This window comes from Bilophila sp. T19-St14, assembly GCF_059728385.1.
This window is the reverse complement of sequence record NZ_BAAGFT010000001.1, coordinates 2,996,520-3,054,190: the sequence shown is the minus strand read 5'-3', so window position 1 is coordinate 3,054,190 and position 57,671 is coordinate 2,996,520. Positions and strand designations below refer to the sequence as shown.

Here is a 57,671-nt window from a genome sequence, read left to right as displayed (position 1 = left end):
GTCTGTATCTATTCTGCAATGTACGGTATTCATTCGGTGTCAGACAGAGATGCGGGATATCGGCTGCATTTCCTTTTACCTCGACGAAAAACTCCGTATTCTCCCTCGAGACCGTCAGGTCCCAGCCACAATTCTCCTTCTGAACGTCCTCAACCACAAATCCTTGCCCCTGATAGTAGGCTACGGCTTCTCTCACAGCCCGTTGCTCAATCAGGCGGTTGAAGCCCGGATCATTCCCAATCTGCTGTTCAATCGGGCGGCGTTGATCAGACTCATTGACACGAGTGAGGTCGACCGGGCGTTGCCCTTGCCTGTATGCTTCAATAAAGTTGAGAACCTTTGTCCTCAATTCATGGACATAGGGGGTATCAGCATCGGCATACCAGACAGGGCACTGTCCATAGCCTTGGCCAAGACCGTATTCCGCTGCCCGCTGCACCGTGATTACCCGATCTTCTTCAGGCAGGCAGACAGCCGCTCTCGCTTTTGCAAGATACAGCCCCAAATTATCGGACATTCTATTGGGGCCATCTTCCTGCCTTTTTTCATAAAGAATCGCATTTTCATACCAGCCTACAACCCGTGTCGCGTCTCCGGGATAGGTTGCCATAAAAATAACAGTAACCCCGCTCAGATAACGGTTTCCCTGCTCGTCTTTCTGTATGGTCTCGTTCGGAGCCACTCTTTCAAGTTTGACAGATGAATACGGGGCATACCCATAGTACCAACCATCATAGGCTCTGAAATTAAAAATTTCCCCCGCCACAATATCCCCATTGGCATCGACAGAATCAAAGTTGAAACCGCCTTCCAGACCTTCCTCGGATCCGTTGTAGTGTTGCATATAAAACACATTGAAAAAAATCACTGACATGTCTCTCACTCCTTTCTTTAAATGGACATGTCCATTTAACGTATAAAGCTGACTCAGTATCACAGTAATGTTTTCAGGATATTCATATCTTTTGAAATACCCCAGAACTCTTTTATACACTATGGATTGAAAGATTTTTAAATCAAGTTTTAGTATTACATTCTAATCTCTGTGAATCCATACTTTTTTTTAAATATAGCATCCTTGTTCAAAAGCAGTAGCTTATAGGGTACACATATGGATAAAAAACTCTTACGAATAATTTTCTAGATATATTCCAAAATTGGAATTGGAGCTTCAATAATTATGAGTCTTCCATTTTTAGAAAAACTATAAATCTTATAAAAATTTTCAGTATTATTAGAGATGTCGTATAAAAGTTCAGTTCATACTTTCAAATAATCTGTCAACTGCTTTACCGAAAGAGAGTGTATCATAATTTTATTGTAATGAGATTCTCCATTATCCCATCTAGAACTTATTTCATAGTCAGGTCCCCCCGATGAAGCTGAGGATTTGAGATAGCGTGAACAGCTCAAAACGGTTTAGAAATGCATGAGCTGCCTAAAAGCAACAACTTCTAGACCAAGCTTAACTGGTCTATCCGTTTATCTTCCTCTTCTTGATGTCTTATATGGATTGTTTCTTCATCCAGTTCCACAGTTGAAACATAAAAACTTCGTGCCCAAAAATTTTCTCCTCCAAAATTTCGTCTCCTGCCATTGTGTTGACGGGCTACAAACAGCGCACTTTTCCCTTTTATGTATCCAATCACCGAAGATACGGAATACTTGGGAGGAATAGATATGAGCATATGCACATGATCCGCAGGCAAATGGCCTTCCAACATCTTGCTCTCCCGCTGCTCGGCCAACTTATGCAGAACATATCCCCAATCTACTCATATCTCCTTGAAAATTTTATTCTTCCTGTATTTGGGTATCCATGCCACGTGATAATTACATACCCATGTTGAATGGTTTAATGTTTGAATTTCCACTACTGACCTCCTTTCCTGAAACTTTGAACGGTTCAAGAATGGAGGTCTTTTTCATTGCCCAAAAAGTCAAACTTTGTGAGTTCCCCAGTAAAGCTGGGGGTTACCTGTTTTAATTATTTTTTCAGTTTTCTTTGGAAGTTATAAAAATCATTCACACGATGCCCCCAAGTTTGCTCTGAAGCAAATTGCTGCAGTTGTAAAACGTCTTTCGGCCTCATCAGGGTATCTCGAATGGCAGGAATAAAATTGTCACGATCGGCCACTGTCACCAGTTCGTTGAAATGAAGCATTTCAGGAAGAGGGACGGAAACAACTGGAATGCCCGCGGCAAGGTATTCATATACTTTTACGGGATTTGTGTTGAGAGTCAGAGGCTGTATCAAGAACGGCAACAATCCGATGTCAAAGCCGTAAAGATAATATGGCAGGCGAGAATACTCCACTTCTCCGACAAGCATTATATTGGCGTGGGCTGCGAGGCGTTTTTTTACCTCAGGCTTGCCAATTCCCCCCACCAGCATAATTATGCAATCCTGCATCTCATCAGCGATATGTTCCACAAGTTCCACATCAAACCAATGTTCTATGGCTCCATGATATCCAAGGACCAACTGCCCGGAAGGAGACTGGTAGTGAGTATCGGGCTTTCGACTGAAGTGTTCAAAATCCGCTGCGTTACGAATGATACAATGCGGTTTTGTGGAAGTACTCCATCTCTCGTCAAGGTGCTGTGCAGTTGAAACGATTCCATCAACACTTCTGACAAGCATTTCCTCAAGAGTATGCACTGCCTCATCCGCATCTTCGAAATCAGAAAAATCGTCCAGGCAATCATAGAGGATATCAGCATCTTTTATGCCATGAACAACTTCTCCCCAAAAAGGATGTTCTACAATGACAAGAGGCCGCTGCTTCTGCAGTAAGGTAATTTTGTGGATAAGCTCCTGAAGTTCACAATGTACCTTATTCAAAAAAGACCGGTTGGAGTTCAATTCCCACATTTCGCATCGCTTTGGTGCAAAAAAATAAATTTCATGTATGCCTTGCTGGATTTGCGAAATTTTCCAACCTGTTTTGAATCCTCGATATGTCCCTGGAGAACAGTACAGAACAGTCGAGCCTGATTTGTGAAAATGCAGGGCGAGCTGTTGGGGACGTTGCATTCTGAATTCCCAGATTACGCCAGCAAGCAAGATGACAGGGGGTTGTGAGGTTACTTCAGATACAACGGATAAACTCATGCTGTCCCTGCCAAAGAGATAACTTATTCCCCAGCTATGCCCTTGGACAAAGCCCATAGAACGATTGACAAATCGCCTGAACCCATAGGTTCTAAAATATTTTATGGCCCGAAGGAACTGATTCTTCATCGACATCTCTATACTGCCCTGTCCAGTAGAAAGCGTACAATCTGCTGCCCTGCGGTCCCATTGCCGTACGGATTGCGTATCCCCGCCACCTGATTATAGGCAGCTTCATCATCCAGCAGGCGTACTGCCTCACGCACAAGTGCCGCTTCATTGGCGCCTACAAGAATATTGACCCCGGCTTCCACGCCCTCCGGTCTTTCGGTCAGGTCACGGGTAACGAGAACAGGTTTGCCCAGAGAAGGCGCTTCTTCCTGAATGCCGCCGGAATCCGTTATGATCAGATACGCAGCATCCATGAGCCTGATAAAGGATTTGTACCCAAGGGGCGAGCACAGAATAATGCCGGGATGGCGGTCCAGCATGTCATGCACCATACCCTGTACATTGGGATTGGGATGCACAGGATACACAATGCGGTTTTCAGGGAACCGGCCTGCAAGAGCGGCCAGGCCCTTACAAACCTGACGCAGTCCATTACCGAATGATTCTCTCCTGTGCCCGGTAACAAGGATGATGCGCCGCTGTTCCCGTAAAACCTGCTCAAGGGGATCAGGAAGGGCCGGAGGATTCTGCCGCACTTTGTCCCGCATCATGAGCAGCGCATCAATCACCGTATTACCGGTTACAGCAATATCCCTTTCGGCAACCCCCTCATCCATGAGATTCTGCCGCGACAGCGGCGTAGGCGCAAAATGCCATGCGGCGACAAGGCCGGTGATGCGCCTGTTCAGCTCCTCCGGAAAAGGAGAATGGATGGTATGACTGCGCAAACCGGCTTCGATATGCCCCACAGGAATCCCGCGGTAAAACGCCGCAAGGGATGCCACCTGAACGGAGGTAGTATCTCCCTGCACAAGAAGCATATGCGGTTTCTGCTCCAGCAGGAGCGCATCCAGCTTTTCAAACAGGCGTGCAGACAGGCCGGAAAGGGTCTGATTGGGCGCCATAACATCCAGATGGATATCGGGTTCCATATCAAAATCGGCAAATGTCTGGGTGAGCATTTCCCTGTGCTGGCCTGTGGAACAGAGCAGCACCTCAAAAGACTCTGGAAATTTCCGCAGTTCATGGACAACGCTGACCACTTTGATCGCTTCTGGCCTTGTACCGGCAATAACAATGACTTTACGCATGGAAGCTCCTTTACCGCTTTGCGGATACGTCAATAATGTCCTGTCCAATGCTTTTGAAGGCATCCGCAAGAGCCTGTGCGTGGACAGTGGGGGAATAATAGTGCTGAATATAGCTTCTTGCCGATGTGCTGGCGGGGGTTTCAAGCATCTCATCAATGGCAGTGCACAGGGCCTCCGGATCGTCAGCCGGAACAAGCTGGAGAGGAGCGGGAACGCCGCGCGATTCCGCCAGAGCGTTGAACTCCAAAGCCCACGGCAGAGCCGTGGTGATCACCGGAATATTCAGGGCAAGCGCTTCGAGAACCATAACCGGCAGGCCTTCATTTCGGGATGGCAGGACAATGAGCCTGTATTCACGCATGACCTCTTCCGGAGCTGAAGTTGCCGGATTCAGAGCTACCGGCGTATGCAGTTCACTGGCCAGAGACTGCAGCGCTTCCCGGTAAGGGCCGTCCCCATAAAAGGCAGCCTCTATTTGCGGATACTTCTGATGCAGACCGGACCAAGCCTGAATGAAGGTATCGATTCCCTTATGCTGAACATAGGCGCACACCGCCCCGATTTTTTTCCCGGGAACAGGATTGGGAACAAATCGGCTGTCATCAATAGCATGCGGCACAACCCTGCAGGGTTTCAGGAAATATTTCTCCACATACCGTGCCATGTATGGGGAATGGGACACAAAAAGTTCCGGCACGGAAGAGTCATTTCCTGAAGTTGTGGCCATATGGATAAATTCAACAGCCGGCTTCCCCGAATGCTTCACAACCTGCTGGGCCCAGTCTGGTATCCAATGGCAGAGTACAGCGTCATACTCGCTGAGAAGCCCTGCCAACAGGCCGGGATCATCCGCTCTCTGGTAGGTGAAGGGACATGTTTCATACGCATCCAGCCCGCCACAGACCACCACCGGCGCAGCAAGCGCCTTCTGCTCTTCATGGATGAGGCTTTCAACGCCTCCCACACAGGCATTTCGGGTCAGGATAACGAGGCGTTTCCTATTTCGGCCCGGTGCATACGACGCATGTGCGCGTAGGCAGGCATCCACATCTGCCCAGCCAATCTGCTGCAGAAGCCTGAGCCAGCGTTCCCGCCAGACTGGCAGGGCAAGGCCGGACACAGACTGCGCGGCATTCTGAGCCAGACGGGAACGCAGCCCGGCATCTTCGATGAGTGTAGTGACGCACGCGGCAATGGATGCTGCCGTGGGGTCAGCCACAAGGCAGTTGAAGCCATCCAAGGCAATGTCGGCAAGTCCGCCCACGTGGGTTGTCACAACGGCGCGCCCGGAAGCAAGAGCTTCAATCAGGGAGAGTGAGGTCCCTTCGCAGGCAATGGTTGGAATCACCACAATATCAGCCTGCGCGTACAGTTCCGCCATGCCTTCAAAATCGGCGCTCGTGAACATGCAGCGCCCATCCTCCGCACAGACACGCTCTATCTCGTTGTTGCTGGCCTCGTCCCCCCTGCCTGCCCAGATGAAGGAGACGGTGTCATGCGGGATTGCTTTGACAATGTCCCCAAACACATACGCACCGCGGTTCACCTGTGCCCTGCGGGGAAACAGCACCGTCAGCCGGGAAGGATTCCCCTTCAGCGGAACTGGCCGGAACTGATCCGGATCGTAAAAATTGGGAATGAAATGCCATTTCTGCGCAGCGACGGGCCAGAGCGAGCGAATAAGCCCGATTGTATTGGTGTCTACACTGACGCAGTGCGCTGGAGCGGTAAAGGCTGTTTTGATCCGTTTCCAGAACAGACGGGTTCGATAGCTGACGCCGGCATAGTTGGCATGATCAAACCAGATCCCGTGTGAAATGAGCAGGGAATTACCTGCAACAACGGGAGCACCTGTTTCCGGCAGGAAATAGACCACATGATCCACCCTACCGGCAAGTTTGAACGCCAGTCTGTTCAGCTGAACAAAAAAGCCGCTGCGGTCCAGCCGGGAAGGCACACAGAGAACCCGGCAGCCAAACACACTTCGAATTTCAAGGGAAGATACAGCATTGGCCTGCAGAATGGTTACCGTGAACCCAAGCGAGTCAAAAAGGGATACCAGCTCCCGCAGATACCGCTCTCCCCCACCGTAGGTCGGCTTGAATGTTACCGTATCCAGAATCTGATTCGTTACCAGCAGGATGGTCTTTGTACCCGGATTACGCTTTCTGTCATCATCCAGAAGCTCCATGATCAGATCGAGAACGTGTTTCTGTTCCTGCTCTCTGACGGCATTCAGGCCAAATTTGATGGTATGATATGCCTGCCGGGCAAGATGGTATGTCTGCCTGACGAGATGATACACATTTCCTGACGGCGAAAGGCGCATGAGGCCTGTCTTCAGCTTCTTTTTCAGCATTTTTCTCGACGAAACAGGTTCTTCTTCCGCCAAGATTGCCCGCACTGCCTTTTGAAAACATCGGTCATACATCCCGCTTTCTGCCATGACCTTCACTTTTTCGGCCATGGCAGCATGGTGCTTCACCGCTTCCCTGCCAAGGGCTGCAACGCGTTGAAACTGTTCTGGACTCAGCTTCGTCTTTGACAGTTTCAGCAGAATCTGTATGCCCTTTTCGCAGTCAGCTGAAGCATCAAGAGCGAAATACTGCAAAAGCCGGATAAGGGGCCAAGCCCCTGCCCTTTCTGCCAGCTGCAGCATGGAGCGTTCGTCAATGACTGCTGCCTCATCAATACCGTCTTCCTGCCCCTGCGCACGCAGTATGGCTGAGGCAAGCGCCGTCACATTGGCTATTTTCTGGGCATCCGTGCAATGGGCTGAAATGGCGCCCGCATGAACCCGGTACTGGAGCAATTCCTGCGGCAGGACCTCTATCTGCCCAATCTCCAGTATGCGCAGGAGCATATCGTAATCCTGAGCATAGCGAAAACAGACACGGTACCCCCCGATGCGGCGCAGGGCCTCTGTGCGCAGCACCAGAGTGGGATGGAAAAGGCACATGCCGTTTTCATAGAGCTGCCTTTTCAGTGTATTGTGATCCGTAACATAGTGGGCATCACTCAAAAAGCCGGTAACGCGTGCCCCAGACGCATCAACAGGCAAAACAAAGGAGCCAAGAGCCACAATATGTGGGAAAAGCTGCATGTGCCTGAGCTGACTCTCAATCCGTACCGGCATACAGATATCATCTGCATCCATGCGGGCAACGAACGGCGTTGTCACATGCTCAAGGCCAATATTCAGACTGCGGGTCAGCCCCTGATTAACTGTATTGGTAATAATCTGAATCCGGGAATCTTTTTCCGCACAGGCCTGCAGGATGGAGGGCGTTGTATCTGTTGACGCGTCATCCACAACGATAACACGGATGTTGGAAACCGTCTGTGTCAGAATACTATCCATGGCAGAACGCAGATACTGTTCGCCATTGAATACGGACATCAAAACCGTGACCAGCGGCTGGGATTCATTTGTGCACAGCATGGCAGCATCCTTATCTACAGTGTGTGTCCGGCATCCGCATCAGCATGGGCTTCACACCAGATTTCGCCCCAGCGGATATGCAGCTCTGTTATGTGAAGACCGGCCTGTTCCAGCTCATTGCGAAACGCTTCTTCCGTGTATTCAGTCTCATGCGTGAGATCCAAGCGCCATTCAATTCCCAGCTCTTTTTTCAGCGGCACTCGCCAGTCGCGTTCAAACAGGGGAACGCGCAGCAAAAAACGTCTGGGGTGTACGCGCATCCGGACACTGCGCAGAAATGCAGCTCTTTCCGGCAAATGCTCCAGCACATTGCTGAGGACAACGGTATCAAACATTTCTGCCGGTACATCCTTCAGTGCATCGCCCTGCACAAAGGTTACGCGGGGGTGCGCGTACCGTTCGCGCGCGGCGGCCACCAGCGTACTGTTCAGCTCTATACCGGTCACCACGGCACCAGCTCTGGCAGCCATGTCGTATGCCAGAAATCCATTGCCGGAGCCGATATCGCACACTGTTTCGCCGGGCTGCAGACGCTCAATGAAAAAGTCGTGATAGCGGGTGTGCCGGTGTTTTGTATGCACACCGCCGTCATAGGCTATGGCCTGCGCACTTTCCAAAGCGTAAAGCTGATCCTCAAGCCCGAAGAGGTAGCGCAGGGCATCGGCCGGGGTTTTACGGCGTATCAGGAAGCGAATCAGCGCAAGGGGCACTGTCTCCACCCACCTCATCCGGCTCTGTATGCTGGCAAACGCTTTTCGGGCCGCAGCAGAAAGCAGCCTTACAGGCATGGACAGAGCTGCCTGCCATTTCCGGCACCAGCCGGGAACAGGCATGCGGCCATAGAGGGCCAGCTCCTGTTCCACAATATGGTTTATGCTGAAACGCATGGCTGATTCGCGTGCCGCGCGCCCCAGACGCTCCCGCAGAGCGGCATCACTGAGCAGCCGCTTCAGCCCTTCCCGTATGGAAGCCGCATCGGTTGCGCATAAAAGACCATTCTCTCCATCCCGGATAAGCGGCTCAATGCCCTCTACCCGTGCAGCCAGAACAGCACAGCCTCTCGCCATGGCCTCAATCAATGCCTTGGGGTGCCCCTCATACAGAGAAACCAGCGTGCATACGGTGCTTTTCCCCAGAATATCCGGCAGCGCTTCATGGGGAACATTGCCTCGGAACACCACGTCAAGCCCAAGCTCTGCGGCACGCGCCTGCAGCGCATCTTTCAGTTCTCCATCCCCAACAAGCTGCAGTGTGACCCCAAGCCCCACACAGGCTTCCATAAGGCTGAAAAGATTTTTCTGCTCACTGAGCCGGCCGACCTGCGTCACCACAGGATGGCTTTCGCTTATGGGCAGCGGCGCCGCGTAGTATTCGCGGGGAACATAATTGGGAATGACCGTAATGCGCGATTCGGGAACCGCATACTGCGCGGTCAGGCAGGCTTTCATGGGCGCTGTGGTCACAATGGCCGCACCACAGCCCGCAAAAACACTCCGTTCAATCTCCTGCACGCGGGACAGTTCGGGTGACTGCTGCCGTTCACAGAACGTACTCCACAGGTATCCGCAGCGCGCAACAAAGGGTTTCTGCCAGAACCGGGCGCAGCGCAGGGCACAATCCGCCCCGCTGACCTGATTGCTTTTGATGATACCAGCCTGCGCCAGAGGCAGAGCATGCAGCAGCGGCATCCACCGCTCATACTGATCCGGAGGAAGTTTCCAGCGATTTTCATACACCCTGAGCCAAGGAAACGCCGCGACAACAGCCGCATCTTCACCCCTGCCCCATGAAATAATGCTAATGGAAACACCCCGTCTGGCCAGCTCGGCATACAAAGCCAGTTCACGCTTCAGGGAACCATTATCGCGCCATGCGGTTAAGGACATGCCGCGTGTCATGAAAAGGAGAAGCTTCATACAGGATACTCTTTTGATGCTTATTGATTCCGCGTGAGGACGAACCACAATGTCCCTGAAGTCAATAAGGTTTCCTTAAACTGGGGAGAGAAAAAACGGCTGAAGAGTATTTTTTCAAAGAAACCCGGCTGATAGGTCAGGCAATCAAACTGCTCAATACGAAATCCAGCCAGTCTGGCCCGGTACTCGATGAAGTTATAGGCCTCCTCCGGACCAAAAAACCATCTGTGCCGGTCTTCAGGCCGATCTTTCTGTAGCCCATAAAACTTCATATCATACTGTCCATTTTTATATTTTCCATTTTTCAAAAAGTTCCAGAAATCCTGATACGGATTAGGAAGCGATATAATGACATGCTCGCTTGCAAGGCGCATACATTCATCAAAAGCAGCATGAATATTTTCAAGATGTTCCAGAACATCAAGGCATAGAACGGTATGGTATTCCTTATCCTCAAACGGATAGGGAATATTTTCAAGATTATACTTCAAAAGAATATCTTCACCAAAGCCAATAGAATAATACTGGCTTGTCTCTGGAAGACAGTTTGCCAGAAGACCTTTGTCAGCACCGATATCAAGAATTTTTTTCTTATCAAAAAGAACTTTATATTTGTCATACACATATTCCATTTTATCTTTGCGAGACGTAAATATTTTATTAGTTGTATATATCATATGTTATTACCTTGTATATATTTTATCATATCTTTTACAAATTTTACAGATGACAAGCCCGATACATACTTAAATGAGTTTTCAGCAATTTCTTTTCTTTTTTCTTTATTACTACATAGGATATTGAGTGCTCTCATCCATCCATCATAACTGTAAACAATAAAACCATAGTCTTCATTTTGAATTGCAGAGCAAGCTGCAGTGGAAATTTCTGCTATTACAGGAACTTTACATTGCTGAAACAAATAAATTCTTCCAGGGTTTGTACATTTTTTGAATTGCAAAAGATAATCCTGAACATGAGCACCCGTATGCGGAAGAAGAAGGCCTGTTATTTTTTTAGTAAATGATGCAAGTAAATTAGGTATTGGTGTCGAAAAAGGAACAATACCAATATCTGAGTTTACTATTTCTGTTATTATAGTATCAATATTCCATTGAATATCTTTAATATTTATATCTGGTCTTGATTTTTTCCAAATTCCAAGCTTCTGCACATCATAGATAGCATGAAATTTTATATCAAATTTTGAAGATATCTTTTCTAATGCTGCGATAAGAGGGGGTGAAAGACTTTCAAGATGCTGCTTATTTCCATGATAAGAAATTATTATTTCATCAGTGCTAGAAATATTTCGAGAAGGTAAATTAAATTTCTCTAATAACGGATAGTAAAATATTGGAATATTATATTTTGCATAATAATCAAGTTCTTCATATGATCCAACAATCCAATAGTCAGCCTTTAGACATTGAGAAAGATATTTATCTGTTAAATCTGAAGGCTGAATTTGAATTTTTATATGGCTGGTTGTATCCTTGCACAAAATATTCTTATAATTTTTTCCATAAATAACAATATCAAAGCCATCTGTATCATCAAGAATTCCATAGTGAACAGAAAAACCTAGTTCTTTCAGATCACGATATATGCCATAAGAGAAAACTCTCGTGCTTCCCACAGAAAGGTCATCAGAATCATATACTAATATACGAAGCGATTTATCCATGCTTTATTTATCCATATCCAAAAGTTTATATATAAGATTTTTATAGTTATTACACATTATCTCTAATGTATGGTACTTATTTACAATTTCTAATGCATTTTTTTTGAATGAAGCATGATTTTCAAGAATTATTTTTAAATTAAAAATAGGATTTTCCTTGTCTATAAAAAGACCTCCTTTTAAGCCATCATCCTTATGTATCAATTCAGGGACCCCGCCACTAGCATCTGCCAGCACAGGAAGTCCACTGGCCATGGCTTCAATAACAGTATTCGGGGAACAGTCATCAATAGAAGGAAAAAGTAAAAGATCCATAGAGCGCATATATTTTGCCATTTCATATCTATCATCAATAAAAGGCAGATGCGTAACATTTTCTAAACTATTAATAAAATGTCCACTTAGAGGATCATTATTTTGATTACCAATTAAATAAAAATGTATATTTTTATTGTTTTTTAAGATTTCTGCTATAGCAAGAACCATCGATAAACCTTTACGAGGCATTCCTGTTGCTGCAATATGGCAAATATTAATATTGCCTTTAAGGCTAACCTTATCACCATTTGGTGAAAAAATATTTGTATCTGTACCATTATATATAAAATATCGTTGTGTACAATTTAATTTTTGAAGTTTGCCAAAAATAGTTTCAGGAAGTATTCCTTCATAGAGTGTCTGACAATATTTTGACTGATAGACAGTAGCGTCTGCATATTTATTAACATTAATAATTGTTTTCTCATTTCCATATGCTTTACATAGATAAAAATATCGATCATCCAGTCGATGAATTACCTTCATTGATTTATTTTTTCTTTTTGCTTCTTTTAGTATTTGTTCAGCTGTAATATTAGGAAGCATATATTTTTTTGCTAAAAATTTCGGAATATATTGTCCAAATTTTTCTAAATTTTTTATTAAAAATTTATGATACCTATTAAATTCTCTAAGTGGCCCCCCTGCAAAAAAGAAAAAAATATCAATATCATCTATTGTTTCAACAACTTCAAAATTATTCTGCTTACTGAAATAATCATATAAACATTGAACCACAGGTAAAACGATAAGTTTTTTTCCCGACTTATCATAAGGATAATTCAAGTATATTTTAATTTTTTTCATATTCATCTCCTTTTTGGATTAATATACTATCAAGTACTACAATACCTGCTTTTGCAATTTTATTTTCAACTTCAGAGTTTTGAGCTGTTGAAAAGGTAAGAATATTTTCCACATAATCGATGAGAAACCCAGCAGAACATTTTATATTTAAGCTGAAACTCTCCCCCTTGAGAGGAAACTTTTTTATTTTGAAACATAGTTTTTTTTGCAGGGAATTTATATTTAAATATTCTCCCCATGTTGGAGAAAGAGTTGTAATAATTCTCTGATATTCATCTACCACCATAGCCTGTACGATGATGTCATCCACACTGTTGAAAATATCATATTCAATAATAAGATTGATATCTTCGAGAGGAACAGGTTTTTTTATCACTGTGCCATCATCAAGGCTGAAATAAGCTTTTGAAACTCGAATATCACCACTTCCTGGGCGAACAGTTTGCTCTATTCCACTGTTAGAAAATATCTTTCTATCTTCCTGCCGGAGATATTTTTTTACAATAGGCTCTGCTTCTCCAGAGGCGATACAACGCCCTCCTGATAATAAGAGGGCTTTTTCGCATAGGCGCTCAACCTGATACGGACTGTGCGAAACAAAGAGCAGAGTGACGCCACTGGACAACAGCTTTTGTACTTGCTGGTAGCATTTCTTCTGAAACATGATGTCGCCGGTGGAAAGAACCTCATCCACCAACAGAATATCCGCCCGGGCATGAACAGCAATACCGAATGCCAAACGCGCCAGCATTCCACTGGAATATTGCCATACAGGCCTGTCAATCCAGTCTTCCAGTTCGGAAAAATCCATAATCTCAGGTTCCAGTCTTCTTATGTCCCTGCCGGAAAACCCCATAATGGTAGCCAAAAGAGTTATATTCTCTCTTCCTGTCAACTCCATGCTGATGCCGGCGTTAAGCTCGATCATGGGGAAAATCCGACCGCCAACAGTAATAGAGCCTCTGTCTGGCGGTGTTACTCCGGCCAGCAGTTTGAGCAAGGTCGATTTGCCGGCGCCATTGCGCCCGAGGATGCCCAGCGAGCCCCCCCGGCGTACTTGAAAGGACACATCTCTGATTGCGTAACCGCTTTCCCGAGACTGGCGTTTTTTCCAAGGCAACAAAGATGGAAGCCCATAGCTTTTCCAGACATTCTTCACATCAATAATGATATCATCGTCCATAGAGCAAATTCACTTCAAAAGAGGGAATAAGGCATTCTGGATACAGCCGTTCCATTATTCAACGCCCCTACCTAGATGGTATCGGCCGCATAGCGGAGGGTACGACGAAAAAAAGGATACCCGATAAGCCAAACCAACGCCGTTGATGCCAGTATGACACAAAACGACACCCCATCTGGCCACTGTCCAAGAAAGAGTGCGTTCCGGAACATGGATACAGAATGTGCGACAGGATTGATGGCAACAACCCACCTGAACTGTGCTGGAACAATTTCCGGAGAGAAAAATATTGGCGTAACGAACATGCCAAGCTGCAATATGATAGGCAGGAGTACAATGATATCCCTTCGATATATGCCAAGAGCACAAACTAGGAGACCTACTCCCAAGGCAAATCCCCCCAGAAATATGATAAAAAATGGCAAGCAAAGCCACGACAGTGACGGGTGTACCCCAAAAAAGAGACTCATGCCTAAAAGTAGCACTAAGTATGTTATTACTGTCAAAACCGGCATTCCCAAGGAACTCAGGGCAAATGCCAAGGGATTGACAGGCATTTTGCGCAATATGCCCATGTTACTACTCACGCTGGGGTACACACCGGAAACAGATGCACTGAAAAAAAGCCATAAGGAAACACCGGAAAAAAGAAATGGCAAAACAGGCGCATCTTCAGATTCGGGCAGACCAAACATCATTCGAAAAAATATGAAAACAACCAAGTAGATCACAGGAGCCATAAAGGCCAGGACAGGCCCGAAAAGCGTACGCCGAAACTGTGCCTTGAAATCACGCAAAAAAATGACCCGGATAAGCCGAAACATGGGTGGGTGCAGGACTACTTGGTTCTTCATACATTTTTCCTTTCTAGAAGCTGTTGCCGTAACTTCTTCAAGATATTGGCTGCTGCGCCAACGTCAGGCTCTGCCCAGCATGTTTGAAGACCTTTATACGGTCCCTTTTCTATTTTCACGGGGACTAATGTATATGGAACGCAGTGAGCAAACGGTCCATACATAAAATCCATATTCCCTGACCATCCCGTAGCCACTACATGCAAACCATGCTGCATGGCTTCACGAATGGACAGACCATACCCCTCAGAACGGTGTAACGAAAGATAGATATCGTTCTGCATATAAAGAGCATCTAATCCTTCCACAGAAAGCACTGCATCTAGGATTTGCACACCGGAGACTGTAGAACATGCTTGCCACAGTCGTTTCAGCTTATCTCCATGCTCCCGCGCTCCGGTGACCTTAAAAACAAGTTCTGCTTCGCCTGCCTGAAAAGCCATGCTAAAAGCCTTGAGTACAGCCAGAGGATTTTTGCGTTCGAATGAAGATCCGAGATCAAAGGAGTAAAGGCAGTGAATTACGCCGTCCACAGCGTACCGTTTTTTGCGAAGAACTGGTGTGGGGACGGGATGAGGAACAACAGTAATGCGTTTATCTGTGCAAGGACGCAACGCATTGCGTACAAATGCACTTGGAACAACAATCTCATCAACAAAATTTAAAGCATGTTTCCAAATTTTGGGAATACTTTCCAGCTCCCATGCCCAGTAAGCTACCAAATGTTTATCTTTGAGTATTTTTTTCCCTAATCGACATACCACAAGCTGAAACTGGGGAGGATTGGCATGGATAACCATAGTGCCAGCTCCCATATTTTGGATCTGTTTGACTGAAAGAACATTTTGAGGCAAAGGTAGATCCGCTCTTTCCAACATGAGTCCACCGACATCCACTCGAACAACACGGAATCCTTCCTGCTCTTTACTGTCGGCATATAAACGGGCTCCCTGAGCAATGCCACTAGACGATCGAAAGGCGCCCAGTATATAGAAAATGGCATTATCTGAAACGACTGATCGTTTGGATGTACTCCGAAGACATATTGCCGATAAAATGATTAAGCGAAAAGATTGCGGCAATATCTTCCAGCATTTTTTCATAAATATTTTAAAAGTGAACATACTAGATATACATTATTTTCAACATGTTAATAAATTACTTACCTTTGTAACAAAATGCTCATACTGATATTTTTATGCTAACTATCTTTGTCTATATCCTATTTTAGGGCCTCTTTTGACATCTTCAGCATGAGGTAACAAATCGACCGGAATACCCAGTTGAACAAGTTCCCTGTGCTGTTCCGAAGGAATGCGCTCAGCCTTACCCAGACGATCGGCAGGCATGCGAGTATTCCCAGTGATTTTCCTATTTCACTGAAATTCATCTTATTTCTTCTCATCCAGATGATGAGACGTTTCAAGCGAGTAAGTTCGATGTATCCAGTCATGGGATAAATATTTTCCGGTAAGAAAAACAAAATATGAGTGTTCAACTCAGCGTATTTTCTTAAAAAAGTTAGTTACAAACTGTTAGGATTGATTTATCCTAAAAAATTGTCTTCTTCGAAGCAGTAAGAAGAGTAGAGCCTTAAAAAAGTGTACTTTTTGGTTACCCCTTTATTTAACTTACTTCGCACTCTCTTACTCCAAAATTATTCAACTTTCCAGCCTAAAATGGGAAATCCCCCCCTTTGATTCTCAGCGCCATCTACAGCTGTTTTTTCTCTTTTGTATCCCATAATCACTTGAAAAAAACATAAATAATTCACACATACTCAAAACCTGCCTCAGTCTTCCCGTATAACTTGCCGTCCCCTTGCGCGATTTCATCTGCATGGAAGATGTTACAGAAAACTTGCCCAAGAGAGCGGTATAGACATTCCTTTCAAAGCAAAAATACATTTCATAAATGTATAGATATATGTTATTACATTGAAATAACATATTTTTTAGTAAATGTCTGTCCGGAATACCGGACAGACATTTTTCTGTCATGGAGGTAAGATGGAAACATTCTGTTCGGAAGAGATCGGCAAGCTGGCTCAGGCGCTTCTCAAGGTTCAGCGACAACTGCAGCCCGCATTAAAAGATGCGGACAATCCCTTCACCAAAAGCAGGTACGCGACACTGAACAGTGTCATGGACTCATGCAGGCAGGCACTTCTGGATAATGGCATCTGGCTCTGCCAGTATCCTGTTCCCGTCGAATCCGGCTGCCTGGGGCTGGTCACGAAACTCACCCATGCTGAATCCGGTCAATGGCAGGCAAGCCTTGCGGTTGTGCCCTTGCCCAGGGCCGATCCTCAGGGAGTGGGAATTTCGATGACGTACATTCGTCGTTATGCTCTTTCAGCCATGCTGGGCATCGTGACGGAGGAAGATACGGATGGAGAATTCCCCAAAAATCGTCAAATAGGGCCATACGCACGAAAAGGGCCGCAAATGCCCCTCAGATCAAAAAAGATGCTTCAGGCATAAAAACCCACGGACAAAATTTCAGGGGCCTCAAATCGAACGTCAGAGGGACTTGCAAAATTGCCGAAACTGGACGGCATTTCCTTCAAAATTGTAGAGGCTCAGGACGGAAGGGAATGCATCCTTGCCACAGGCAATACGGCGGCACAGAAAAATACACTGTCGGCTGCCGTTTTCCACTGGAACGCACAGTGCAAGATATGGTGGAAATATGCCGACGCCTCATGAATCAACCCACATATTCCATAGAAGAGGACTGCCGATGCCAGCGGTCCTCTTCCTTTTTCAGACACGAGAGGAATAAGGAATGCGGAACAAAGACAAAACCGTCATCCGGTTTATCGGGATCGATGAATGGTGCAGGGCCGTCTTTCGGGAAACGGAGGGGAATCGCTGATTCAAGTCCGTCGAACTCGTTCCGGATCGGTTCCCCGGAATGCCGGACAATGCATGGAAATTTCTCCTGCATTCGCTGCATACGACGGATGAATTCGAAGGAGAACCCGGATTTCCCGTTCCACGGGAACAATTCATTTTTATGCGGGAAAATGGGGAGATGAATACGGAGGGGAACGCATGAATACGGAACGGAACCAGGAAGACAGACTGCTGTCGCTTGTCTGCCATGGACTTCAGGAACATGCGAAGTGAATGACCTCAGCCATGCTTGGGGACCGATCGCAGTACATCGGAATGTCGGACATTGACCGAATGCTTGAATGCCCACGATCCGTCTTCATGTCGAAAGTGTTTTCCGGAGACACGCCATCCATTCTCAGGGCACTGTGCGGACTGTTCTGAAACGCCAGCCTGTTCTTCAGAGGGGCCATTGGCTGGAGATGGGAATGGAAAACGCCTTCAAGGCAATTGCGGTTCCTTTTCTGGCACAACTGGAAATTGACGTCGTTCGAGAAGGAATACCTGTCCGGGCGCATCTGGATTTTACAATGGCCGGTGAGAATCCGTACAGAGTTCGGGTTCTGGAGCTGAAATCCACAAGAAACCTCCCGGACGCGCTTTCCGTCGCCTATGAAACCCAGATTTACGGCCAGATTTCCCTGCTGCGGGAATACTGGAATCTCCCGGTATTCAACCTTGTCATGGAAAATGGGGAGGTTCTTCACCAGCGGACATTCCCGGCGTTATGCCGGGAACGACTGGGAATTTCATTGCCCGATTCGCCGGACTCCGTTGATATTCAGGGTTGGGTACTCTGCATGTCGATGGATGACGCCCGTCCGTTTGGTCCGTATTTCCCTGATTCCGGAATGCTCGATGAATCTATGAAAACAGCGGAAGACCTGTGGATGGCTCTACGGGAATACCGGACAAATCCGTTCCCTCCGGATTCTCTGCGGACTGCGGACGGATTCAATCCGCTTTGTGCTTACTGCGACTGGAACGCGGACTGTCCGAAGTTCAAAGGACTTGAGCATCCCGAATGGGAACCGGATCTGGAACAGCTTGCCGCACTCAAACGACACAGGAAGGAACTGGAAACCGAAATCGGAACGGTGGAATCCGGACTGAAACTGGCCTGCACTCTGGCTGATGCCGATGGACAGTGGATTACTGCCGGGACATACCGTTTCCGGGTTTCCCGTCAGAAGGGAAGATGTAGCTTGGACAAAGGGACACTGTATCAGGAGCTTGCCTCTTCCCTTGGCCTGGAAAAAACAGAAGTCATATTGAACCAGTGTGAGAAAGAGGGAGAGTCTTTCGAGCGGCTATTCACCCAGCAACTGTCTCATAATTGACAGGCAAATAATAGGTTCCTGCAAGAGGAGAAGCTTCGATGAACGTCATGTCGAGCCGAGAATTCAATCAAAATGCTGGCAACGCAATACCAATATTTATTGCAGATAGAGGTTGTTTTCACATGTTCTTCTTGTAATAAAGGAATACCGCAAGATTATGGCAATGCACCAGAATATGGCGGCCATACTGGCTTGCCCTGAAAGCGTGGATATGGATTTTGAACCAATGGGGATTCCAGCCATTACCTCCTGGAATCCCTGAACTGAGCCGGAATATCATTTCCATCCCGGTTCCTCTTTCATGAGGAGCCGGGATTTTTGTTTCTCAACCTCAAAATCGCAGGAGGTCATCATGACACAGACACTTCCACAGGAGCTGGAACAGCTTGAGGCAACGGAATTTGACGCCGGTCTGGTCTTCAGCGGCGCTGCTTCCGGCAACATGGTCAGAGGCTATTCTTCTCCGTGCTCCTGCACGCCTGTTGCAGATTCGACCTATATTTTTCATGAATCGGCACGAGATGTCGTGGTCTGGTTCATGAACAAGCTCGATCCGCTGTATCTGTACGGACCTGCGGGATGCGGAAAATCCAGTCTTGTCAAACAACTGGCTGCACGTCTGAACTATCCCGTGTTCAACGTCACCGCGCATGGCAGGATGGAGTTCAGCGATCTGACCGGACACGTCTCTCTGCAAAAGGGAAACATGGTCTATCAGTATGGTCCTCTGGCCCTTGCCATGCGGTATGGGGCGCTGTTCATCATGGACGAGGTCGATCTCCTGCCTCCCGAAGTGGCGGCAGGGTTGAACGGCATTCTTGAAGGACAGCCGTTGTGCCTTCCGGAAAATGGTGGAGAACTGATTCATCCCAGCCCCATGTTCAGATTCGCCTGCACGGCCAATACCAATGGGAACGGAGACGATACCGGTCTCTATCAGGGAACGCTGCGCATGAACCTTGCCTGGCAGGACCGGTTCATGGTCAGCTCCGTAGACTATCCGGCTGCGGATGTTGAGAAGGCTCTTCTGGCCCGGCTTTTCCCAACACTGCCAGACTCCATCACCTCAAAAATGGTGGACTTCGCAAATGAGGTCCGGGGTCTGTTCATGGGAACTTCGGACACCTCCATCAATACCATGGAAGCCACACTCAGTACGAGAACTCTGATCCGATGGGCAGACCTCACGCTCAAGTTCCAGCCTCTCACACACCAGGGAATCCAGCCGCTTTCCTACACCCTGGATCGTGCCCTTGCCTTCAGAACGGCTCCATCCACACGAGCCATGCTTCATGAACTCGTTCAGAGAGTATTCCCTGTGGAGAACGTCAGTCTGGGGGAGTAGAACAATCCGTCTCCTCCCGTCTTGAAAGGCATCTCCTGCCCATCATTCGTAAGATGGAGCAAGGAGACCTGCATCCCGAAGATTTTCCCGATTCTACCTCGATTACGCGTCTTTACGAACGCTTCTCCATGTCGGTTCCGGCATGGGGAGGCGTTTTTTCATGGGCTTGAATCAGGGAAGGAAGTTGAACGCAATCCATCCATAACTGCATAAACTTATAAGGAAAAAATATGAATATACTCTCGGATATCAAGGTACTGGACTCCCTGCTGGCCCTGACCCCCACCATCACGCTCTGGTCCGCCAGAAGGAAGATGACGCTTTCCGACTTCGGAAATGCGGAACTTCCTCCTGAAGATCTTGCCTCGCTCGGCAGCAAGCGGATTGCCGATCCGGGCAGCCTGAAAATTTTCAGCACGCTGAAGGCCAGAGCCTTCAACTATCTGGACAGACACGGCGTCAGATTCATGTCCGGATGGGCCATTCCCGAAGACAAGGCCGGAGACGTCGTTACCGAACTCATGTCCATACGGGATGATTTCTTCAGGGAAAAGGAAACCTTCCTTGCCGATTATGACCAGTCCATTGAAAACTGGATCAACAAGCATACCAAATGGGCCGGCATCATCAGGGAGTCCACGGTAGGTTCCGAGTATGTCCGGTCCCGCTTCTCTTTCGCCTGGCAGTTGTACAGAGTCGCGCCTCTGACGGAACACCGCGAGCGGAACGCCGTACTGGAATCCGGATTGCGGGAAGAGGTGGAAGGACTCGCCGGCACTCTGTTCAGGGAAATCTCCGCATCCGCCGATGAAATCCGGAAGAACGTCTATATGGGGAGGGATTCGGTGACGCACAAGGCTCTGTCTCCGCTCAGAACGCTTCAGAACAAGCTGGCGGGACTGACTTTCATCGAGCCTCATGTCGCGCCGGTTGCACAACTCATCCAGACCCGCATCAATGCCGTCCCTCCGAAGGGAAACATCACGGGAAAGGGCCTGCTCATGCTGCAGGGGATCGTTTCCATGCTGCGCGATCCTCTTCTGATGCTTGAACATTCGCAGAAGGTCATTGCCGGACAGCATCCCCGGTTCGTGCTGGAACAGGCATGTTCCGCTTCCGAAACAATCATGCCGGAAGGAGAAAATACGGAGGAGTATCCTGTCGCCATGCCTGAAATTCCGGAACTCGATCCGGTTGTGGAACCGGTTGCTTCGGCCAACATTCCAAGCCTGGGCTTATGGTAATACCATGATTTGAAACAAAGATGTGATGAAAAGCCTGCCCCTTCTGGCAGGCATTCTCGGCAGACAGTACAACGTCAGGATGGAAATCGGCGGCACCGGAGCGTTTACGGATGGCAATACCATCCATCTTCCCGCGCTGCCGAAAGATATGGGAGACACACTCCTTAAGGTGACAAAGGGCTTTCTGAATCATGAAGCGGCACATATCCGGGAAACGGATTTTGCGAAACTGAAGGAAGCTAAGCTTACGCCATTTCAGTTACATCTCATGAATATTATTGAGGACTGGAGAGTGGAAGAAAGACTTTCCGCCATCTATCTGGGATGCGGAGAGAATTTCCGGTTCATTATCAGGTACCTGTTTGAATCTGTTCCTGAAAACTCACATACACCTCCGGTCGCGTCCATTCCGGAATACCTGCTTCTGGCCGTCAGGACATGGGCGGTTCCGGAAATCCAGATGCACAAGGACAAAGTCGCAGCGAAAGTTGATGCCCACTTCGAGGGGCTTCGGGAACAACTCGACGCCTGTCTGGAAAACATTCGTCCGCAATGCCGGACAACCAGTGATTCCATCCGGTTTGCTCTGGAACTGGAAGCCATCATCCGGCAATGGGTGGAAAGTCCGAAGAAAAAGGATTCTCCTGAGAACCATGCGGAACCAAAGGTCATCTTCAATTGAACGAACAGGGACGGACGGAAACTGTCTGTCCGGCCTCAGGAGAAAACGTCATGGAAAAACTGGTTTATTTTATCGGTGGAATTATCGTTGGAGGCATATGCACACTAGCAGCCCTGGGATTTGACGAAGAAGAGCTTGATTCCATAGGAGGCGCCTTTCCCGAGACAGGAGACATGGAGGATGAAGAGCACAGGTAAGACGGAAATAAATGGCCCCATCATCCGCGTCAGTCCAGTACGGAGGAACAGGAAAGCTGAATACAGAATTTGATTTCGTGTAACAAGGCTATGATATTAATGAATCAGAAAACAGGCATCTTGCCAGCCGGAACCTTTTACCTTATTCTTTCACTATCAACAGTCAGAAGGTAGACAATCCTCATGATCTGGTCGCCAGAAAATACTTCTCCACCCCTGCGGCCATGGGAAACTTTCTCAGAGAGTTCCTGCCGGGGGACATGTACGAAGTTCTGGACGTCTCCAGCCTTGAACCGACAAGGGAAAGCTTCATCGCACCGGGACTGAGGGAATCCATCGCGGATCTCATCTTCCGGTGCGCCACGAAGGACAGCAAACAAGGAAACATCTACATCACCTTCGAGCATAAACACAATCCGGCCCCTATATGCGCTCTCCAGCTGTTCAGGCACATGGCGCTCGTGGGAGGATGAAGTCAGTTCGGGACGATTCAGGCCAGGGCAGGTCATCTTCCCTTCATCATCCCCATCGTCATCTATCACGGCAGGGGGAAATGGAACGGAAACCAAATGCGGGAACTTTTTGTGGAAGGCACGTCGTTCAGCGTGTGCATCCCCGATTTTTCCATGCTTGTCTGCAATCTTACCGAGCTACCTGAAGAAAAGCTGCGGGCCAACCTTGCGGACAATGCCATGCTTCTCCTTCTTCAGGCATTACTGCTCAGGCATCCCGTGGAACAGATAGCAAGGACTTTCCTGCTTCTGGATTCCGCCATGAACAGGGAACTCATGGACACCATCAGGCTGTTCCTGAACTACGTCCAGCAGACCCATCCGGATATTACCGAATCACGCATCAAGCAGAGTATAGAGGAAATCGCCATGCAGGAAGGCATCACCACTCCCATGAAGTCTTTTGAGGAATACTGGTTTCCGGAATTCTACAATAAGGGCAAAGGAGGCTGGAAAAGCTGAAGGGAAAGCTGAAGGAATTATTGAGGGAGAGGCAAGAGGAAAAGCTGAGGGGTTACGCTCCGCAGTAACCAGTCTCTTGTTTTCCCGTTTCGAAAAGATTGCCCCCCTTTGGTCACAAAGATTGACCAGTTTAGTGATACCAGCCAGTTATCCTCTATTGTAGTAGAGGTAGCAAGGGCAAAACATTGGAGGATGTCCGACGACTCATTGAAAGGCCAACTCCCAGGATACAGTAAACTGACACGCCGTTCCCCACAAAGAAGAACGGAGTGTTTTATCAAAAGCATGAGGGAAACTGCCATCAGGCCAGGATACCATCCTACCACAAAAAACGCTCAACGCAAGAGCCATGCAAATAAAAAAGATAGTCACAACTTCTCACGGAACTACACGTTCCATCACCAAAAAATGGGGACAACATTCCCCTCAGAACAAGAAAAGGCCCTGCAACTTTCGTTGCAAGGCCTTGTACTTCCTGGCTCCCCGGGACGGACTTGAACCGCCAACCTAGTGATTAACAGTCACCCGCTCTGCCGATTGAGCCACCGGGGAATGAGGCACTCGTTGGTGCGAAAAGAGGTCTATCGAAATGCCTTCCTTCCGTCAAGCGTTTTCTTCATTTTTTTTGAAAAAACTTTTTGACCCGCGGCACGTCCTTGACTGTACAGCACAATTGGACTACGGCTTTGCGGATACAAACTGTGCGATCAGGTCCACAGGGCGCCACGGCCGGAGGGGGGGTCCCGCCGCCGCGGGCGGGAAGGCAATGCGAGAACGGAGGAACGCTCCCGCTGTCTCTAACCCGTTGGAACATTGTACGGCTTTCGTGTAACATCGGCCATGCGCCGCAACAGGAAGCCTGTCCGCCAAAGCCCCGTTCTCGCCGCCGGATATGACCGCGTTTCTTGCCGTCCGTAAGCGCGGAAAATGATCATCGGTCGCCAATCGCTATTTTAATTGATGGAGAGATTCCCTTGAGCAGCCCGGAAACTACGCACCACAAGCCCGTCAAGCTTGCTACCAAATCAGTCCACGCATCCTATTTCATGCCCATGCTTCAAAGCCTCGCCGATAAAGACGAGCTCAACGAAGTCGTCAAAAACTGCGTGGTCAAATCCTGCGAACTCATGGATGCCGGGATCCCTCTTCATCTCAATGGGTTCGTGAAGACGCATGACGCTGGGGCCATCCGGGCCGAATACGAAGCCTGTTCCGCCACCGAGCTTGAAGAACTGAACGAGACGTTCACCTGTGCCGGGCGCATCATCTCCCACCGCTCTTTCGGCAAGGTCGCGTTCTTCCATCTTATGGATCGCAGCGGCCGTATCCAGTGCTACGCGTCCAAAGATCTTATGGGTGAGGAAGCCTACAAGAATTTCAAAAAGTTCGACATCGGCGACATCGTGGGCGTGCACGGGAAGCTTTTCCGCACCAAGACCGACGAGCTGACCCTCGCCTGTGATCAGGTGACCCTGCTTACCAAGTCGTTCCGCTCCCTGCCCGAAAAGCACAAGGGCCTCACCAACGTCGAAATCCGCTACCGCCAGCGGTATGTGGACCTCATCACCAACCCGAAAGTCCGCGACATCTTCCGCAAGCGCAGCAAAATCATCCGCACCTTCCGCTCTTTCCTTGAAGAGCGCGGCTTTGTGGAAGTGGAAACCCCCATGCTCCATCCCGTGGCGGGCGGCGCGGCGGCGCGTCCGTTCATCACCCACCACAACGCGCTGGACATGGAACTGTACATGCGCATCGCGCCCGAACTGTACCTCAAGCGCCTCCTCGTGGGCGGCTTTGAGAAGGTCTTCGAGCTGAACCGCAACTTCCGCAATGAAGGCATCTCCATCCGTCACAACCCCGAATTCACCATGTGCGAATTCTACTGGGCTTATGCGACGTTTTATGATCTGATGGATCTGACCGAGGAACTGTTCTCCACCATCGCCACGGAAGTCTGCGGCAGCCCGATCATCACTTATCAGGGTACGGAGCTCGACCTGACCCCCGGCAAGTGGCAGCGCCTCACCTTCCACGAATCGCTGGAGAAGATCGGCGGGCACTCCCCCGAATTCTACAACGACTTCGACAAGGTGCTTGCCTACGTCCGCGAACGCGGGGAAAAGATCCTCAAGACGGACAAGCTCGGCAAGCTGCAGGCCAAGCTCTTTGACCTCGACGTCGAGCCCAAGCTCGTCGCCCCCACGTTCATCTACCACTACCCCACGGAGATCTCCCCGCTGGCGCGCCGCAACAAGGACAACCCGGAGATCACGGATCGTTTCGAGCTCTTCATCATGGGCCGCGAATACGGCAACGCGTTCTCGGAACTCAACGATCCCATTGACCAGCGTATGCGTTTTGAACAGCAGGTTCGGGAAAAGGCCGCCGGCGACGACGAAGCCTGTGCGATGGACGAAGATTACCTGCGCGCGCTGGAATACGGCATGCCCCCGGCCGCGGGCGAAGGCATCGGCATCGACCGGCTGGTCATGCTCCTGACCGACTCCCCGTCCATTCGTGAAGTGATCTTCTTCCCGCTGCTGAAGCAGGAATCCTAACCCCTATGCGTTTTGAACTCTTCGTAGCCTTGCGCTACCTCTTTGCCCGGCGCAAGCAGGCCTTCATTTATATCATTTCAGCCATGTCCGTGCTTGGCGTGGCCATAGGCGTCGCCGCGCTGGTCGTGGTTCTCGGCGTCTACAACGGTTTTACGACGGACATCCGGGATAAAATCCTCGGCGCGAACGCGCACATCATCGTTTCCGGCCCGTTGGCGGCGCTCACCGCGCCGCCTTCGGACGCGGACTTCCAAAAAATGCGCGGCGGCGAAGCCCCCGAACTCTCCGGCATGGCTGCCGTGCTCCGGCGCATCGACGCCACCCCCGGCGTCGTCGGCTCCACCCCCTTCCTTTACGCGGAAGGCATGCTGTCCTCCCCAAGGGGCGTCAAAGGCGTCGTCCTGCGGGGCATCGATCCCAAGACCGCGCCGGACGTCCTCACCATGCTGGACAGCCTGAGCAGCGGCAGCGTCGCAAACCTGAACGCGTCCGTGGAGGGCGCGCCGCCCGGCGTGCTCATCGGCAAGGAACTGGCGCAGCGCCTCGGCCTGGTCGTGGGCAGCCGCGTCAACCTCCTTTCCCCTTCCGGGCAAAAGACCACCGCCGGCTTCCAGCCCCGTATCCGCCCTTACAAGGTTGCGGGCATTTTCCAGACCGGCATGTTTGAATACGATTCGTCGCTTGGGTTCATCTCCCTTGCGGCGGCGCGCGATCTGCTGGGCTTGCCTTCCGATCAGATTTCCGGCATCGAAGTCACCGTCAAGGACGTATATAAGGCCGATACCGTCGCCGCCGCCCTCCAGAAGGAGCTTGGCCCGCTGGCTTCCGTCCGCACATGGATGGACATGAACGCCAATCTCTTTGCCGCGTTGAAGCTCGAAAAAATCGGCATGTTCATCCTGCTGGCGATGGTCGTCCTCATCGGCTCCTTCTCCATCGTCACCACGCTGGTCATGCTGGTCATGGAAAAGACGCACGACATCGCCATCCTGATGTCCATGGGCGCGACCAAGGGGATGATCCGCCGGATATTCATGCTTCAGGGCACGATCATCGGCGTGGTGGGCACCCTGCTCGGCTATGTGCTCGGCATAGGGCTGGCGCTCCTCCTCCAGCGGTACCAGTTCATCAAGCTTCCGCCGGGGGTTTATACGCTGGATCACCTGCCCATCCTGCTCGACTGGGTCGATATCGTTGTGGTCGGCGTGTCCGCCATGACCCTATGTTTCCTCGCCACGATCTATCCGGCGCGGCAGGCTTCGAGCCTTGAGCCCGCCGAAGCCCTGCGGTTTGAATGATGGAACAGACAGCATACGCGACCGCGCCCCCGGTACTCTACGAGCTTTCCGGCGTCGGGAAGTCCTGCGAGGGCCCTGCGGAGCGCATCACCATTCTGAAAAATATAGACCTGACCGTCCGGGCCGGCGAGTCCCTCGCCATCGTCGGGGCGTCGGGATCGGGCAAGTCCACCCTCCTCCACCTGCTCGGCGCGCTGGACACGCCGACCGCGGGCAAGGTACTCTTCGAGGGCAAAAGCCTGCCGGACATGACGCCTGAGGAAAAAGCCCATTTCCGCAACAGGAAGCTTGGGTTCGTTTTCCAGTTCCACCACCTGCTGCCCGAATTTTCCGCCGAGGAAAACGTGGCCATGCAGGCGCTCATCGCCGGGATGAACCGGTCGAAGGCGCTGGAGCTGGCACGGCAGGCCCTCGGACGCGTCGGGCTTTCCGACAGGAAGGATCACAGGGTAACCACCCTTTCCGGCGGCGAGCGTCAGCGCGCCGCCATCGCGCGGGCCATCCTGCTGGAGCCCCGCGTGCTGCTGGCCGACGAGCCCACCGGCAACTTGGATCAGCGGACAGGCGATTCCGTCGCCGAATTGCTTCTGGAACTGAACCGCACACTCGGCATGACCCTCGTCATTGTCACCCATAACCGTGAAATGGCGGGAACCCTCGGGCGCTGCCTCGAATTACGATCTGGAGAACTGTATGAAGAGATGCGTACTCGCGCTGCTGGCGCTGGCGCTGTGTAATCTGTTGTTCCACGGTACGGCTCAGGCGGCGCCCAAACAGGCGGCCTCGGATGCCGTCCGTGTGGCCGTTCTCCCCTTCCAGATCAATGGAGGGGCGGATCTCAACTACCTGAACGACGAACTGCCCAAGCTGTTTGAACAGCGGCTGGCCCAAAAGGGCTTTAAGGTCATCCCGGCCAAGGATACGCTGCGCCTGCTCAAGAACCAGCGGATCAGCCAGCTCAATCTGGCGGCCGCGCGTTCCATCGCCAAGCAGACCGGGGCGAACTACGCCGTATACGGCAGCTTCAGCAAGACCGGCGACGCGTTCAGCATCGACGCCCGCATGGTCGATGCCGCAGGGCAGCGGGGGGCACAGCCCTACTTCGTCCAGAAGCAGAACATGATCGAGCTGCTCCCCGCCGTTGACGAGCTCGTCGAGAAGATGGGCGGCGGCGCGGTCAAGGGCGACGCCATCACGGACATCCAGATCCGCGGCGTCAAAGTCCTTGATCCCGATGTGGTGCTGATGCGCCTGTCCACACGGAAGGGTGACGTGGTCGATCCCGCCACGCTCAATGAAGAAATCAAGCGTATCTGGGATCTCGGCTACTTCAGCGACGTGAACGCCGACATCGAACAGGGCGGGCAGGGCCGCGTGCTCGTGTTCACGGTCAAGGAAAAGCCCCGCATTGACGACGTGATCGTCAACGGCTCCGACGAGGTCAAAAAAGAAGACATCCTGGCGGCCATGAGCTCCAAGACGGGATCCGTCCTCAACGATCGCCTGCTTGCCGAAGACATCCAGAAGGTCACCGAGCTGTACCGCAAGGAAGGCTTCTACCTCGCCGAAGTCAACTACCGCATCGAACAGAAGGCCAACAGCGCCTCGGCCGTGCTGGTCTTCGACGTGAAGGAAGGCAAGAAGCTCTACATCAAGGAAATCAAGCTCGAAGGGCTCCAGAGCATCGACGCCGACGACCTCAAGAAGGAACTCGCGCTCCAAGAGCACGGCATCCTGTCATGGGTTACCGGCACGGGCGTGCTCCGCGAAGAGTACCTTGAGCGCGACTCCGCCGCGATCACGGCCTACGCCATGAACCACGGCTACGTGGACATTCAGGTCGCCGCGCCGCAGGTGGACTACTCCGAAGACGGCATCACCGTCACGTTCACCATCAATGAAGGCATACGCTATAAACTCGGCGAAATCGGCTTCAAGGGCGATCTCATCGACAACGACGAACGCCTGAAAGAAGTGATCAAGCTTGACGACTATAAGGATTCCAACGGGTATTTCTCCCTCACCGTCCTGCAGGACGACATCAAAGCCCTCACCGACTTCTACGGCAATTACGGCTACGCCTTCGCCGAGGTCGATGTGGACACCCCGAAAAGTGCCGAGGAGGGCGTCATTGACGTCTTCTATGTGCCGCACAAGAAGCAGAAGGTGCATATCCGCCGCGTGGTCACGCAGGGCAACACCCGCACCCGCGACAACGTCATCTTCCGCGAACTGCGCCTCGCCGACGGCGACCAGTTCGACGGCTCCAAGCTGCGCCGTTCCAACGAACGCCTGAACCGCCTCCGCTACTTTACGCAGGCCGATACGACCATCGTCCCGACCGACAAGGACGATGAAGTCGATCTCCGCGTCAACCTGAAGGAAGACCGCACCGGCGCCATTATGGGCGGCGTGGGCTACTCGACCTTCTATCAGTTCGGCGTGAGCGGCAGCATTCAGGAGCGCAACCTGTTCGGCCGCGGCTACTCGCTCGCCCTGCAGGGGTTCGTGTCCGGCAAGTCCTCGTATCTGGACTTGTCTTTCGTCAACCCGCGCATCTACGATACCGATTTCGGCTTCAGCAACAACAGCTACGCCATCTGGGAAGAATGGGACGACTTCAAGAAGAAGACCATAGGCAACACCATTCGCCTCTTCCACCCCATCGGCGAATACACCTCGGTATCCGTGGGCTACCGTCTCGACCGCTACACCCTGTTCGACATCCCCGATTCGGCATCCCGCGCCTACAAGGAATATGAAGGCAAGAACCTGTCGAGCGTCGTGAGCACCAGCATCACCTACGACTCCACCGACTCGCGCGAACGTCCTACGTCCGGCGTGGTGGGCCGCGTCTCCATGGAATACGGCGGCGGCGGTATCGGCGGCAACGACAACTTCTTCAAGCCCATCGGTGAATTGCAGTCGTTCCATACGCTGTTCCGCAACCCGAACCACATCTTCCACTGGCGTGGGCGCGTCGGCGGCGTGTTTGAAAACTCCGACAAGCCGGTACCCGTGTTCGACCGCTTCTTCATCGGCGGCATCGACTCCATCCGTGGTTATGACTCGGAAGACCTTGCCCCGCGCGATCCCAAGTACCATGACGAAATCGGCGGCGACCGCATGGGCTTCCTGAACTTTGAATACATCTGGACGTTCCACCCGGAAATGGGCATCGCCCTCGTGCCGTTCTTCGACATCGGCTACAACATCGACTCCAGCCAGACTTCCGATCCCTTCAGCGAACTGAAGAAGTCGGTCGGCCTTGAACTGCGCTGGCGTTCGCCCATGGGCGATCTGCGCTTCGCCTACGGCTTCCCGCTGGACAAGAACGTCAAGGGCGACCGCCCCGGCGGACGGTTCGAGTTCTCCATGGGCCAGTTCTTCTAAAAACAAGGGTGCGGGAAGGGTTCCCTTTCCCGCACCCCTTCCGCTTTGCCCGCTTCCGCACGGGCGGGCTTCTTCGACGCGGCGCAGCCGCCCATCAGGACAGCTTCCCCTTCATGATTCGTACCGGCTCCCAGACTCCGCACAGCCCATCCGCCGCCATTGCGCGCCTGTTCAGGCTCCTTTTGGCCGCCTTTGCCCTCGCCCTGTTCGCGGCCGCGTTTTCCGGAGCGCATGCGGCCCCCTCCTTTGAGCAGAAATACGAGAAGGCCAAGCAGGATATGGCGCTGCTGAAGAACGACTCCAAACGCGGCGGCTGGCGTGAGCCGTGGGAAGCCCTCGCCCAGTCGTTTTTTGACATCTATGAGAAGCACCCGCGCTGGCGCAACCGCCCTGCGGCGCTCTTCCGTTCGGCGTTGGCGATGGAGGAACTCGCCAAGCGTTCCATGCTGCGGCAGGACGCGCAAGCCGCCGTCGGGCGGTATGGGATGTTCCTCAAGGATTACGCCAACCATGTGCTGGCTGATGACGTGCTGTTCGGCATTGCGCGCCTCAAGGCGGAACGGCTCAACGATTTTTCCGGGGCGCAGGAAGCGCTGGACGCCATCCAGAGGCAATACCCCAAGGGCGATATCGCGCCGGAAGCCAAGCTGTACGCCCAGCGCCTCAAGGCGGCGCTGGAAGCGGCCAAGAGCGGCACGCCGGGCAAGAAGGCGGCGGCGCTCCTGACCGACATGAAATGGGAAAACCGGAAAAATCTGGCCGTCGTCACGCTGGAGTTCGATCGCCCCATCATCTGGTCCATTGATACGCAGCGCGGCGGCAAGAAAAACGCCGCCCCAAACAGGATGGTCGTGGATCTCATGGGCGTCAATCCGGCCTCGACGATCCGCCCCGGCATCAAAGTGCAGGGCAGTTCCCTCCGCCGTATGCGCCTTGACCTGTCCGCACCCGACAAGACGCGGCTTTTGCTTGATTTCAGGCAGATCAAACGCTTCATGGTCAAAACGGAATCCTCGCCGTTCCGTATCGTCATCACGACCTCGGCGGCGGATGCGGCCATGCCCCGCGGCATCCCATTCGGCCAAGGGCTTCAGTCGAGCGATCCGATCTTCCGGTTCGCCACCCGTTCCGTCGTGATCGATCCCGGCCACGGCGGCAAAGATCCCGGAACCGTGCACAACGGCGTCGTCGAGCGCGAAGTGACGCTGGACATCGCCAAGCGCGTAGGCGCTATCCTCGCGGGCAAAGGCATCCAGGTGCGATATACCCGCACGGACAATACATGGGTTTCGTTGTCCACCCGTTCGTACATAGCCAACCAAGCCCGCGCCGATGTGCTGCTGTCCATCCACGTCAACGCCAGCCCGAATGAAAACGCCTGCGGCTTGGAAACGTATTTCCCAGGTACCGCCTCAAGCAGTGCGGATGCGGGCAAAATCGCCGGGCGGGAAAACGCCAACGGCGGCCATAAGGGGGATGCGGGCTCCCCTGCCGCCGCGTCGTCGGTGCGCAACCAAGAATCCCGGCGGCTCGCCGACACCATCCAAAAATGTACCCTCTCCGTCATGAAGGAAAAAACATTCACCGTCCGAAACGGAGGCGTCAAGTCCGCCCCCTTCAAGGTTCTGCTCGGTGCGAATATGCCGGGTGTCCTCGTGGAGGTCGGCTATTGCTCAAACGAACAGGAAGCCGCGAACCTTCTTATCCCCACATATCGGCAGGCGTTGGCGGAGGGGATCGCTTCCGGCATCCTTGCCCACTTGGGAAGTCTGGACGGAGCCAAACGCTGATTCCGCCTCCCTTGAGCCTCCGTCTGGCGGCATTTCCTTTCCAAGCCTTATCCTCCGCGTTGCCTTTTGAGCGGACATTCCCAAAGGAGGCATTCACTTTTTCAATGGATTTCTAACAGGCTGTATTTTCACCGCACTGTGGAGATGAAACAACCACATACTTATAACAGAGCCTTCTAAAAAAATTCATTCTAAGTCTCACATAGTTGAATACAAGATTTATTAAAAACGTGAATGTCTCCCCCAAAGCTCGCCCTTTTGCCGGGCTCTTTTGCTTGGGAAAGTTCCCACAGCAAGGACTCCCCCAAAGGGTACTTTCTGCCCACGGGATTCTCTTTAACGCAATACTGCGGCAGTACGGCCCCCGCTGAAAAAAGGCTCTACCATAGCATGTGGCTGTTTTAGGCTGCATCATAGAACATGGCTGATGCTTTTTCCTCAAAGTTTCAAAGGATTACCCGACAAAATGCCTTAGATATGGATTCCGCCAATGGGAAAACTGGAGAAAAAGGCGGTATTTTCATCGTGCTGTGGAGATGAAACAACCATATACTCTGTGACAGAGCCCTGTCTTCTCTTTACACTATGCTGGGAATACAGGCATTTTTTCCAGCTTTTCCGCCTACGGGCTCCATGCTTGGGGCCTTTTACTGGTTATTCCTTTGAAATTTCAAGGAAAAAAGCATCAATGTTTCCTATGGCACGGACAAAGAAAAAACACGGCCGTCCCTGCATTGGGCGCATCCATAAAGGCCCCTCAGTTTCTTTATGTTCTGGAATAACTGGATATAAGAACCTTTTCGGAACGGTGGGCTCTCCCCCCGTCTTTATGCCGTATTGGAACATGTCTTGACGACTCACGCGTTGAAGGCTATCCATTTCGATCTGCGGGCAGGGTTCCCGCTAGTGTCCGTACATTCAAGGAGAAGAATATGTTCAGAGTATTGTCCCTCGCTCTTGTGGCTTGTGTGCTGATGGCGGGTTCCGCTTTCGCCGATATGAAAATCGGCGTGTTCAACTCTCAGGCCGTTGCTATGGACAGCGACGCTGCCAAGGCCGCCCAGCAGAAGCTGCAGTCGCAGTTCGGCGCCGAAAAGACGCAGCTTGAAAAGCAGGCGAAGGATCTGCAGGCCAAGGGTGAAGCCCTTCAAGCTCAGGTCGCCAAGATGTCCGCCAAGGAACGCGAAGACAAGCAGATGGAATTCCTCCGCCTGCGCCGCGCTTTTGAGGAAAAGTCCCGCAACTTCGCCCGTAAGGTGGAAAACACCGAAAACCAGATCCGTCAGAGCATGGCTCAGCAGATCTACGACGCCGCCACCACGATCGCCAAGCAGCAGAAGCTCGATCTCATCCTCGACGCCGCTGCCGGCAGCGTGATGTACGCCACCCCCACCCTTGACATCACCAAGCCCGTCCTCGCTGAAGTCAACCGTCTGTGGAAGGCCGGCGGCAGCAAGTTCCCGGAACCCAAGACCGGTAAGAAGTAAATGGCTGCCCGTAAACTCTCCGAAATCGCGGCCCGGCTTGGCTTGACCCTGCAGGGAGACGATGCCGAAGTCATCGGCGTCAACACCTTGGAGGGGGCAGGGCCCGATGAAGTGAGCTTTCTGGCAAATCCCAAATACGCTGACCAGCTCGCGGAAACGCGGGCTGGCGCCGTCATCGTCCGTCCCGAACACGCCGGGGATGTCAGACGCGCCCTGATCAGCGAAAATCCCTACCAAGATTTCGGCCGCGTTCTGGAGCTGTTTGCCGCGCCGCAGGGCAGCTTTTCCGGAATCAGCCCCTTGGCCTTCATCCACCCCGATGCCGAGCTTGGTGAAGGGGTGACCGTTTATCCCTTCGTCTACATCGGGCCCCATGCCAAAGTGGGAAGCGGCGCCAAGCTCTTCCCCGGCGTCTATGTGGGCGAGAATGTCCGCATAGGCAAGGGCACCACCATCTATCCGAACGCGGTGCTTATGGCCGGGACGCACGTCGGCGAAGGCTGCATCCTCCATCCGGGTTCCGTGCTCGGCGCGGACGGTTTCGGCTTCGCCCGGACTCCCGCGGGCATCCAGAAAATCCCGCAGGTCGGCAAGGTCGCCATCGGCAACGCCGTCGAGGTGGGGGCCAACGCCGCCATCGACCGGGCCGTGCTCGACGTCACCCGCATCGGCGACGGCACCAAAATCGACAATCTCGCGCAGATCGGGCATAATGTGCAGATAGGCCGCAACGGTTTCATCGTCTCGCAAGTGGGCATTTCCGGCTCCACCACGGTCGGGGACAACTGCACGTTCGCCGGACAGGTCGGCATCGCCGGGCACCTGCACATCGGCGACAACGTCACCATCGGGCCCCAGTCGGGGGTTGCCAAAGATATCCCCAGCGACGTCGTCGTGGGCGGCACGCCCACCGTGGATCAGCGTACCTATATGCGCACGCTGGCCCTCATGCCCCGCTTCCCCGAACTCTTCAAGCGGCTGTCCAAGCTTGAAAAGGAACTGGAAGACCTCAAGGGCGGCAAGCCGGGCGCCTAGCCCTTTGCAATTCAGACTCAAGGAATACACAGCATGGACCAGCCTACCTCGTTTGACATCCGCAAGATTCTGGAGCTCCTCCCCCACCGTTACCCCTTCCTGCTCGTGGACAGGGTCAACGAAATCGTGGATGGGGAACACATCAAGGCACATAAGTGCGTCAGCTTCAATGAGCCGTTCTTTCAGGGGCATTTTCCCGGCGTCCCGGTGATGCCCGGCGTGCTCATCATTGAAGCCCTGGCGCAGGCTGGCGGCCTGCTGGTGCTGCATGGTTTCGATCCGAGCGAAACAGTCGGGAAGCTCTTCCTCTTCTCCGGGCTTGAAAAGGTTCGCTTCCGCCGTCCGGTCTTCCCCGGCGATCGCCTGGATCTGGAATGCCGCCTTATCCGCCACAAGCTGAAGCTGTGGAAGATGGAGGGCCGGGCTTACGTTGACGGCGTGCTTGCCGCCGAAGCGGAACTCACCGCCGCCGTGACCGATCGTGGGGACGTGTAGTATGGGCAACAACATGCCTTCCCAACGAGTCCACCCCACCGCTATCGTGCACGCCGGGGCGCAGATCGGCAAGGATGTGGAAATAGGCCCTTATGCGATCATCGAAGAGCATGTCATCATCGGGGATCGCTGCCGCATCGACGCGCATGCCGTCATCAAAGACTACACGAAAATGGGTACGGGCAACCATATCCATTCCCACGCCCTGGTTGGCGGCGTGCCGCAGGATCTCAAGTTCCAAGGCGAAGTGACGTGGCTGGAACTCGGCGACGATAACCGCATCCGTGAATTCGCCACGCTCCACCGGGGCACGGAAGGCGGGGGCGGCTTGACCCGCATCGGCAGCCGCAACCTGTGTATGGCCTATACGCACATCGCCCATGACTGCCAGCTCGGCAACGACATCGTCATGTCCAACGGGGCCACCCTCGGCGGGCATGTGCGTGTGGACGATTTTGCGATCATCGGCGGCCTTTCCGCAGTGCACCAGTTCGGGCATATCGGCACCCACGCTTTCGTCGGCGGCATGACGGGGGTTGCGCAGGATCTCCCCCCGTGGATGCTGGCGGCGGGCAGCCGTGCGCTCGTGCATGGCCCCAACCTCGTGGGGCTGCGCCGCGCCGGAGCTTCCCGCGAGACCATTTCCGCCTTCAAACAGGCTTTCCGCCTGATTTGGCGCAGTGAGATGCCCCGCTCCGAAGCCTTGGATCTGCTTGCGAAAGACTACGTGAACATTCCTCAACTTATGGAATTTGTGGACTTTGTCCGCAGCAGCGAACGGGGCCTCTGCCCCGCCGAAAAAAATATTGAAAAAAAACTTGACGGCGACGCAGTATAAAGCTAAAAGCTTCTTCGTCGACAGCGACAAGCACGACACAGAGACGCCTTTGTAGCTCAGTTGGTAGAGCGCATCCTTGGTAAGGATGAGGTCAGCAGTTCAATTCTGCTCAAAGGCTCCACGAAAAATCAAGCCCTTATGGTGAACAACCATAAGGGCTTTTTCGTTGTGGCCGCTCACATCTCTTTCCCGCTTTTTCATCTGAAAAAACGCTATGGAGACTCTCCCCCTCAAATCTTGAACGATGCAATGAGCTTAGCCTGTGCTCGACAACATGGCTGTGCCACGGCAAGCGGTTGATGCTTTATTCTTGAAGTTCCCCAAAAACAACCAACAAAATACCTCAGCCGTGAAATCCGCCAACAAAAAACGGAGAAAAAGGCCGTATCCCAACACCATACTGGGGAGGCAAACAATCACATTCGACAGGGCCATCCCTGTCCTCCCTACGCATGAACCGCCTTACAGCCGCCGCATCGAAAACCGCCATGCCCTTTGCCTTCCGCTGGCTCCATTGCCTCCACCCTGCATGGGCCGGGGCTTTTGTTGACGGCTGCACGGCTTCCCGGCAAAGCTCCCTATCGTCAAAACGCTCCATCACGGGAGCTTTTCCCCTATGGCATCAATGGAAAGCACCTCAAGCGTAGAACCGCTGACCCGGAACCTGACATTGCGCCCCGCAAAGGCAAATCCATAAACCCGTTCGGGATCATTCTGATAGGACGGGCGCGGATCAAGGGACAGCACCTCATGCAGCGTCGCCCACTTGCCTGCCGGGAGCCCTTGCAGGACTTCCGGATCGGCGCTCACCTCAAGCCGGGGCTCTGGTTTCGTCCCTGCAAAACCGCCTGTCGCCTGCGGGATGCAATCCGCGTAGGGAAGGTAGGGCTTTATGTCAAAAATCGGCGTCCCATGCAGCAGATCGGCTCCAGAAACCCGCAACAGCGGCCCTTCCGGGGACTGGAGCACAATATCCTCCAGCTTCACCGCCGACAGCCCCAGCGGATTCGGACGGAACGGGGAACGCGAGGCAAAAACCCCGACCCGCGCATTGCCGCCTAAACGCGGAGGCCGAACCGTAGGCGACCAGCCTTTGCCTGCGGATGCGGAAAACGCCCAGATCAGCCAGATATGGGAAAAACCTTCCAACCCGCGTAATGCCTCCGCACTCCGGTAGTCAGGCTCAAACACAATCTCTGACAGAGCCGTCCCCACAACCCCGCTTTGCCGGGGAATGCCAAATTTTTCCTGAAAATCATTGTGGATATATGCAATTATATTCATGGCAGCATCACCTTTTCGAGCATCGCCGTGCATCATCCGGCGCTCATCGGAATCATGAAAACGCTGTGGTAAAAAGAACCGCCCGCCTCCGCCTAATGGCGAAAGACACTAGGTTATGTTGTCATTTAAATATAACTATTTGAAATTATTAAAAACAACCTTTTCATAGCGTTAAAAATAGTTACATAATTTCAATAAATTATATCTAATTGACGAAACAACCTGGCGCATTGCGCCCAGCGTCCCGAATAGGGGGACAACATTGTCCAGAAAAAGGACGCTGATTCCAAAAACACAGAGGCTTGCCGAATAGCCCTCGAAATATCACGAAAGCAACTGGGCCCTTCGCTTCCATCGGTTCCACCACCATGAACCAACATATGAAACAGGCCAGTACAGCCTTTGCCGCCCCTCCATCCAAGTGGAATCCATGTTTTCCACCCGTAACCGCAGTTGGGCAGGCGTCCATCATATTAGGCCGGAGACCGGCGCACAAGGCTCCTCATCATGAAGCCCTCCTTTGGTGCGGAATATCCGCCGCACCATCCCTCGCAATACATCACCTACGCAAAAATGGCGGCGGGAAGGCAGTGCGGCCTGCTATTTTCCATCCATATGGAAGGGATTCCCCTCCTTATACGCTACATTAAAGCACCGGCGCCTATTATTTGTTGATCCACCCTTATCCTTATGGCTGTGCCATAGAAAATGGTTGATACTTTATTTCCTGAAACCCCGAAGGAATAACCGATAATGCTCTGCCATACATATGGTTGTTTCATCTCTACAGCGCGGCGAAAACACAGCCTTTTTCTCCAGCTTTCCCATCGGCGGAATCCACAGTTAAGGCATGTTGTTGGTTATTCCTTTGGAACTTCAAGGAAAAAACAACCATTTTCTATGGCACAGCCACCGATAAAATATTCCATACATGAAGCCCGCCAACAGAAAAACTGGATAAAAAGGTTGTATTTTCAACATACCGTGGGGACAAAATAATCGCATGCCATGACAAAACCATTCTTATAGGCCATGTAAAAAATCAGCATATGCCTCCGTATCTGCATGCCCCCACAAAATACTCATTCGGCTCAAACAATCCATAGTTGCCAACTCATTTCTTGATATGCCTATATGACGGAAAAGACGCTCCCGTGAGGTGTATCATGTCCATCCGTTCCTTTCTCTTATGCTGTGTCCTTCTGTTTCCAAGTGTCGCTTCGGCGTCTCCGTTTTCCATCCAGCCTTCCGTAAGTACCCTTGGGGTTGGAGTTGACGTCAGCTATCGTCAAAACAGTTTCATAGCCTATCGGTTAAGTGCCTTTACCCAACCATTCGATACAAAAATAAAACTAAAGGGCATTCAGTATAAGACCGAAGACTCCAGTCACAGCATCGGCTTATTATTGGATATCTTTCCCTTTGAAAATGCTTTTCGGGTATCCGCCGGAGTTTATTACTTCAAATTGGATACAACGCTTTCCACTTCGGTAAATGCAATAAATCCCATTTACAAGGAACTCATCAATCAAACGAGCGGAACGGCTACATGGGAAAGGCTCGCACCTTACATTGGCATTGGTTGGGAAAGTACCCAACAATCAGAATCCTCTTTAGGATGGCATGCCTCACTTGGGGCCTTATATATGGGAAAGGCCCGTGTTTCCTTCCAACTTCCAGATGTCCCTATCCCTGAACACTATATTGCGAGAATACAAACAGAGGAAGACAATATTAAAAACAAAGTGCATAAATATACGTGGTATCCCGTTTTATCACTTGGATTTGCATATCGTTTTTAATCTATTGAAATAATAATGGCATCAACCGATCATTCCCCTATGCTCTCCACATAAATGCGCCTTGCCGATCATTCCGTTTCATTGGGGCATAAAGATATTCATCAAGTGGCTCTTGCGCGTAACGGGCCTAAGGCGCTGGCTTGGCAGGCCGGATCGGGAATGGAAGGGAACCCTTTAGGCTGAGAGGGCCTCTTGCCTTTTTCTGGGCACAATACCATCTAATATAGTAAATTTTCAAAATAAATTCTTTTCTTACCATTATCTTTTCCATGATTTTTGAGGTGAAAGCACGGCAGCCATCTTGACAGCCAGTGTATCCGGCTTTACTTGTGAATAAAAGAGCAATTTGTTTGATTGTTCAATCTAACATATTTCCCATCAAGGAGCCCGCCATGTGGGATACTCGATTCAATGAGCATGATGTCAAGGAAATCCGTACCAAGACAACAGCCTATCTTGGAGTCGGGGCCATCGCCAAGATGGATGCTGTTGCCGCCGAGCTGAAGGCCAGAGGCATCGACTCCGTCCTTTGCGTGACCGGAGGGCATTCCTACAAGCTCACCGGCGCATGGGATTACGTTACCGCAGCCTGCGCCAAACACGGCATACGCATCACCCTGTACGACAAGGTAACCCCCAACCCCACGACCGACTCCATAGACGAGGCGGCGGCCCTCGGCAGATCTGCCGAGGCCAAGGCCGTCATCTGCATTGGCGGCGGCAGCCCCATCGATGCGGGCAAGAGCGCGGCGATTATCCTCGCCAATCCCGACAAGACGGCGGAAGAGCTGTATACTTTCGCGTTCACGCCGACAAAGGCTGTCCCCATCGTCGTCGTCAACCTGACCCACGGTACGGGCAGCGAAGTCAACCGCTTCGCCGTGGCCAGCATTACGAAGCACAGCCACAAGCCCGCCATCGCCTATGACTGCCTCTATCCCCTGTTCTCCATCGACGATCCGGGCTTGATGACCAAACTCTCGCCCAAGCAGACCCGCTATGTCTCCATTGATGCCGTAAATCACGTCATCGAAGCCGCCACCGCCGTTACTGCCAACCCGTTGTCCATCCTGCTGGCTGGGGAGACCATCCGCCTTGTGGCGGAATACCTGCCCAAGGCGCTCGCCAACCCCGAAGACCTCAAGGCCCGTTACTGCCTGTCTTACGCTTCCATGATCGCGGGAACCGCCTTTGACAACGGGCTGCTCCACTTCACACATGCACTGGAACACCCCCTCAGCGGCGTCAAGCCGGAACTCGCACACGGCCTTGGCCTTTCCATGATCCTTCCTGCCATCATCGAAGAGTGCTATCCCGCCTGTGCCGCCACGCTGGGCACGATTTTACGGCCGCTGACGCCTGACCTCAAAGGAACCCCGGACGAGGCCCATAAGGCCGCCGGATGCGTTGAAGCGTGGCTCGCCGACATGGGCGTACAGCAGAAGCTGGAGGATGAGGGGTTCACTGAGAACGACATCCCGCACCTGTGCGAACTCACCCAGACCACGCCGTCCCTTGGGCTGCTTCTCTCCGTCGCCCCCGTCCCGGCAACTCCTGAGCGCATTGAAAGGATTTACAGGAACTCATTAAAGAAAATGCATGGGTAAGCGACTGAAAAAGGGAAAAGAGCCTTACGGCATAGCGGCTCATCCGCAGAACGCTTCCGGCCCTATGGCCGCTCCAGAAGCGGCTTGGACGGTTTGCCCCCAATCCGAGCTTCCCCAAGGGGAAAAGGCAGATCAGGCGCAAAAGAACCCAGCCTGTGCAACAAGCCCTACCTCCCTATCATAATCCCCCCGCATAGCGGGTAGTTCCTTGTTTCGGACACTCAGTATCCTCAACAGGCTGTGAAGCCCATAAAATGAAAACGCCCCGAACCATTGATTCGGGGCGTTTTCATACTCATATAACCGATCCGTTCGTTCAGGCGGGCCTGATTGAAACCGTGAACGGTTACGAATAGGGGGTTAGAGGATACGGAAAAAGAAAAAACCTTCAGAAAAAGCTGTTCCTTCCTCTCCGCGTTCCCGCCATTCCTTATTCCTCGTCATCATGGGGTTTCAGATGATCGGGGACGATCATCATATCAATGATGAGGGGCTTGAGGAAGCTCCACTTGATGTCGTGCACATGGTACACCTCCATCATATCACGGATGGCGTCCCAGCAGTTGTGGCAGGGCGAAATGACCAACTTGGCGCCGGTTTCGCGGATCTGCTGCAACTTCATGTACAGGCCCTTGTCACGCTGCGGGCGGAACTTGCCGATGCCGTTGAAGCCGCCGCCGCCACCGCAGCAGAAGTTGTCTTCGCGGTTGCACGTCATTTCACGGAAGTCATCCGCGATCTGGCTCATGATGTAGCGGGTGTGCTCGGCAAGGCCGTGGTTACGGATGTAGTTGCACGAATCCTGCAAGGTCACGGGCATCTTGAGGCGCTTGGCGGGGTCGATCTTGATCTTGCCCTTGCGCAGCGCATCGGCCAGCCATTCCACATAGTGCAGGAACGGGACCGGCGGCTTGCCGTCTTCGCGTCCGGCCCAATAGGGGCCTTCCACGACCGTGGCACGGTGCGCATGGCCGCATTCAGTGCCCACGACCATCTTGGGGCGCAGACGGTCAACCGCGCCGTAGATACGCTTCACGTTATCGGCGCACGCTTCCCAGTCACCGGCAAACATGGACAGGGACGTGTTTTCCCAACCCACGGAAGGAACGGTCCACTTTTCCCCGGCCACATGGAAGAGGATGGCGGCCTGCGCCACGTCTTCAGGATAGTGCTTGGGTTCGCGGGCGTTCAGGATGTACATGACATCGCAGTCTTCCTTGTCGATCGGAATCTCAAGGCCCGGCCACTCTTCCGAGTTTTCATCGGCCATCCATTCGCAGGTGTCCACCCAGTCCTCGGTGGTCACGTCCATCTGGGCGCCGTATACGCGGTGCATGCCCGCGCCGATCTTGAGTTCCCACGGCACAAAGCCCTGAGAATACAGTATGCCGCGCAGATAGCTGAACATGACGCCCATGTCGATGCCGTGCGGGCAGTACGTGCCGCAACGGTTGCAGCAGGTGCATTTCGCCCACGCCACTTCCATCGTATCGATCATGAACTGGGTATCGACCTGCCCCTTACGGCGAAGCATTTCGCCGAGCGTGGACTGGATCTTATAAGACGGAACCTGCTTGGGATCGCGGTTGTTCGCCGTATAGAGGAAGCAGCTGTTCGCGCACAGGCCGCAGTGGGCGCAAATTTCGAGCCACGTGCGGGTGCGGGACTTGCAGGTCTTCTGCAGGGTATCCCACAGAGCGACCGTGTCCACTTCCAATGTTTCCATTTCTTTATAATACTGCTGCCCACCCTTGTCGCCGAGAAGCGCTTTCAGCTCTTCCTCGGTCTTGATGGGCCGTCTGTTGCAAAACTTGCCTTCAGGCATGTTGTCCTCCAATATGCTGACAATCCCGGAGGATTACCAGGGGAAAGCGGGGCCGCGCGACGCGCCGCCACGCTTGATGGCGTAGTCCATGCCAAGCTGACCGCGCGACATGAAGTACAGCACGATGTGGGAAAGCTTGGTGAACGGCGCCAGAATGAGCACCAGCTCGGCCGAGAAGATGTGCCACAGGAGCCAGCTTTCATAGCCGGGGGCCTGCATCCGGGCGAGGAAACCGGCGACGAGCACGAACAGCACCAGCAGCAGGATGCCCCAGTCGCCCCAGTTCGTCAGGAAGCGGACTTCCGGCAGCGCGATGCGGCGCAGAACCATCATAAACGCACCGACGATGGCGAGCACCGTAAAGGCGTCGGAGAACCACATGGGCAGCGCGGGCAGGCTGAAGCCGAAACGCTCCTGCATAATGACCATGTGACCGGCAAGGAACAGGGGCACGATCACCACGCCGATATGGAACAGGAAGAAGGCGATGGTGAAATAGGGCTGCTTGCGCCAACTGTGCGTCCCAAAAGGAACCAGCCACTGAAAGACGGAAGAAATCGCGCCCTTCATACCGATTTTACGGCCGGGGCCGTAGGCGACACGTTCAAGCCGCCAATCCAGCCCCCGGATATACAGGACCACACGGCGGGCAAGGCCAATCACAAAGATGAGAAAGGCAGCCCACAACATGGGACCAGTGAGGAATTCGTACATAGAACAGCTCCTTGCGGATTACTCGGGTCTGCCGGTTCGCTCGTCGCGACCAAAAAGGAAGCGCCAGTATCCGAGGAACCCCACGAGCGCGACGCCCATGAGGACATACGTCCAGCCCTTGGTGAAAATCATAAACGAGTAGAGCGTGGGGAAATCTTCCATATTTCGCTCCCGGCGCCCTAGTGGGCGTCCTTGAAATCAGGGTGTTCGTACAGGACCGGCATCTTCGAGCACACGAAGCGGTACGCCGTCACGATCAGGGTTACGATAAAGATGGACAGGAACACTTCCGAAATGCTCGGGAAGTAGCGATCCGCGCTGTCCAACTGCCAGTTGAAGGCCACAAGGCACACGTTGAAGCGGTTGACGACGATGCCGAGCACGCCGAACACCGACGCCACACGGATGAGCGTGATATTCTTTTCGCGCACGCCGAGGGCATACAGGAAGGCGGGCAGAAGCACGAAGCCGACCATTTCAACGGCGAACCACGCACCGTAACCGGAAGCGAGGTAGTGCCAATCGTTGTCCATGGTGGTGTCCAGCACCTTGATGAAGAAGTAGCCGATCAGCACGAAGGAAGCCGCGCGACCGAAGCCGAACACGACGCCGTCAGCTTCGCGCAGGTGGGTTTCGTCCATCTTGTTATGCAGTGCCTTGTGAGACAGCGTGCCCTCGAAAATGACCATCGAAAGGCCGGCCACCATCGAGGAGATGAAGAAGAACACCGGCATGAACGGCGAGTACCACAGGGGGTGCATCTTGCTCGGGGCGATGAGGAACAGCGCGCCCAGCGAGGACTGGTGCATCGTGGACAGCACCACACCGAGGATGGTCAGCGGGATGGTAGCGCACAGCACGGCCTTGCGGATGGTGTGCATACGGGGGCGCAGGCGGACGAGCCAGCAGGGGGCGTCCTTCATGCCGAGGAGCCATTCAAGGCCCACGGGGGACCATTCGATGAACAGCACGGTCAGATAGATGCCCACACACAGGCCTACTTCAAACAGCAGGGACGTAGTCCCCTGCGACACGACCAAGGGATAGGGCAGACGCCACGGCTGGCCCACGTCGTACAACAGGGCGACGACCACAAAGGCATAGCCGAGGAAGGCCGTCAGGATGGCGGGGCGCACGGCCGAATGATACCGCTTCATGCCGAAGAGGTAGCAGGCCGAAGAGGTCACATAACCGCCAGCCGCCAGCGCAACGCCGCACAGCAGGTCAAAGGCGATCCAAATGCCCCAGGGGTTGTTGTCATCCAAGTTGGTCACCGCGCCGAGCCCGAACCCGAAGCGGCCGATGGTGATCAGCAGCCCGATGGCGAGGATGACAGCCGTGATCAGGTTGCCGGGCGTGCGAGGGATGGAGAGCAGCGTCTTGCCCACGCAGCCTTGCATGCACGGCTTGGCGGCCATGGCGTCAGCCACGGCATCAAGACGATTCGAGAGGTTCTTCCAGAGTTTCATTGCTTACGCCTCCCCGCCGTTGGTGTCGTGCTTGCCCTTCTTGCCCTTTTCAGGCTTGGAAGGCTTAGCGGCCTTGGCGGCGGCTTGTTCGGCCGCCTTCGCAGCGGCCTCTTCAGCGGCCTTCGCGGCAGCCTCTTCCGCAGCCTTCGCCACGGCTTCGGCCTTCTCGGCCTCAAGCTGCGCCCGGAGAGCTTCCTCGGCTTCGGCCACGGCCTTCTTCACTTCATCAGCGACGGCGCGATCCTTTTCCTTGGCGGCTTCCTTCGCAGCCTTATCGAGGCTGGCCTGCAGCTTCTTCGCGGCCTCTTCCTCGGTACGGGCGACGGCGGCCTTCACAGCCTCGTTCTGCTCTTCCTTGGCGATCTGTTCCTTACGCTTGGTGATCGCGTACGCGCCGCCGAGCAGGACAGGCCAAATGCCCACCACCATAGGCACGGCGCCGAGCGCCCCAGCCGTATATTCGCCGGCGGCCTTGGTGCCGAGATCCTCGTTGAGGCCCACTTCCTTGAACTCAGCGCCGGAAATGGTCATCCACGCAGTACCGCCCATTTCATGCTCGCCGTACACATGGTTCTGATAGCGTTCGGGATGCGCGGTGATGCGATCCCACGCAATCTTGATCAGATCCTTGCGCTTGCCGAACACCAGCGCACCGGTGGGGCAGGCTTCCACGCAACCGGGGAGCTTGCCTTCCTGCAGGCGGGGATGGCACAGCGTGCACTTCTGGACCAGCGGATTGAGGGCGCGGTCATAGGTGTAGCCGGGGATGTTGAACGGGCACGCGACCATGCAGTAACGGCAGCCCACGCAGAGGGTGGGATCATAGGTCACGGAACCGTCGGGGTTCTTGGTAAACGCCTTCACGAAGCACGCGCTGGCGCAGGCGGGTTCCTCGCAGTGCATGCACTGGCTCTTGCGGAACACGTCCTTGTCGAGGCTCGCGGGACGGTACTTGTTCACCACAGTCCACTCTTTGGCGGACGTGCGGCGCTTTTCGTTGAGCACGTTGAGATCGGTGAAAGGCTTCTCCGGCTTGGGGAGATCGTTGACCTTGTTGCAGGCCTGTTCGCACCTGCGGCAGCCGATGCACAGCGTGGTGTCGTGAAGCACACCCTTGCTGTCGGGGTAGCCGTGGAAGGTCCCGCCCGCAGCGGACGCGGATTTCGCGCCGCCCAGAGCCGAACCGATACCCAGCCCACCCATCAGAGTCAGAAATGATCTACGGTTCATATCTTCTCCTCCGCCTATTTCACGCGCGGGGTATGGCAACCCGCGCAATCGGTGGCGGCAGGCTTCTCGATCTTCATCCGATCGTGGCAGGCCATGCACTGTTGATGATACGCAGCCTTGAGCGAAGGCTTGTTGACGCTCACAGCCATCTTGTCAGCCTCAATCCCGTGGCAGCTGGCGCACTTCGGCGGCGTCTTCAGATCCGCGATGGGGCTGTTGTGGTGGCACGCGGCGCACATGGCCATCGGCGACGTATGGAACGCGGAAGCAAGCCCGCTGTCGGCGGCACCCTTCACAAGGGCTTCGTAGATCTTGCGGTGCGGGAACACGCTCGGTTCAAAATCATTGGACAGCGCGCCGATGGTCACGGTCTCAGGCACTTCGACGGCGGGGAAAGGCTTCGCCGGAGCGGGCTGGGCGGCCAGATCCTTGGCGGCGATGTCGGCAAGCTGTTCCTTCGTGAGATCGAAGGCGGAGCCGTCGGCGATCTGGGCGGAGGTGATGCCCTTCACGTCCTTATGGCAGGTGGCGCAGGAGTCGGCGGGCATGACCGGAACAGCCCCGTGGCAACCGGCGCATTCCTTCTTCTGCATCACGGTCTGCTGATGGCAACCCACACAGCTGCTGTCCGAGGTCTTCGAGTGCATGGCGTCGGCCAGCTTCACGAAGTTGCCGTCCTTGTTGCCATCAACGGTGTGGCAGACGGTGCAGGACTCGATGCGGACATGGTGGCAGGTGCGGCAGCTGTCCACGGAAGCCTCATGCGCCTTGTGGTTGAACACCACGGGCTTCATGCCGGCTTCAGGCGCGCCCACGGGACGCTTGGCGTTGTTGACGGGCAGCAACACGGTGGCGTCGGGCTGACCGCGCATCAGGCGGGGAACCGGGCTTATCTGCTTGAACTTGGACTGGGCCTCTTCGGTATGGCAGCCGGCGCAGGTGGTGGGGCCGGTTACGATCGCGGCCTCGATGGCGGCGGCTTCGGCGGCGGCTTCAGCCTGCACTTCCTTGGCGGAAAGCTTCTTCGTGCTCTTGGGCTCGGCGGCCTTCTTGGCTTCCACCTGAGCGGTCAGATACGCACGGGAGGACTGGGCCACGTTTTCATGACACCACACGCACTTGGTATGCACGGCAGTCTGGAGGGAGGGCGTGGAGCCGACGGCCTTTTCGCCGTGGCAGGCGGCGCAGGCGTCTTCCTGTCCCTTCTTCCATACGAGCTTGTTCAGCTTTTCGTCATACACATGGTGGCAAACGCCGCAGTTTTCTTCAGAGTTGGCCGGGTTGACGATGGCTTTGGAGCTGACGTGCAGATAGTGAAGCGACTTGCTGCCCATCTTGACGGGCTTCTGTTCGGCCTTGAACGGAAGCTTCGTGTCATGACAGGCGCGGCATTCGCCGTCGAGCGGGCCCGTCTTCTGGTTGTTGGAAGCCATGTTCTCATGGCAGCCGATACAACCATTATGATAGATGCTTTCCAGCTTCTTGGCGTCGGCGCCGTCTTCCTCGCGCTGGAATTTGGCAGTGTGCCCGTTCGCGGTGGGCGTATGACAAACGGAACAGTCCTGACCCGTGGCAGCAAGGGCCTTGGTGTGTTCGTCATGCAAAAACACGGCGGGAGGCATTTCCAGCTTTTTGAGCTGGCCTATGGCATCGATGCGGATCACGTCGGGACGGGTTTGGGCGGCCAGCGACGGTGAAGCAAACAACGCAATCCCACCCAAACCGATCACGGCAATCGCCGCCAGCGCAATCCCACGCAGCAGTTTTCGACCGTTTTCCATGGTGGCAGTCCTTTGCAAATAGAAAAAGAAACATTTCCCCTGACAACAAAACCAGTCTGATTGCAGTATGATGTCATATGCTCTTAGACAGGTGCCTAGCTTCTCAAGCTGGTATCGTGAAAAAAAGTCTCCGTCAAGGGGGAAGTGCCTGATCCGACGCCCCCTAGCAGGTGCCAACACCCCCATTTTCGTGAAAAAACAAACGAATATCTCTTCCCTTTGCCTGCTTGAACGCTCAATGAATGCCCATATATCCTTCTTGTGATGCAACACCCTTTTAAAAAAGGATTTCATCGCTCAGGGCATACTCCATGAACAAGCCGCACGGCTCAAACCCTTGCCGCCTGTATACGGGTTCCCCCTCGACCGAAGCCTGCAACACCGCTAAAGAGGCTCCCGCAGCTTGTGCAGCCCGCAAAAGCGCAGCCGTCATAGCCCCGCCGAACCCCCTTCTGCGAAAGGCTTCACGAGTGCTGATCATATGCAATCCCGCCGTATTACCTTTTTCACTCAGGAAGAGTTCCCCGCTGGCCGCAGGCACCTCCCCGGCAAAGCCCACAAACAGGCGCATAGGCGCAACGGCTTGAAACAATGCCTGTTCCGCAACCTTGTAGAACCTTTTCACATCTTCGTCCGGCGGGTTCCAGTTGGCGGCGAGAACCTCCGCATAAGCGGCGAGTTCCGAGGCCGCCCTGACCTGCACGATCCGCAGCCCCTCCGGCGCCTCCCCTTCCGGCGACCAGCGGCCCAAGGGCAAAGCCATGCCCGTTTCACGCTCCCCTATCCCGTATCCCGCCCGTTCAAACACCGTCCGCTGGCGGTTCAGCGCGCCTTCGTCCTCGGCGCTGGCCCACACGGTAAAGGGGCGCTCAGTCGCGGGAGGCAGCGCTGCCCCCGGCAACGCCAGCAGATCACGGGGGCGTTTGCCCGCGAACCAGTCCGCAGCGGCACTCAGCAGGCTTTTTTCCATCCCCTGTGCAACCCGGCAAGGCAGGCCGTCTCCCCCGCATTCCCAGAGCACCTTATTGAAGGTATCCGATCCCAAGCCCGAATCAACAAGCAGCGCCCCGCCCAGATCCCGCAGCATCATGCCGGGTGTCCGGCCTTGCAGGAACGCCACATGCCCAAACAAGTTTTCCAAAGCAGCCTGATAGTAGGGTGTCATAAGTAAATCCTTTGGGGAAGGGAGAGAAAGAGGAATCGGGGAGGGGGAAGGGCCCCTTTTGAAAAAGGGCTCCCTTCCCCCTCCCCGAACCCCTCCCCCATCCCCCTAAAACTTTTGTGTGCGGATGGAAATTTTCCCTCTATGAGACAAAGGGCCGCACCGAGGCTTATCAGCCATCAAAACAGTATCCCAGAGATGGATGCGGTTTCTCCGATCCCTTCAACACACTGATTGCGTTGATAATATCCCAGACGCATGAATGCGGCAGCCTTATAACATTTAAGGCTCTGTCAGAATATACGGTTGTTTTATTTCCACAATATGGTGAAATTATAGACTTTTTACCAAACCTTTTCCGCTGAAGGACTTCATGGCTGGGGCATTTTATCAGTTATTCCTTTGAAATTTCAAGAAATAAAACATCAACCGCTTCCTATGGCACAGCCACATTGAATAATGATTCATGGGCTCCGGCATAAGGAATCGGGGAGGGGAAGGGCCCCTTTTGAAAAAGGGCTCCCTTCCCCCTCCCCTATCCCCCTAAAACTTTTGTGTGCGGACGGAAGTTTTCCCTCTATGAAGCAAAGAGCCGCACCGAGGCTTATCAGCCATCAAAACCGTATCCCTGAGTATGGATGCGGTTTCTCCGATCCCTTCAACACGCTGATCGCGTTGACAATATCCCAGACGTATGGATGCGGCAGCCTCATAATATTTAAGGCTCTGTCAGAGTATACGGTTGTTTTATTTTCACAATATGATGAAACTATAGACTTTTTATCCAACCTTTTCCGCTGACGACTCCATGACTGGGGCATTTTATCCGTTATTCCTTTGAAATTCCAGGAAATAAAACATCAACCGTTTCCTATGGCACAGCCACATTGAATAATGATTCATGGGCTTCGGCATTAGAATGCAGTTGTTTTATCTCCATAGTATGGTGAAAATACGGCCTGTTTCTCCATTTTTCCCGTTGGCGGGTTTCATGGGGATACCTTTTATCGATTATCCGTTTGGAATTTCAAGACTAAAGCATCAACCATTTCTATGACGCAACCCTCAAATAAAAAAGGCTCTGTTATAGCTTGTGGTTGTTTCATCTCCACAGTGCTGTGAAAATACAGCCTTTCTTTCCGGTTTTCCTCTTGGCGGAATACAGGGCTAAGGCATTTTGTCGGTTATCCCTGTGGAATTTCAAGGAAAAAAGTATCAACCATTTTCTATAACACAGCTATAAAAAAGGGAAAGCCGTTGCGCGGCCTCCCCACCGGTCGAAAATCTTGGGAAGGTGAGAGGAGGGGGTTCGGGGGAGGGGAGAGGAAACCTTTCTCTAGAAAGGTTTCCTCTCCCCTCCCCCGATTATCCCCTAACTATGCGAAATCAGGATCCAAAGCGGCGCGGCCGTTGGCGAGCATGATCTTGACGTAATGCACGGTGCGCTCATCCACCGGCATGACGGGGAAAGGCTCCCCGCAGGACTCGCAGCGGGTCATGGAAGGCTGCGTCGGCGCGATTAACGGATTGCGGCGCCCGCAGCCGGGACAGCGATAGAAAAAGACGAGCTCCATGCTCTCCGGCGGCACGGGCTGTACTGGACGACTGGAAAGGCTCATCCCCTCACTCCTTCGACAAGGCTTTCGCCGCTCATGACGCCCGGCTTGGCAAGGCCCCACAAATCCAGCAGCGTGGGCGCAATGTCCCCAAGCTTGCCGCCGGAACGCAACGGAACGGCCTGTTCGCCGTCCGCGCCCCGCTCCACCACAACCAGCGGAACCTGATTGCAGGTGTGGGCCGTCTGGGGATGCCCGGTTTCATCCAGCATCACCTCGACGTTGCCGTGATCCGCCGTCATCAGCACACGGCCGCCGGAACCCAGCACGGCTTCCACCAGCCGGGCCACACAGCCGTCCACATACTCAAGCGCCTTCACCGCCGCCTCGATGACGCCGGTGTGCCCCACCATGTCGGGGTTCGCCAGATTGCAGACCGCCAGCGTATACGGCACGCCGTCCTTTTCCGGCCCGGCGGCCCACGCTTCGAGGAAGCGATCCGTCACCTCAAGCACGCTCATCTGCGGCTTGAGATCGTAGGTCGCCACATCCTTCGGCGAATTGACGAGGATGCGATCCTCAAGGGGGAAGGGCTCCTCACGCCCGCCGCTGAAAAAGTAGGTCACATGGGCGTACTTCTCGGTTTCGGCGATACGGAGCTGATGCGCGCCCGCGTCAGCCACGACTTCACCGAGCGTCTGCACCAGATTTTCCTTGGGAAACGCTACCGGCACATGCAGCGAACTGTCGTAGGAAGTCATGGTCACAAGGCCCGCCAGTGCCGGGACGCCGCCGCGATCGAACCCGTCAAAATCAGGGAAATGGAAGGCGCTCACCAGCTCGCGCCCACGGTCGGCGCGGAAATTGATGAAGAAGATGCCGTCGCCGTCCCTGACGCACACGTCGGCGGGATCGCCGAACACCTGCGGCTTGAGGAATTCGTCGGTTTCCCCGGCGGCATACAGGGCTTCAACGGCCGCCACAGGATCGGAGGCGCGCTGGCCTTCGCCGTGGACCATCATGTCCCACGCAACCTTTACCCGCTCCCAGCGTTTGTCGCGATCCATCGCGTAAAACCGCCCCACGAGGGAAGCCTGTTCCACCGACACGCCGGAATGCGCCGCCCGCGTCCGCGCCATCATATCCCCAAGCTGCGCAAGGAACCCCGCGCCGCTGGTGGGGCTGGTGTCGCGCCCGTCCATAAACGCATGGACGCGCACGTCCACTCCGTGGGCCGCGGCGATGTCCATGAGCGCGCCGAGGTGGTTGATGTGGCTGTGGACGCCGCCGTCAGACAGCAGGCCCGCGAAATGCAGCCGCCCGCCCGTCCGCTTCACGCCCGCCAACAGCTCAAGCAGGGCGGCGTTGGAGGCGAGTTCGCCCGTCTCCATCGCCACGTCGATGCGGGTCATATCCTGATACACGATGCGCCCGGCCCCGATATTGAGGTGCCCCACTTCGGAATTGCCCATATATCCGGCGGGCAGCCCCACCGCGCGCCCGGAGGCGTCGATGCGCGTTGCGCCCGGCAGGGAGATGAGCCGATCGATGTTGGGCGTCCGGGCAAGGCCGGCGGCATTGCCCGGCCCGGCGGGAGCCAATCCGTAGCCGTCAAGAATGAGGAGCAGGGTTGGGGTGAGGGACATGATGCACTTCCTTGGGGCTGGGGCTTACTCTTCGTCCCCGGCGGGTTCTGCGCGACGGGGGGACACCGTGGGCATTTCGCCATACAATGCGGGGGATTCCTTCCAAAGGGATTCGATGCGGAAAAGCTCGCGCACGTCCTGCTGGAAAATATGCACGACGATGTCGTTGAGGTCGGCCAGAATCCACTGCCCGGTCTGATAGCCTTCCATGCGCAGGAATTCGTAATTGTTCTTGGTGCACTGTTCCATCAGGCCGTCGGCGAGGCTCTTGGCATGGCGGAGCGAAGACGCCGTGACCACGATGACCACGTCCATGCACGGGCTCTTGCCCGCCACGTCGAGGGCCACGATATCGCGGGCCTTGCTTTCTTCGAGCCACTTCACAAGAACGGTCGTTTTCTCGGAAGCCGACGCCGTGGAAAATTTGCGGGCCGCCTGTGCTTTGGGGGCGGGGATGTTAGCGGGGGTTGCCTGAGACGCCGTAGATGTAGAGTTATGTTGTTCCATCGCCGAGGCATACTCCATTTTCGGGTTGATCGCAACGAAAGCCCTGCCCCTTCCGGGCCCGGAAACCACTGATGGACAGGGTAAAAATCCCCTTTTTCGGCTCTTGACCGCTCCGGGCAAATGGGGCAATCCTCGTGTGTCTCGACTTTACGCATTCCGTTTGGAGGACTGTATGATTTTCAACATAGACAAGGAAACGATGCCGCGGGAGAAGATTCGGGAAATCCAACTGAGTCGCCTTCAAGACCTGTGCCGTCGCGTTTACGCCAATGTCCCCTTCTATCGCCGCAGTTTCGACGAAAAGGGCATCAAGCCTGCCGACGTGCAGTCGCTGGACGATCTGAAATTCCTTCCCTTCACCCTGAAGCAGGACATGCGGAACAACTACCCTTACGGGCTGTTCGCCGTCCCGATGGAAATGATCCAGCGCATCCATGCCTCCAGCGGAACCACCGGCAAGGCCACCGTGGTCGGGTACACCAAGCGCGATATTGAAATGTGGGCCGAATGCGCCGCCCGTTCATTGGCCGCGGCCGGAGCCACCGCCAATGACATCGTGCAGGTTTCCTACGGCTACGGCCTGTTCACCGGCGGCCTCGGCGCCCACTACGGCGCGGAACGCCTCGGCGCGACCGTCATCCCCATGTCCGGCGGCTCGACCAAGCGCCAAGTCCAGCTTATGCGCGACTTCGGCGCGACCGTGCTCTGCTGTACGCCGTCCTACGCCCTGCATCTCTATGACGCGGGCCTCGAAATAGGGATCAACATCAAGGATCTGCCCCTCCGCCTCGGCGTCTTCGGGGCCGAACCGTGGACTGAGGAAATGCGCCGCGAAATCGAGGACAAGCTCGGCATCACCGCGACGAACATCTACGGCCTTTCCGAAATCATGGGCCCCGGCGTTTCCCAGTCCTGCGCCAAGGAACAGCACGGAATGCACATTTGGGAAGACCATTTCCTGCCCGAAATCATCGACCCCGCCACCGGCGAAGTCCTGCCCGAAGGCAGCACCGGCGAGCTGGTCATCACCACGCTGACCAAGCAGGGCATCCCGCTGGTCCGTTACCGCACCCGCGACATCACCTCGCTGAACTATACGCCCTGCTCCTGCGGCCGCACCCACGTGCGCATGAACCGCATCACGGGCCGCAGCGACGACATGCTGATCATCCGCGGCGTGAACGTCTTCCCCTCGCAGATCGAAAGCCTGCTCCTCGAAGTGCAGGGCGTTTCCCCGCACTATCAGCTCATCCTCACCCGCGAGAACAACCTCGACTACGTTGAGGTGCAGGTCGAGCTCGACGGCGCGATGTTCTCCGACGCGATCAAGGATCTCCAGCAGCGCGAGCAGCGCATCCAGAAGGGCATCAAGGAATTCCTCGGCGTCACCACCAAGGTTCGCCTTGTGGAGCCGCACTCCATCCCGCGCTCCGAAGGCAAGGCCGTCCGCGTCATCGACAAGCGCGTGATGCAGTGATTCATATTGGGGTTGAGTGAAGATTGGGGAGGGGGAGGGGAAACTTTCTCTAGAAAGTTTCCCCTCCCCCTCCCCAAACCCCACCCTCTCCCCTTCAAAGATTTTCGACCTTATCGAATCCCTGTTCCCGGCTGTACCGTAAATGAAAGCCTTCCTTCGTATGAGGGGAGGCTTTGCTTTTGGCTCTGGCATAACAAGAGGCTGGTATTTCATTTCATGTAATTCAAGACAGATGCCGAGGAAAGCCGTTTTTGTCGCTGGGGTCGCCAGCAGATGGCTTAAAAAAACTCAATGGAAACAACAAATTTGGCTGTGTTATAAAAAATGGTTGATATTTTTCTCTTTGAAACTCCAAAGGGATAACCAACAAAATGTTTGGCTGTGTTAAAGTTTCCGGCTGATACAGCAATCAGAGGTCGTTCATCTGCCCCTGTTTCAGCGAAATATTCGCTGCCGTGAAGGCGGACGCACTTCCAGCGCGGTGAAAGGCATCCTCCGGCAACGGCTGACGGCGCTTCGTCTCGCGCGGCTTCGCCGCTCTCGACCGCGCTTCGCGAGACATTTGACCGCTCCTCGCCCCCTCCATGCCCCATTGCCATGCGGTGGGGGACGTCCTCAAAGTTCGCTGACGCTCGCGCCTCCGGCAGTTAAAGGAGTATATTTCTCTTGGCTGTGTTATAGAAAATGGTTAATGCTCTTTCCTTGAAGTTCCAAAGGGATAACCGACAAAATGCCTTATCAGTGAATCCAGCCAAGGGGAAAACCGGAGAAAAAGGCTGTATTTTCACCGCACTGTGGAGATGAAACAACCACATATATGACAGGGCCAAGGATTTTAGAGAGCTCTCCACAGGGGCCTTCATTTACCTCCTCAACGGGCGATGAGGCTGAGCTGACGCCGGGCCTCTCCATTGGGGGGCTCATTCGCCGCCTCGCCTTCCGGCGATTCCACGAGCCGGGCGGCAAGCAGGAACCGGTTCCGTCAAGGCCTTCGCGTTTCCAATGAAATTTTCATTTAATTATATAAAATTTAAAATGATTTCTTAGAAAATCATCAAACAGGCGAATGCCTCGTTCCATCGCCTGCCTAGCCTTCCGGGGAAGATGGAGGTATGCTGCAAAAGCGATTACAGTCAGGAGTGTGTTCCATGCCCCCGAAAGATGTACCCATGCCGTTCCGGACAGCCCTGCCGTGGGCGGGATTCGTTGCGCTGCTGTTTCTCTTGAACTACATGTCACGCTCCACGCTGACGCCCCTGCTTGTCTCCATTGAGAAAGATCTGGGCATCGGGCACGCGCAGGCGACGAGCCTCCTCCTGATGCAAAGTGCCGGGTTCAGTTCGGCACTGGCCGTTTCCGGTTTTCTCCTCTCGCGCTTCAAGCCAAGGCAGATTGCGGCCATCCCATTGGGCATCGCCGGGTGTATCCTCCTCCTGATGCCGCTGGTGCACACGCTCGGCCAGGCACGTCTTGTTTTCGTAGCTTTCGGGCTCGGTGTCGGTTTCTATTTTCCGGCGGGCATGGCAACCCTCTCCTCGCTTGTCTTCCCCAAAGACTGGGGCAAAGCCGTCGCCATCCATGAACTGGCCCCAAACACGGGCTTTATCCTGATCCCCCTGCTCGCTCAGGCGGGGCTCATCTTCACGGACTGGAGGGGGGTCTTCGCCATCATGGGCGCCCTCATGATCTGTACAGCCTCGGCGTTCCTGCTCTGGGGACGCGGCGGCAATACCTGCACCGACGCCCCATCCTTCAAGGGATGCGGGGCACTCCTCAGAAACCCTGAAAGCTGGATCGTCTCGCTGCTGCTGGCCGTCTCCATGATCGGCGAATTCTCCGTCTACAGCATCCTGCAAATCTTCCTCGTCAGTGCGGTAGGATTTGGGCCGGAAGAGGCCAACTTAGGCCTCTCCGTCTCCCGCCTCGCCATGCCGGTCATCGTCATCACCGCCGGATGGGCCGCCGACCGCTTTAACGCCAAGCGCACCGTCAGCGCCTGTTTCCTGCTCCATGCCGTTGCCCTGTGCCTCATGTCCGTGGACGCCTCAGTATCCCGCATCCCCGCACTCTGCGGCGTATTCCTGCAGGCTGCTTCAATGGCCTTCGTCTTTCCGCCGCTGTTCAAAGTCTTCGCCCAGAGCTTCTCCCCCAATGAGCAGCCCATCCTGCTTTCCTTGACCATGCCCGTCGCCGGGCTCATCTCCGCCGGGGGCATCCCCTTCTTCATCGGCTACTGCGGCGAATACTACACGTTCGGCCTCGCCTTCCTCACCATCGCCGCCATGTCCGTGGCAAGCGCCGTTTCGGTCGCCTACTTGAAGAACAGGAAATAACACAGTCCGATATTCAAAAAATATTCCCTTTGCCCCTCCTTCCCCAACCATTCGGTTATACCAAACCGCCCATCCCTGTTTCCAACCCAATAAAAACCGCCCGCTCTCCCGATAAACGGACAGCGGGCGGCCTCAACTCCGGCTCCTCCTGCTCCATCCCCCCTCAACAGGGAAAAACGGCAACAGGGATTCGATAAACACGAAAATCTTTGAAGGGGAAAGGAGGGGGTTTGGGGGAGGGAAGGGGAAACTTTCTCTAGAAAGTTTCCCCTTCCCTCCCCCAACAACGCCTACCCCCCTACTGCTTCCTTCTCCTCAACGGCTTGGAATACGCGTGCTCGGCGCTGTGGCCGAACTCCTGCAAGCGGCGATCGACGAGATCGTAAAGGGAACCACGGGTGAACCCGCCGTTCTTGAGGGGCTTCCCGGCGGGGATGCCGGTCAGAAGCTCAAGCGCCTCGGTGATGTGCTCCACCGGATAGATGCCGAACTTGCCCGCATCCACAGCTTCACGGATGCGCGGCGAAAGCATCAGATGATCCACGTTGTCGCGGGGGACGATGACGCCCTGCTCGCCCGTGAGCCCACGGCGGGAGCAGATGCCGAAAAAGCCTTCGATCTTGCGGGATACGCCGCCGACCGCCATAATCTGCCCGGACTGGCTCACCGCGCCGGTGATGGCGAGGGACAGCTTGAGCGGCACTTCCGAAAGCGCCGACAGCAATGCCGCCAGCTCCGCGCCGGAGGCGGAATCCCCTTCGATGCCGCCGTAATTCTGTTCGAAACACAGGCTCCCGGTCATCACAAGCGGCTTGTTGCGGGCGAACTGATCCACAAGATAGCTCTTGAGGATAAGCATGGCCTTGGTGTGGATGGGGCCGCCGAGCTCGGCCTCGCGCTCAAGGTCGATGATGCCGCCGTGCCCGACGCCTACGGTGCAGGAAATCTGATGCGGCAGGCCGAACTCGAAATCCCCGTACCACGACACCGACAGGCCGTTGACCCGCCCGACGGCGGAACCCGACGTCCGCACCTTGATGAGCTCGCGGTCATACTCTTCCATATAGAGCTCTTCCACAAGGTTCGCACGGTACATGCGGGCTTCGAGCGCCTCTTCCAGA

Annotated in this window: 43 protein-coding genes, 2 tRNA genes and 2 pseudogenes (2 of these 47 cut by a window edge); 21 read left to right on the top strand and 26 right to left on the bottom strand. The window is 53.9% G+C overall.

Annotated features, from left to right (window positions below):
- The 12 genes and pseudogenes from AC6I1V_RS12890 to AC6I1V_RS12835 all read right to left on the bottom strand — a co-directional run.
- A protein-coding gene (locus AC6I1V_RS12890; protein WP_497737047.1) for a protein NO VEIN domain-containing protein crosses the window boundary here: on the bottom strand, window positions 1-874 show its 5' portion. 173 nt of this gene lie to the left of the window's left edge; only the first 874 of its 1,047 coding nucleotides appear in the window; its start codon is at window positions 872-874; its stop codon lies off the left edge, out of view.
- A 580-nt stretch (window positions 875-1,454) separates the two neighbouring features.
- Window positions 1,455-1,874: pseudogene (tnpA, locus tag AC6I1V_RS12885) on the bottom strand (IS200/IS605 family transposase).
- Between the two features lie 113 nt (window positions 1,875-1,987).
- Entirely contained in the window at window positions 1,988-3,244 is a 1,257-nt protein-coding gene (locus AC6I1V_RS12880) for a glycosyltransferase (RefSeq protein WP_497737046.1), read from the bottom strand.
- An 8-nt stretch (window positions 3,245-3,252) separates the two neighbouring features.
- Entirely contained in the window at window positions 3,253-4,377 is a 1,125-nt protein-coding gene (gene wecB, locus AC6I1V_RS12875; protein ID WP_497737045.1) for a non-hydrolyzing UDP-N-acetylglucosamine 2-epimerase, read from the bottom strand.
- Window positions 4,378-4,387: 10 nt separating this feature from the next.
- Window positions 4,388-7,819: a glycosyltransferase gene (locus AC6I1V_RS12870; RefSeq protein ID WP_497737044.1), complete on the bottom strand. Its 3,432-nt coding sequence runs from the start codon at window positions 7,817-7,819 to the stop codon at window positions 4,388-4,390.
- Window positions 7,820-7,833: 14 nt separating this feature from the next.
- A complete protein-coding gene (locus tag AC6I1V_RS12865; protein ID WP_497737043.1) occupies window positions 7,834-9,735 on the bottom strand; it encodes a glycosyltransferase in 1,902 nt (633 codons plus the stop codon).
- A 20-nt stretch (window positions 9,736-9,755) separates the two neighbouring features.
- On the bottom strand, window positions 9,756-10,412 hold the full coding sequence (locus tag AC6I1V_RS12860) for a class I SAM-dependent methyltransferase (protein WP_497737042.1): 657 nt from the start codon (window positions 10,410-10,412) through the stop codon (window positions 9,756-9,758).
- The gene (locus AC6I1V_RS12855) at window positions 10,409-11,422 is read right to left on the bottom strand and encodes a glycosyltransferase family protein (RefSeq protein WP_497737041.1); all 1,014 of its coding nucleotides are present in this window, start codon (window positions 11,420-11,422) and stop codon (window positions 10,409-10,411) included. Before AC6I1V_RS12855 ends, AC6I1V_RS12860 begins: the two co-directional genes overlap by 4 nt.
- A 3-nt stretch (window positions 11,423-11,425) precedes the next feature.
- Window positions 11,426-12,547: a glycosyltransferase family 4 protein gene (locus AC6I1V_RS12850; RefSeq protein ID WP_497737040.1), complete on the bottom strand. Its 1,122-nt coding sequence runs from the start codon at window positions 12,545-12,547 to the stop codon at window positions 11,426-11,428.
- On the bottom strand, window positions 12,534-13,730 hold the full coding sequence (locus AC6I1V_RS12845) for an ABC transporter ATP-binding protein (protein WP_497737039.1): 1,197 nt from the start codon (window positions 13,728-13,730) through the stop codon (window positions 12,534-12,536). Before AC6I1V_RS12845 ends, AC6I1V_RS12850 begins: the two co-directional genes overlap by 14 nt.
- 71 nt (window positions 13,731-13,801) lie before the next feature.
- Window positions 13,802-14,584, bottom strand: a complete 783-nt coding sequence (locus AC6I1V_RS12840) for an ABC transporter permease (RefSeq protein WP_497737038.1) — start codon at window positions 14,582-14,584, stop codon at window positions 13,802-13,804.
- Window positions 14,581-15,708, bottom strand: coding sequence for a glycosyltransferase (locus tag AC6I1V_RS12835; protein WP_497737037.1), 1,128 nt, complete (start codon window positions 15,706-15,708; stop codon window positions 14,581-14,583). The genes AC6I1V_RS12840 and AC6I1V_RS12835 overlap by 4 nt, the downstream gene beginning before the upstream one ends.
- 885 nt (window positions 15,709-16,593) lie before the next feature.
- Between AC6I1V_RS12835 and AC6I1V_RS12830 the strand changes: the two genes are divergently transcribed.
- The 7 genes and pseudogenes from AC6I1V_RS12830 to AC6I1V_RS12800 all read left to right on the top strand — a co-directional run bounded on the left by AC6I1V_RS12830 (window position 16,594) and on the right by AC6I1V_RS12800 (window position 23,263).
- Window positions 16,594-17,067 carry an ERF family protein gene (locus tag AC6I1V_RS12830; protein ID WP_497737036.1) on the top strand — a complete coding sequence of 158 codons (474 nt, stop codon included), beginning with the start codon at window positions 16,594-16,596 and terminating at the stop codon, window positions 17,065-17,067.
- 842 nt (window positions 17,068-17,909) lie between these two features.
- Window positions 17,910-18,821 (top strand): hypothetical protein, encoded by a 912-nt coding sequence (locus AC6I1V_RS12825; protein WP_497737035.1) that lies wholly within the window; start codon window positions 17,910-17,912, stop codon window positions 18,819-18,821.
- Between the two features lie 352 nt (window positions 18,822-19,173).
- Complete coding sequence (locus tag AC6I1V_RS12820; protein WP_497737034.1) at window positions 19,174-20,166, top strand: AAA family ATPase; 993 nt, start codon at window positions 19,174-19,176, stop codon at window positions 20,164-20,166.
- Between the two features lie 230 nt (window positions 20,167-20,396).
- Window positions 20,397-21,410 (top strand): DUF3150 domain-containing protein, encoded by a 1,014-nt coding sequence (locus AC6I1V_RS12815; RefSeq protein WP_497737033.1) that lies wholly within the window; start codon window positions 20,397-20,399, stop codon window positions 21,408-21,410.
- Window positions 21,411-21,489: 79 nt separating this feature from the next.
- Window positions 21,490-22,092 (top strand): hypothetical protein, encoded by a 603-nt coding sequence (locus AC6I1V_RS12810; protein WP_497737032.1) that lies wholly within the window; start codon window positions 21,490-21,492, stop codon window positions 22,090-22,092.
- 50 nt (window positions 22,093-22,142) lie between these two features.
- Entirely contained in the window at window positions 22,143-22,289 is a 147-nt protein-coding gene (locus AC6I1V_RS12805; RefSeq protein ID WP_497737031.1) for a hypothetical protein, read from the top strand.
- 95 nt (window positions 22,290-22,384) lie between these two features.
- Window positions 22,385-23,263: pseudogene (locus AC6I1V_RS12800) on the top strand (Rpn family recombination-promoting nuclease/putative transposase).
- A 476-nt stretch (window positions 23,264-23,739) separates the two neighbouring features.
- Here the strand turns inward: AC6I1V_RS12800 and AC6I1V_RS12795 are convergent.
- Window positions 23,740-23,815 (bottom strand) — tRNA-Asn (locus tag AC6I1V_RS12795).
- Between the two features lie 500 nt (window positions 23,816-24,315).
- On the opposite strand from AC6I1V_RS12795, the gene lysS reads away from it, so the two are divergent.
- The 10 genes from lysS to AC6I1V_RS12745 all read left to right on the top strand — a co-directional run bounded on the left by lysS (window position 24,316) and on the right by AC6I1V_RS12745 (window position 36,278).
- A complete protein-coding gene (lysS, locus tag AC6I1V_RS12790) occupies window positions 24,316-25,821 on the top strand; it encodes a lysine--tRNA ligase (RefSeq protein ID WP_302552201.1) in 1,506 nt (501 codons plus the stop codon).
- A 5-nt stretch (window positions 25,822-25,826) separates the two neighbouring features.
- Entirely contained in the window at window positions 25,827-27,119 is a 1,293-nt protein-coding gene (locus AC6I1V_RS12785) for a lipoprotein-releasing ABC transporter permease subunit (protein WP_486853605.1), read from the top strand.
- Entirely contained in the window at window positions 27,116-27,856 is a 741-nt protein-coding gene (locus AC6I1V_RS12780; protein ID WP_479858184.1) for an ABC transporter ATP-binding protein, read from the top strand. The genes AC6I1V_RS12785 and AC6I1V_RS12780 overlap by 4 nt, the downstream gene beginning before the upstream one ends.
- Window positions 27,813-30,512: an outer membrane protein assembly factor BamA gene (bamA, locus tag AC6I1V_RS12775; RefSeq protein ID WP_302552174.1), complete on the top strand. Its 2,700-nt coding sequence runs from the start codon at window positions 27,813-27,815 to the stop codon at window positions 30,510-30,512. Before AC6I1V_RS12780 ends, bamA begins: the two co-directional genes overlap by 44 nt.
- A gap of 113 nt (window positions 30,513-30,625) precedes the next feature.
- The gene (locus AC6I1V_RS12770) at window positions 30,626-32,302 is read left to right on the top strand and encodes an N-acetylmuramoyl-L-alanine amidase (protein WP_482331330.1); all 1,677 of its coding nucleotides are present in this window, start codon (window positions 30,626-30,628) and stop codon (window positions 32,300-32,302) included.
- 932 nt (window positions 32,303-33,234) lie between these two features.
- Window positions 33,235-33,789: an OmpH/Skp family outer membrane protein gene (locus tag AC6I1V_RS12765; RefSeq protein ID WP_302552176.1), complete on the top strand. Its 555-nt coding sequence runs from the start codon at window positions 33,235-33,237 to the stop codon at window positions 33,787-33,789.
- Window positions 33,790-34,824 (top strand): UDP-3-O-(3-hydroxymyristoyl)glucosamine N-acyltransferase, encoded by a 1,035-nt coding sequence (gene lpxD, locus AC6I1V_RS12760; RefSeq protein WP_337431805.1) that lies wholly within the window; start codon window positions 33,790-33,792, stop codon window positions 34,822-34,824. It abuts the gene before it with no gap.
- Window positions 34,825-34,857: 33 nt separating this feature from the next.
- Complete coding sequence (fabZ, locus tag AC6I1V_RS12755) at window positions 34,858-35,319, top strand: 3-hydroxyacyl-ACP dehydratase FabZ (protein WP_302552178.1); 462 nt, start codon at window positions 34,858-34,860, stop codon at window positions 35,317-35,319.
- 1 nt (window position 35,320) lies between these two features.
- Window positions 35,321-36,157: an acyl-ACP--UDP-N-acetylglucosamine O-acyltransferase gene (gene lpxA / locus AC6I1V_RS12750; RefSeq protein ID WP_302552179.1), complete on the top strand. Its 837-nt coding sequence runs from the start codon at window positions 35,321-35,323 to the stop codon at window positions 36,155-36,157.
- Window positions 36,158-36,202: 45 nt separating this feature from the next.
- Window positions 36,203-36,278: transfer RNA gene (locus tag AC6I1V_RS12745), tRNA-Thr, on the top strand.
- Window positions 36,279-36,754: 476 nt separating this feature from the next.
- Here the strand turns inward: AC6I1V_RS12745 and tsaA are convergent.
- Window positions 36,755-37,441 (bottom strand): tRNA (N6-threonylcarbamoyladenosine(37)-N6)-methyltransferase TrmO, encoded by a 687-nt coding sequence (tsaA, locus tag AC6I1V_RS12740; protein ID WP_486853604.1) that lies wholly within the window; start codon window positions 37,439-37,441, stop codon window positions 36,755-36,757.
- 1,166 nt (window positions 37,442-38,607) lie between these two features.
- On the opposite strand from tsaA, the gene AC6I1V_RS12735 reads away from it, so the two are divergent.
- Window positions 38,608-39,243: a hypothetical protein gene (locus tag AC6I1V_RS12735; RefSeq protein WP_486853603.1), complete on the top strand. Its 636-nt coding sequence runs from the start codon at window positions 38,608-38,610 to the stop codon at window positions 39,241-39,243.
- A gap of 392 nt (window positions 39,244-39,635) precedes the next feature.
- On the top strand, window positions 39,636-40,850 hold the full coding sequence (locus AC6I1V_RS12730) for an iron-containing alcohol dehydrogenase (protein WP_486853602.1): 1,215 nt from the start codon (window positions 39,636-39,638) through the stop codon (window positions 40,848-40,850).
- A gap of 430 nt (window positions 40,851-41,280) precedes the next feature.
- Here the strand turns inward: AC6I1V_RS12730 and hmcF are convergent, their stop codons facing one another.
- From hmcF to rsfS, 10 genes are all read right to left on the bottom strand, one after another.
- Window positions 41,281-42,675: a sulfate respiration complex iron-sulfur protein HmcF gene (gene hmcF, locus AC6I1V_RS12725; RefSeq protein ID WP_337431900.1), complete on the bottom strand. Its 1,395-nt coding sequence runs from the start codon at window positions 42,673-42,675 to the stop codon at window positions 41,281-41,283.
- Between the two features lie 33 nt (window positions 42,676-42,708).
- The gene (hmcE, locus tag AC6I1V_RS12720) at window positions 42,709-43,389 is read right to left on the bottom strand and encodes a sulfate respiration complex protein HmcE (protein ID WP_302552184.1); all 681 of its coding nucleotides are present in this window, start codon (window positions 43,387-43,389) and stop codon (window positions 42,709-42,711) included.
- 18 nt (window positions 43,390-43,407) lie between these two features.
- Window positions 43,408-43,551 (bottom strand): sulfate respiration complex protein HmcD, encoded by a 144-nt coding sequence (gene hmcD, locus AC6I1V_RS12715; protein ID WP_005028864.1) that lies wholly within the window; start codon window positions 43,549-43,551, stop codon window positions 43,408-43,410.
- A 17-nt stretch (window positions 43,552-43,568) separates the two neighbouring features.
- The gene (gene hmcC, locus AC6I1V_RS12710; protein ID WP_302552202.1) at window positions 43,569-44,789 is read right to left on the bottom strand and encodes a sulfate respiration complex protein HmcC; all 1,221 of its coding nucleotides are present in this window, start codon (window positions 44,787-44,789) and stop codon (window positions 43,569-43,571) included.
- Window positions 44,790-44,861: 72 nt separating this feature from the next.
- Window positions 44,862-46,088: a sulfate respiration complex iron-sulfur protein HmcB gene (hmcB, locus tag AC6I1V_RS12705; protein WP_302552185.1), complete on the bottom strand. Its 1,227-nt coding sequence runs from the start codon at window positions 46,086-46,088 to the stop codon at window positions 44,862-44,864.
- A 14-nt stretch (window positions 46,089-46,102) separates the two neighbouring features.
- Entirely contained in the window at window positions 46,103-47,869 is a 1,767-nt protein-coding gene (locus tag AC6I1V_RS12700; protein WP_486853601.1) for a cytochrome c3 family protein, read from the bottom strand.
- Between the two features lie 277 nt (window positions 47,870-48,146).
- Entirely contained in the window at window positions 48,147-49,034 is an 888-nt protein-coding gene (locus AC6I1V_RS12695) for a GNAT family N-acetyltransferase (RefSeq protein ID WP_486853600.1), read from the bottom strand.
- A 1,373-nt stretch (window positions 49,035-50,407) separates the two neighbouring features.
- Window positions 50,408-50,650 carry a hypothetical protein gene (locus AC6I1V_RS12690; RefSeq protein WP_005028848.1) on the bottom strand — a complete coding sequence of 81 codons (243 nt, stop codon included), beginning with the start codon at window positions 50,648-50,650 and terminating at the stop codon, window positions 50,408-50,410.
- Window positions 50,647-52,233 carry a 2,3-bisphosphoglycerate-independent phosphoglycerate mutase gene (gene gpmI, locus AC6I1V_RS12685; RefSeq protein WP_486854988.1) on the bottom strand — a complete coding sequence of 529 codons (1,587 nt, stop codon included), beginning with the start codon at window positions 52,231-52,233 and terminating at the stop codon, window positions 50,647-50,649. The genes AC6I1V_RS12690 and gpmI overlap by 4 nt, the downstream gene beginning before the upstream one ends.
- A 24-nt stretch (window positions 52,234-52,257) precedes the next feature.
- Window positions 52,258-52,740 (bottom strand): ribosome silencing factor, encoded by a 483-nt coding sequence (rsfS, locus tag AC6I1V_RS12680; protein WP_486854987.1) that lies wholly within the window; start codon window positions 52,738-52,740, stop codon window positions 52,258-52,260.
- Between the two features lie 172 nt (window positions 52,741-52,912).
- Between rsfS and AC6I1V_RS12675 the strand changes: the two genes are divergently transcribed.
- Complete coding sequence (locus AC6I1V_RS12675) at window positions 52,913-54,217, top strand: phenylacetate--CoA ligase family protein (protein WP_479859830.1); 1,305 nt, start codon at window positions 52,913-52,915, stop codon at window positions 54,215-54,217.
- Between the two features lie 278 nt (window positions 54,218-54,495).
- Here the strand turns inward: AC6I1V_RS12675 and AC6I1V_RS12670 are convergent, their stop codons facing one another.
- The gene (locus AC6I1V_RS12670) at window positions 54,496-54,816 is read right to left on the bottom strand and encodes a hypothetical protein (protein ID WP_486854669.1); all 321 of its coding nucleotides are present in this window, start codon (window positions 54,814-54,816) and stop codon (window positions 54,496-54,498) included.
- 549 nt (window positions 54,817-55,365) lie between these two features.
- On the opposite strand from AC6I1V_RS12670, the gene AC6I1V_RS12665 reads away from it, so the two are divergent.
- The gene (locus AC6I1V_RS12665; protein WP_302552192.1) at window positions 55,366-56,550 is read left to right on the top strand and encodes an MFS transporter; all 1,185 of its coding nucleotides are present in this window, start codon (window positions 55,366-55,368) and stop codon (window positions 56,548-56,550) included.
- A 298-nt stretch (window positions 56,551-56,848) separates the two neighbouring features.
- On the opposite strand, the gene AC6I1V_RS12660 is transcribed toward AC6I1V_RS12665, so the two are convergent.
- Window positions 56,849-57,671: the final stretch of a Lon protease family protein gene (locus AC6I1V_RS12660; RefSeq protein WP_302552193.1), read on the bottom strand. 1,643 nt of this gene lie beyond the right edge of the window; only the last 823 of its 2,466 coding nucleotides appear in the window; its start codon lies beyond the right edge, outside the window — the gene reads right to left on this strand; the stop codon is at window positions 56,849-56,851.

Excerpts from the sequence above, each read along its gene's own strand:
- AC6I1V_RS12880 (WP_497737046.1), bottom strand. The coding sequence starts at position 3,244 with ATGAAGAATCAGTTCCTTCGGGCCATAAAATATTTTAGAACCTATGGG.
- wecB (WP_497737045.1), bottom strand. The coding sequence starts at position 4,377 with ATGCGTAAAGTCATTGTTATTGCCGGTACAAGGCCAGAAGCGATCAAA.
- AC6I1V_RS12870 (WP_497737044.1), bottom strand. The coding sequence starts at position 7,819 with ATGCTGTGCACAAATGAATCCCAGCCGCTGGTCACGGTTTTGATGTCC.
- AC6I1V_RS12865 (WP_497737043.1), bottom strand. The coding sequence starts at position 9,735 with ATGAAGCTTCTCCTTTTCATGACACGCGGCATGTCCTTAACCGCATGG.
- AC6I1V_RS12860 (WP_497737042.1), bottom strand. The coding sequence starts at position 10,412 with ATGATATATACAACTAATAAAATATTTACGTCTCGCAAAGATAAAATG.
- AC6I1V_RS12855 (WP_497737041.1), bottom strand. The coding sequence starts at position 11,422 with ATGGATAAATCGCTTCGTATATTAGTATATGATTCTGATGACCTTTCT.
- AC6I1V_RS12850 (WP_497737040.1), bottom strand. The coding sequence starts at position 12,547 with ATGAAAAAAATTAAAATATACTTGAATTATCCTTATGATAAGTCGGGA.
- AC6I1V_RS12845 (WP_497737039.1), bottom strand. The coding sequence starts at position 13,730 with ATGGACGATGATATCATTATTGATGTGAAGAATGTCTGGAAAAGCTAT.
- AC6I1V_RS12840 (WP_497737038.1), bottom strand. The coding sequence starts at position 14,584 with ATGAAGAACCAAGTAGTCCTGCACCCACCCATGTTTCGGCTTATCCGG.
- AC6I1V_RS12835 (WP_497737037.1), bottom strand. The coding sequence starts at position 15,708 with ATGTTCACTTTTAAAATATTTATGAAAAAATGCTGGAAGATATTGCCG.
- AC6I1V_RS12830 (WP_497737036.1), top strand. The coding sequence starts at position 16,594 with ATGGAAACATTCTGTTCGGAAGAGATCGGCAAGCTGGCTCAGGCGCTT.
- AC6I1V_RS12825 (WP_497737035.1), top strand. The coding sequence starts at position 17,910 with ATGGAAAACGCCTTCAAGGCAATTGCGGTTCCTTTTCTGGCACAACTG.
- AC6I1V_RS12820 (WP_497737034.1), top strand. The coding sequence starts at position 19,174 with ATGACACAGACACTTCCACAGGAGCTGGAACAGCTTGAGGCAACGGAA.
- AC6I1V_RS12815 (WP_497737033.1), top strand. The coding sequence starts at position 20,397 with ATGAATATACTCTCGGATATCAAGGTACTGGACTCCCTGCTGGCCCTG.
- AC6I1V_RS12810 (WP_497737032.1), top strand. The coding sequence starts at position 21,490 with ATGGAAATCGGCGGCACCGGAGCGTTTACGGATGGCAATACCATCCAT.
- AC6I1V_RS12805 (WP_497737031.1), top strand. The coding sequence starts at position 22,143 with ATGGAAAAACTGGTTTATTTTATCGGTGGAATTATCGTTGGAGGCATA.
- lysS (WP_302552201.1), top strand. The coding sequence starts at position 24,316 with ATGCTTCAAAGCCTCGCCGATAAAGACGAGCTCAACGAAGTCGTCAAA.
- AC6I1V_RS12785 (WP_486853605.1), top strand. The coding sequence starts at position 25,827 with ATGCGTTTTGAACTCTTCGTAGCCTTGCGCTACCTCTTTGCCCGGCGC.
- AC6I1V_RS12780 (WP_479858184.1), top strand. The coding sequence starts at position 27,116 with ATGATGGAACAGACAGCATACGCGACCGCGCCCCCGGTACTCTACGAG.
- bamA (WP_302552174.1), top strand. The coding sequence starts at position 27,813 with ATGAAGAGATGCGTACTCGCGCTGCTGGCGCTGGCGCTGTGTAATCTG.
- AC6I1V_RS12770 (WP_482331330.1), top strand. The coding sequence starts at position 30,626 with ATGATTCGTACCGGCTCCCAGACTCCGCACAGCCCATCCGCCGCCATT.
- AC6I1V_RS12765 (WP_302552176.1), top strand. The coding sequence starts at position 33,235 with ATGTTCAGAGTATTGTCCCTCGCTCTTGTGGCTTGTGTGCTGATGGCG.
- lpxD (WP_337431805.1), top strand. The coding sequence starts at position 33,790 with ATGGCTGCCCGTAAACTCTCCGAAATCGCGGCCCGGCTTGGCTTGACC.
- fabZ (WP_302552178.1), top strand. The coding sequence starts at position 34,858 with ATGGACCAGCCTACCTCGTTTGACATCCGCAAGATTCTGGAGCTCCTC.
- lpxA (WP_302552179.1), top strand. The coding sequence starts at position 35,321 with ATGGGCAACAACATGCCTTCCCAACGAGTCCACCCCACCGCTATCGTG.
- tsaA (WP_486853604.1), bottom strand. The coding sequence starts at position 37,441 with ATGAATATAATTGCATATATCCACAATGATTTTCAGGAAAAATTTGGC.
- AC6I1V_RS12735 (WP_486853603.1), top strand. The coding sequence starts at position 38,608 with ATGTCCATCCGTTCCTTTCTCTTATGCTGTGTCCTTCTGTTTCCAAGT.
- AC6I1V_RS12730 (WP_486853602.1), top strand. The coding sequence starts at position 39,636 with ATGTGGGATACTCGATTCAATGAGCATGATGTCAAGGAAATCCGTACC.
- hmcF (WP_337431900.1), bottom strand. The coding sequence starts at position 42,675 with ATGCCTGAAGGCAAGTTTTGCAACAGACGGCCCATCAAGACCGAGGAA.
- hmcE (WP_302552184.1), bottom strand. The coding sequence starts at position 43,389 with ATGTACGAATTCCTCACTGGTCCCATGTTGTGGGCTGCCTTTCTCATC.
- hmcD (WP_005028864.1), bottom strand. The coding sequence starts at position 43,551 with ATGGAAGATTTCCCCACGCTCTACTCGTTTATGATTTTCACCAAGGGC.
- hmcC (WP_302552202.1), bottom strand. The coding sequence starts at position 44,789 with ATGCAAGGCTGCGTGGGCAAGACGCTGCTCTCCATCCCTCGCACGCCC.
- hmcB (WP_302552185.1), bottom strand. The coding sequence starts at position 46,088 with ATGAACCGTAGATCATTTCTGACTCTGATGGGTGGGCTGGGTATCGGT.
- AC6I1V_RS12700 (WP_486853601.1), bottom strand. The coding sequence starts at position 47,869 with ATGGAAAACGGTCGAAAACTGCTGCGTGGGATTGCGCTGGCGGCGATT.
- AC6I1V_RS12695 (WP_486853600.1), bottom strand. The coding sequence starts at position 49,034 with ATGACACCCTACTATCAGGCTGCTTTGGAAAACTTGTTTGGGCATGTG.
- AC6I1V_RS12690 (WP_005028848.1), bottom strand. The coding sequence starts at position 50,650 with ATGAGCCTTTCCAGTCGTCCAGTACAGCCCGTGCCGCCGGAGAGCATG.
- gpmI (WP_486854988.1), bottom strand. The coding sequence starts at position 52,233 with ATGTCCCTCACCCCAACCCTGCTCCTCATTCTTGACGGCTACGGATTG.
- rsfS (WP_486854987.1), bottom strand. The coding sequence starts at position 52,740 with ATGGAACAACATAACTCTACATCTACGGCGTCTCAGGCAACCCCCGCT.
- AC6I1V_RS12675 (WP_479859830.1), top strand. The coding sequence starts at position 52,913 with ATGATTTTCAACATAGACAAGGAAACGATGCCGCGGGAGAAGATTCGG.
- AC6I1V_RS12670 (WP_486854669.1), bottom strand. The coding sequence starts at position 54,816 with ATGGCAATGGGGCATGGAGGGGGCGAGGAGCGGTCAAATGTCTCGCGA.
- AC6I1V_RS12665 (WP_302552192.1), top strand. The coding sequence starts at position 55,366 with ATGCCCCCGAAAGATGTACCCATGCCGTTCCGGACAGCCCTGCCGTGG.